The organism is Microbacterium oxydans (assembly GCF_006540085.1).
Lineage (GTDB): Bacteria > Actinomycetota > Actinomycetes > Actinomycetales > Microbacteriaceae > Microbacterium > Microbacterium oxydans.
The window spans coordinates 395098-452226 of record NZ_BJOG01000004.1 but is presented as its reverse complement, the minus strand read 5'-3'; the positions used below and the strand labels follow the sequence as shown (position 1 = coordinate 452226).

Here is a 57129-nt window from a genome sequence, read left to right as displayed (position 1 = left end):
CGGGCGCTCGAGCCAGCTCATGCTCGCCGGCTCCAACGTGCTCGGGAGCCTCATCAGCCTCACGTCGAACCTGATCGCCGGCGGAGCACTGGTCGCGATGCTGTCACCGTTCACGTTCACGCAGGGCATCGTCGCCATCGCGATCGGCGTTCTGGCCTACACGCTGTGGTCGGGGTTCCGGGCCTCCGTGCTGACCGACTTCGCGCAGGTCATCGCCATGCTGGGAGCGGTCGCGATCATCGTCCCGGTGATCTTCTTCGCCGCGGGGGGACCTGAATTGTTCGTCACGGGCGCGTCGAACCTCACTCCGCAGCAGCGAGACTTCTTCTCCTCGGATGCCTTCTTCAACCAGGGAGCGCCGTACATCGCTGCCGTGCTCGCCTACGCCATCGGGAACCAGACCATCGCACAGCGGCTCTTCGCGGTTCGCGAAGACTTGATCAAGAAGACCTTCGTCACGGCGACCTTCGGTTATGGCGCATCGATCATCGGCATCGGCATGCTGGGCGTGCTCGCCCTGTACGCGGGAGTCCAGCCCATGGACGGCGACGTGAACAACCTGATCCCGCAGATGGCGTCGACCTATCTGCCGCCGATCCTGATCTGCGTGTTCTTCGTCATGATCATCGGATCGCTGTCCTCCACCGCGGATGCCGATATGACAGCGCTCTCGTCGATCATGATGGCTGACGTCTACGGCCAGAACATCGCGGGGAAGAAGAACGCGAACCCGAAGACGATGCTGCTCGTCGGCCGACTCACGATGATCGGCGCGACGGCCGCAGCGCTCTGCTTCGCGTCGATGCAGTTCAACATCCTCGACCTGCTGGTCTTCGTCGGCGCGATGTGGGGAGCGCTCGTGTTCCCCGTCATCGCGAGCTTCTACTGGGATCGCGTCACGAACTCCGCGTTCAGCATCGCCGTGATCGCCGCCCTCGCCGCGTTCCTGCCGGTGCGATTCGAGTGGATCTCCCTGTCCGGCGGCTGGGGGCTCGTGAGTGACATCCTGTCGGTCATCGGGATCGGGGTGGTCCTCGCTCTGATGTCGTTCGGCTTCTTCGGCCTGCGGGTGGCACTGATCGTCGGTGGGCTCGCCACCGTCATATCGGCTCCGTTCGCGATCGGCTTCCTCCACGAGTATCCGGTGCTGTCGGGCTCGCTGGTGGCCTACGCGGTGAGCACGCTCGTCTGCGTCGGCCTCACGATGATGAACAGGACGAGGAGATTCGACTTCGATCTGATCAAGGAACGCACCGGCCGCTTCGACACCGTGGCGGTCGCGCCGACAGCCGATGTGAAGGGCGACAACACGCTCGCCGGAAAGGACGCCTGATGGAGACCCTGCTGTTGACCGCCTACGTGCTGGTGTGGCCGATCATCGTCGTCGGCGTGCTCGCCGTCGTGATCCGCGCATTCGTGAAGGATGCCAAGGAAGCGAAACGCGAAGGACGCGACATCATCTGACGATCGAAGACCCCGCGCAGGCATAGACGAACCGTCTGTGCGGGGTCTGCCGGGTACTGACCGTACCTCCCACGCTCTGACGACCGGGCATAACGTCGAGTGATGACCACTCACCTCACCTTGAACAACGGGGTCGCGATGCCCGCACTGGGTTTCGGCGTCTTCCAGACTCCCCCCGCCGAGACGGCGGACGCCGTCGCTTCCGCTCTGGAGGTCGGATACCGACTCATCGACACCGCGGCGGCCTATGGGAACGAACGCGGCGTGGGCGACGCGCTCCGGGCGTCGGGTCTCCGCCGCGACGAGGTCTTCCTCGAGACGAAGGTCTGGATCTCCGACTACGGGTATTCGGAGACGCTCCACGCGTGGGAGAAGAGCGTCCGCAAGCTGCAGGTCGACGTGATCGACCTCTTCATCCTCCACCAGGCCCTCCCCGGAGAGTTCGATCGCACCATCAGCGCCTACAGGGCTCTCGAGGCCCTGCTCGCGGAGGGCAAGGCACGAGCGATCGGCGTGAGCAACTTCATGGTGCCCCATCTCGAACGGCTGCTCGCGGAGACCACCATCGTGCCGGCGGTGAACCAGATCGAGGTGCACCCGTACTTCTCGCAGAAGCCGCTGCAGCGGCTCGGCACGGAGCACGGCATCCTCACCCAGGCATGGTCGCCGATCGGCGGCATCACGTCTTACCGAGGGGACGAGTCCCGAAGCACGTTCAACGACCCCGTGATCCGTGCGATCGCCGAGGCGCACGGCAAGACGACCGCTCAGGTGATGTTGCGCTGGCATCTCCAGAACGGCGTCCAGGCCATTCCGAAGTCCGTCACGCCCGCTCGCATCGCCGAGAACTTCGACGTCTTCGACTTCGTGCTCAGCACCGACGAGATCGGTCGCATCGACGATCTCGACTCCGGTGTGCGCGGTGGACCTGAGCCTGAGGCCATCACGCTCGAGGCGTTCGGGCGCGAGATTCCCGAAGAGTGAGGTCGGCGCCAACCGCCGCGCTACTCGATCTGGACACGGACGACGCGGTCGTCGCCTTCGCGCGGATCACCACGCCCGTCCGTGTTGTTCGTGAGGATCCAGAGCGCCCCGTCGGGAGCGACCGCGACGTCGCGCAGCCTCCCGAGCGCGCCGACCAAGTGCTCCTCGGCGATGCGGAGAGCGGAGAGCGGCGCTTCCCGGAGCCGCTCCCCTCGGAGGTTCGCAATGAAGATCGATCCCGACGCGATCGCGATGCCGCTCGGACTCGCGATGTCCGGCGGCCACTGCTGGATCGGATCGACGAACTCCTCCCGATCGGCGATGCCCTCGACCGTCGGCCACCCGTAGTTGCCACCGGGCTCGATCACGTTCAGTTCGTCCCAGGTGTCCTGACCGAACTCACTCGCATACAGGGTTCCATCCTCATCCCACGCGAGTCCCTGCGGGTTCCGGTGTCCGAAGCTGTAGACGGCTGATCCGGCAACAGGATTGTCCTCCGGGATCTCCCCGTCGGGCGTGATGCGGAGGATCTTCCCTGCCAGCGACTCCAGGCCCTGTGCGCCATCGCGATCTCCTGCGTCTCCGACCGTGACGTAGAGCATGCCGTCGGGGCCGAAGGCGATCCGTCCGCCGTTGTGGTTCCCGGCGGCCGGGAGATCGGAGAGGATCGTCTCCGATCGGCCGAGCTCCATCGCCCCCGGCAGCCCCGACAGGGCGAAACGCTGCACCCTGTTCTCGTCGGCGGCCGTCGAGTACGCGTACAGCCACGCATCCCGTACGGCGATGCCGAGGAGCCCGCCCTCGCCGCGCGGCTCGACGCCGGGAACCACGCCGACCTCACGCAGCGCCCCCTCGTCCGAGACCTCGACGATGCGGGCGGTGTCGCGTTCACTGATCAACGCGACGTCTCCGGAGAAGGCGATGGACCAGGGAGCCGCCAGACCCTCCGCGATCGTCGTGACCTCTCCCGCTAGCATGTCTCCGGACTCCGCAGGGCGCGTCGGACCCGGTGGCGTGGGAGTCGTCGGCGTGACGGCCGGCGGCGCGCACGCAACGAGTGCGATCGCGCCGAGCCACAGCGCGAGCGACGCCTTCATCATCCGCACCGCCGCCATCATCCTCGTTCCCTCCGCCGATGGACTCGACCCTACGCACGTCGCGCCCCAGGGTGAAGAGCGCGGGTGTCCGAGGGGGCGCGTAGCCTGCCACGGTGTCGTCCGAACTCACACTGCCGGGTCCGTGCGCCCTCTGCGGGAACGCGCGAGGTGTCCGCCGAGACGGCGCCCTGTGCTGCAGCTCCTGCGGTTGGCGGTACGGTGATGCCCCCGATACCGACCTGCCTCTCCCCCGGGTCGATGTCGTCTACTACATCCGCTTCCACCGCCGCGTGAAGATCGGCACGAGCCGCCGTCCGCGGCAGCGACTGGCGAACATCCGGCATGAAGAGCTCCTCGCCTTCGAGCGCGGAGGGCGAGCTGTCGAGCAGCAACGCCACAGGGACTTCGCCAGCATCCGTGAAGGAGGCGAATGGTTCACCTTCACGGATGAGCTCCGCACCCACGTCGCCGCGCTCCAGCGGGAGGGCGATCCCTGGCGGCTCTGCGGCCGCTGGTTGAGCGAGACGCTCCGCGGCGTCGAAAGCACACGCGACTAGCCCCGACATGACGATGCCGGGCGACTGCTTCGGGAAGTCCAGTCGCCCGGCACCGCGTCCGGGGGTGGGGTCAGGCCGTTGCGGCGCGTCCCCGGGCGGTCGCGGGCTGCGGCTGGGAGAACAGCACCACGACGATCACGGCGACTCCGACGACGACGTGCGGGAGCCAGACGTTGAGCGCCTCACCGGCGAATCCGAAGATCCACGGCGAGAGCGCCAGGAAGAGGCTGGCGACGATGTCGAACACGAGGTGGACGGGCATCGGGATGAAGCCGAAGGGGCCCCACTCGTACTTCGTGAAGAGGCTGTAGACGATCAGCCCGACGCCGAGCACGATCGGGATGATGACCGCTGCTCCGCCGACACTCGCGAAGCCGAACAGCCAGGGGGCGGCGATGAGCGCGATGCCGACGATGTAGTCGAGGACTCCGTGGACCTTGGTGGGGATGAAACGCATGATTCCTCCTTGGGTGGCGCCGCTTTTCGCGACTCACCGATGGTTCGAAGCACACGTCCGATCGGATTGCCCTCCTTCATGCGTCGATCGGAAATCGAGGTGTTCCGGCCGGTCCGGCACCGGACCGGCCCTGCACTTCCTCGCGGCCCGGTCCCAGACAGCACTGCTACGGTGAAGATGTCGGCATCTTGTCGGCATCAGGGAAGACTTCTCGTCGACCAACGGGCCTCATCGGTCATTTCGTTCTCCGTCGCCTCCTCTGTGTGAGCCCGAGGAGCGTCATGCCCACCCCGTCAATCCCGTCCTTCATCGACCCCGCGCACGCGTGGGCTGCGCCCATCGCCCTCCCCGCGGGGACGACGGCGATCGTCTACTGCGAAGGCCAGTTCGGCGAGCAGGACGGCAAGACCGCCAACGGCCTGGTCCGCCACTCCGAGAAGTACGAGGTCCTCAGCGTCATCGACAGCACTCACGCCGGCGCGGATGCCGGAATGTTCCTGGACGGGCGCGCGAACGACATCCCGATCCTCGAGGGTCTCCCCACGGCTATCGCGCACGCCGGCCATGTCCCGGACTACCTGATCTGCGGCGTCGCCCCCGCCGACGGACTGCTCTCCGCCGACCAGCGGACAGTGCTCCTGGACGGCATCGCCCGCGGGATGCACATCATCAACGGCCTGCACGAGTTCCTCACAGACGATGCCGAGTTCGTCGCGGCCGCGCTGCTCGCCCAGGTCACGATCACCGACATCCGCCGCCCGAAGGACAAGAAGGATCTCCACCTGTTCTCCGGACGCATCTTCGACGTGACCTGCCCGCGTATCGCGATCCTCGGTACGGATGGAGCGATCGGCAAGCGCACGACAGCGACGATCCTCGTCCGTGCGCTCAACGAGCAGGGCATCCATGCCGTATTGGTCGGCACCGGTCAGACCACGATCATCCAGGGCGGGAGATACGGCGTCGCGCTCGACGCCCTCGTGCCGCAGTTCTGCTCGGGGGAGGTCGAGAACCAGGTGGTCGCGGCGTTCGAGGGCGAAGACCCCGACATGATCATCGTGGAGGGTCAGGGTGCGCTCAGCCACCCCGCGTACATCACCTCCGCTCACATCCTCCGCGGAAGCCAACCCGCAGGCGTCATCGTGCAGCATGCCCCGGGTCGTGCGGTCCTGGGCGACTTCCCGATGGTCGCGATGCCGACGGTCACGAGTGAGATCACGCTGATCGAGGCTTTCGCAGACACGAAGGTCATCGGCGTCACCGTGAACCACGAGAACCTCACGGCACAGCAGCTCGCCACAGCCATCGACGAGATCGAACTCGACACCGGACTCCCCGCCACGGATCCGCTGACCCGGCCGCTGAGCGAGCTCGTCGAGATGGTGCTGCAGTCGTTCCCGACGCTCAGCCCGCGACGGACCAGCCGTAACGCCGCGTGAGAGCAGCCACGACCCGGTCGTAACGGCCTCGATCGAGGACGGCGGCCTCCCGCCGCAGTCCTCTCTCGTGCACGCTGTACAGCTGCTCGACGTCGACCCAGGACTCTCGACCCTGAGAGTCCCACGTACCCGTGCCGATCGAGAGGTAGTCCCGCTCGCCGTCGTGGGGTTTGCTGGTCATCCGGACCGCGTACACGCGATCGACGGATTCCCGGCCGATCACCAGAACGGGACGATCCTTCCCGCGTCCGTCGTTCTCCTCGTAGGGCACCCAGGTCCAGACGATCTCTCCGGCGTCCGGGGCGCCGTCCCGCTGCGGCGTGTACGCGACCTGCAGGTTCGTGATCCGCTCCGGGTCAACGCGGAAGGTCTGGGTACCGCGCGTGGCTCCGCGATCTGGTCCGGTGGTCGCGGTCCCAGGACGCTCGTGGGGTGTCCGTAGACGCGCGTCCGGGCGCCTCGGACCTGATGTCCGAGACGCCCGGCCGGAGCCCACTGCCTTGAGCAGGATCTCCGCGAGTGTTGCCAGGATGCCGTTGGTCTTGCTCACACGGTCACCCTAACCGCAGATCACGCGTCGGCGAGTGCGTAGCCCTCCTCGCCGTGCACGACCTGGTCGACACCGGCGATCTCGTCTTCGTTCGTGACGCGGAAGCCGATCGTCTTCTGGATGGCGAAGCCGATGATGAAGGCCACGACGAACGAGTAGATCAGCACGCCGAGGGCGGCGATCAGCTGCACCGCGAGCTGGCGCGCGTCCCCACCGACGAACAGTCCGGTCTCGGTGGCGAAGAACCCGAGGTAGAGCGTTCCGATGAGGCCGCCGACGAGGTGGATACCCACGACGTCGAGCGAGTCGTCGAAGCCCAGACGGAACTTCAGCTCGATGGCGAGTGCGCAGACGACACCGGCGAGTGCGCCGAGCAGCAGAGCCCATCCCGGAGTCAGGTTGGCGCATGCCGGGGTGATGGCGACGAGACCGGCGACGGCGCCCGAGGCGGCACCGACCGAGGTGGGCTTGCCGTCCTTGATCTTCTCGACCAGGATCCAGCCGAGGATGGCTGCGGCGGTCGCACCCAGAGTGTTCAGACCGATGAGTCCCACACCGCCCATGTCCTCCGCGAGCCACTCGGCGCCGGCGTTGAAGCCGAACCATCCGAACCACAGCAGAGCGGCGCCGAGAAGCGTCAGCGGCACGTTGTGGGGCTTCAGGATGCCCTTCTGGAAGCCGATGCGCTTGCCGAGGACCAGAGCCAGGGCCAGGGCCGCAGCACCCGCATTGATGTGCACCGCGGTTCCACCGGCGTAGTCGATCACGCCGATGCCGCTGTCCTCACCGAAGAGCGTGGTGCCGAGGTTCATGATCCAGCCGCCGCCCCAGACCCACGCGGCCACGGGGAAGTACCCGACCGTCGCGAAGATACCGGCGAAGATCAGCCAGCTGCCGAACTTCGCGCGGTCCGCGATCGCCCCGGAGATCAGGGCGACGGTGATGATGGCGAACGTGGCGCCGTAGGCGACGCCGAGGAGAGCGACGTTCGAGCCCTCGCCTGCGGCCAGGCTCGAGAGGCCGAAGTCGGCGAACGGGTTGCCTGCGAAGGCGGTCGGGCTGTCGACGGCGCTCATCGAGAAGCCGAAGAGAATCCACAGCACGGCGACGAGTCCGATGGAGCCGAAGCTCATCATCATCATGCTGACGACGCTCTTCGCCTTGACGAGACCGCCGTAGAAGAAGGCGACGCCGGGCGTCATGAGCAGCACCAGCGCTGTCGCGGTGATCGCCCACGAGATGTTGCCGGGAGCATCCATAGGAAAACCTCACATCCGAAGTAATTGAGAGCTTCAGTGTGACGACCTGCGGTTTCGTCAATGCGTGAGGTTTGTTTCCCCGCTGTTACAGCGCGGCTCCGCCCGTGAACATCGCGTTACGCGCGCCTACGGGCTTACGCAGAATGCGTGAGGGCGTTGAGTCGGGAGATGGCGCGCAGGTACTTCTTGCGGTATCCACCGGCGAGCATCTCGTCGGAGAACACCGCATCGAGGCTGAGGCCAGTGGCGAGGATCGGGATCTGCGCGTCGTACACACGGTCGACGAAGGCGACGAAACGCAGTGCCTCCGACTGATCGGTCAGCTGACGGACGTCGCGCACACCCACGCCGCCGAGCCCGTCGATGAGTCGGATGTAGCGCGACGGATGCACCTGTGCCAGATGGCGGATCAGATCGTCGAACCGGTCATCAGACGCGGTGCCCGTTGCGGCGGCCGCAGCGACGGCCGCAGCGTAGGCGTCGTCGTCGAGCACGACGGCATGACCGTCGAGGGCGCGCTGGCGGAAGTCGACGCCGTCGATGCGCAGTGTCTGGAAGCTGTCGGACATGGCATGGATCTCGCGCAGGAAGTCCTGTGCGGCGAAGCGTCCCTCACCGAGTGCGTTGGGAGGGGTGTTCGAGGTGGCTGCGAGTCTGGTGCCGGTCGGCACGAGCTCGCCCAGCAGGCGCGTCATGACCATCGTGTCGCCCGGGTCATCGAGCTCGAACTCATCGATGCAGAGCAGATCGGCGCCCTTGAGCAGATCGACGGTGTTCTTGTAGCCGAGCGCGCCGACGAGGGCCGTGTACTCGATGAACGAGCCGAAGTACTTCCGGCGGGCCGGCATCGCGTGGTAGATCGAGGCGAGCAGGTGTGTCTTGCCCACTCCGAATCCGCCGTCGAGGTAGACGCCCGGCTTGAGCTCCGGCTCCTTCTTCGCCCGGCTGAACAGACCTCCGCGCTTCACGGGAGCACCTCGTCCGGCGAAGCGCATCAGCGTCTCCTTCGCCTCTTCCTGCGAAGGGTAGGCGGGGTCGGCGCGGTAGCTGTCGAACGTCGCACTGTCGAACTGCGGCGGCGGCACCAGGCTCGCCAGCATCTCGGGTCCGCTGACGGTCGGCTGGCGCTCGGTGAGGTGCACGATTCCCGTGCGGCTGGTCGGGTCGGTCATCACGGTCCTGGATCAGGTGCTCACCTGTGTCGAAGTCTTACGAATCGGGCGCAGGGTGCTCGGCGGGGATCTATCGTCGAAGGGACGGAACAACACTACGCCGTCTGCAGCAGCACCCTCGTCCGCTCAACGCTTCGGAGACCCCATGGCCATCGAGTTCGATTCCTCCTCCCCCAAGTTCGCCGAGTACGCCGAGCCCGGCCGCCTGGTGACCACGCAGTGGCTCGCGGAACGGCTGGGAACCCCCGGCCTCGTGGTGGTCGAATCCGATGAAGACGTCCTGCTCTACGAGACCGGCCACATCCCTGGAGCGGTGAAGGTCGACTGGCACACCGAGCTCAACGACCCGGTGGTGCGTGACTACGTCGACGGCGAGGGCTTCGCCGAACTGCTCAGCCGCAAGGGCATCGCCCGCGACGACACGGTCGTCATCTACGGCGACAAGAACAACTGGTGGGCCGCCTACGCCCTCTGGGTGTTCTCGCTGTTCGGCCACGAAGACGTACGCCTGCTCGACGGCGGACGTGACCGCTGGATCGCCGAAGGACGGGAACTCACCCGGGAGGCGACCTCCCGGCCGGCTACGGAGTACCCCGTGGTCGAGCGCGACGACTCCGTGATCCGCGCGTACAAGGAAGACGTCCTGGCCCACATCGGCAGCCCTCTGATCGATGTGCGCTCCCCCGAGGAGTACTCCGGTGAGCGCACCACGGCACCCGCATACCCCGAGGAGGGGACGCTGCGGGCGGGACACATCCCCACCGCGCAGAGCGTTCCGTGGGCGAAGGCGGTCGCGGAAGACGGCGGATTCCGCCCCCGGGCCGAGCTCGACGTGATCTACCGTGACGGCGCCGGCCTGAATGACGGCGACGACGTCGTCGCCTACTGCCGTATCGGTGAGCGGTCGAGCCACACCTGGTTCGTGCTCAAGCACCTCCTCGGGTTCGAGAACGTCCGCAACTACGACGGTTCCTGGACGGAGTGGGGAAGCGCAGTGCGCGTGCCGATCGTCACGGGCTCAGAGCCGGGTACCGTCTGAGCGTGTGACAATGACAGGGATGAGCACGAGCGACGTTCCTGACACCCTTGCCGAGATCCGCGAGGGATTCCTGGAGACCCCGGAGTCGGATCGGCTCCTCCTGCTGCTCGAGTTCTCGGACGAGCTCCCGGACGTCTCGGACGCGGTCGCGGCGCATCCCGAGATGTACGAGCGGGTCGCGGAGTGCCAGTCCCCTGTGTACATCCACGTCGAGGTGCAGGACGACATCGTCACCATGCATGCGACGGCACCTCCGGAGGCGCCGACCACCCGCGGGTTCGCCAGCATCCTGGTGCAGGGGCTCACCGGTCTCACCGCCGACGAGGTTCTCGCCATCCCGAACGACTACCCGCAGTCGATCGGCCTCACGAAAGCGGTGTCGCCGCTGCGGATCGGAGGCATGACCGGGATGCTGATGCGGGCGAAGAACCAGGTCATGCAGAAGCGCTGAAACCCGTGGCTTCGAGCCAGTCCGTGATGGCCGTGGTCCATCCGGTCTGGTCGTAGTTCCACAGCTTCGTGTGACGGGCGACCGTGAACTTCGGCATGGTCACGAGGTCGGGGCGCGCATTCTGAAGGGCATGGGACGAATCCGCGGGCACGAAGCCGTCGTCGTCGCTGTGCAGGATCAGGATCGGTGCGGTCAGTTCGTCCGCTCGGGCGACCATGTCCAGGCGATCGAAGTGGATCGGCTCGTCTGCGCCGCTGAGGCGCGCGGTGAGAGGCGTCTGCAGCGCCCCCATGGCCAGCTCGGGCAAGGGCGGCCGCACCCCGGCAAGCTTCGCCTGGAACCGCAGCACCGTGCGCCAGTCGACGACAGGGGACTCGAGGATGATCCCCGCGATGCGGTCTCTGTGACCCGAACTCACCGCGGCCTGCAGCGAGACCGCTCCCCCCATCGACCAGCCCATCAGGATGACCCGCTCTGCTCCGTGTCGGAGTGCGTACGCGATGGCGGCATCGACGTCACGCCACTCCGATGCCCCGAGCGCATACGCACCGGCCCTGGTTCGGGGAGCCTCACCATCGTTGCGGTAGGACACCACCAGGGTCGGAAGGCCCGCCGCGTGCATGACCGGCACGGCGCGCAGGCACTCCGCCCGTGTCGCTCCTCGGCCGTGCACCTGGATCACCCAGGTCGACGACGACCCGGGGAAGTACCAGGCCGGACACGGGCCGGCGGGAGAGCCGATCAGAAGGTTCTCCCACTGCAGGTGCAGCTCGCTCGGAGTGGAGTAGTAGTAGCCGCTGAATGCCGCAGCACGATCCACGCGCGCACCGGGTTCGATCTGCGTGAGCAGCTTGCGTCGAACGGTCGTGGCGTCTGCGCTGAGCACCGCACCGAGCTTGACGTAGCCGTACGTCCCTGTCGTGAACAGGCCGTAGCGCCCGGGGAGCTCGGTGTCGGGAGTGCGCTGCAGTTCGATGGTCTGCGCACCGGTGTCGACCGCGAGGATCTGTGTATCGGTGGGTCGGCGCATCGGGGTGACGACCCGTCGGGCGACCGCGAACACGACGAGAGCGAACGCTGCCCCGAAGGCGAACAGCGCGGGGACAAGGAGCGTAACGGCGTGCCTGAGACTCTTCATCGCTTCCTGACTCTAGCCTGTTGCCGTGACCGCACACCCCGAGGCCGGGACGCCTTTCGAGAGCGCCGTGGCCGAACTGCGCGAGACCGAGTTCCGCGATGACATCACGGTACGCGAGATCGCCACGCCACAGGGTCTCGCACCCTTCGCCATCGCCCTCGCCGCCGACGTGCGCCCGGAGAGCGACGGCGAGTCGGTGTACGGCACGGGCCGCTTCGTCCTGCTGCACGATCCGGACGAGCCGGGCGCTTGGGGCGGCTCGTGGCGCATCGTGATCTTCGCGCAGGCTCCACTGGAGACCGAGATCGGCACCGATCCCCTGCTCGCCGACGTGACCTGGTCGTGGCTGGTCGACGCGCTCGATTCGCGGGATGCGGTCTACCACTCGGAATCGGGGACGTCGACGAAGACGCTGTCGAAGGGATTCGGCGGGCTCGCCATCGAAGGCGACGGAGCGCAGATAGAATTGCGTGCGTCCTGGACTCCGGAGGGCCCGTTCCGACCGCACGTCGAAGCATGGGCCGAGCTGGTCGGAATGCTGGCGGGACTTCCGCCCGGCTCCGAGGGCATCGCCGTGATCGGCGCGCGAAAGGCTGTACGTGACTGAATACTCCGTGATCTCGGATGCTGAGGAGTTCCGCGCGGCTTGCGCCGTACTCGCTGCGGGCACCGGCCCCGTGGCCGTCGACGTGGAACGCGCGTCCGGCTTCCGTTACTCGCAACGCGCCTATCTGGTGCAGGTGTTCCGGCGCGAAGCCGGGGTCTTCCTCTTCGACCCGCCGGCCATCGGCGATTTCGCTCCTCTCCAGGAGGCGATCGGCGACGTCGAGTGGGTTCTGCATGCCGCGAGCCAGGACCTGCCCTCGCTGCGGGAGCTGCGCCTCGAGCCTCCGGTGATCTTCGACACCGAACTCGCGTCCCGTCTGCTCGGGCACGAACGGGTCGGACTCGGCGCCGTCGTCGAGGACACGCTGGGCATCACGCTGAAGAAGGAGCACTCGGCGGCCGACTGGTCGACGCGTCCGCTCCCCGACTCCTGGCTCGAGTACGCCGCGCTCGACGTGCTGCATCTGATCGATGTCCGCGACGTTCTCGTGCTCGAACTGGAGGAGCAGAACAAGACGGAGTACGCCGCCCAGGAGTTCGCCGCCACTCTGGCCCGTGCGCCCAAGCCGCCGAGGGAAGACCCCTGGCGCCGGCTCAGTGGCCTGCACCAGGTGCGCGGGGCTCGTAACCTCGCGGTCGCACGTTCGCTCTGGCAGGCCCGCGAAGCGTATGCACAGGACCAGGATGTCTCCCCCGGCCGGCTCGTTCCCGACCGGTCACTCGTCGCCGCAGTGATGGCCAACCCGCCGTCGAAGCAGGCCCTCGCCGGTATCAAGGAGTTCCAGGGCCGCGCGAGCCGCACGCAGCTCGACAGGTGGTGGCAGGCGATCGTCGATGGGCGGGCATCGGAAGAGCTCCCGCGCGAACGGGTCCCGAGCGATACGCTTCCTCCCCCGCGCGCATGGGCCGATCGCAACCCCGAAGCGGATGCGCGGCTCAAGGCCGCGCGCCCTGTCGTGGAAGCCATCGCCGAGGAGTTGGGGATGCCGACCGAGAACCTCCTCACCCCGGAATACCTCCGCCGCGTGGCGTGGGATCTCCCCGGTGAGACGGCGGAGGAGATCGGGGATGCGCTGGCAGCACTCGGAGCCCGCCCCTGGCAGATTGAACAGACCGCACAGAAGATCGCGGCCGCCTTTGTAGAGGCGGCGCAAACGCCCGACAGCACCTCCGCACCCGCTTCGTAGGTTCGAACCAACCGATTCCTCCCTGTTTCCCGGGCTTCATAGACTGAGGCCACGCACTAACTTGGAGGCAGAGTGGCCGAGATCTCGGACGTCTTCTTCGTCGATGGAGTACGCACCCCTTTCGGGCGCGCCGGCGAAAAGGGCATGTACTGGAACACCCGCGCGGATGACCTCGCCGTCAAGGCGACCATCGGCTTGATGGAGCGCAACGCCTCCGTCCCGGCCGACCGCATCGATGACGTCGCCATCGCGGCGACGAGCCAGACCGGCGACCAGGGGCTGACGCTCGGGCGCTCGGTGGCGATCCTCGCGGGCCTTCCGCAGACGGTGCCCGGCCTCGCGGTCGAGCGCATGTGCGCCGGCGCGATGACCAGCGTCACCACGATGGGCGCATCGATCGGTGTCGGCATGTACGACTTCGCCCTCGCCGGCGGCGTCGAGCACATGGGGCACCACCCGATCGGCGGGAACGCCGACCCGAACCCGCGGTTCGTGGCAGAGAAGATGGTCGACCCCGGCGCGCTCAACATGGGCGTCACGGCTGAGCGCATCTTCGACCGCTTCCCGCACCTCACCAAAGAGCGCTCCGACCGCTTCGGCATGTTGAGCCAGCACAAGGTGCAGGCGGCATACGACGCGGGCAAGATCCAGCCCGACCTCGTGTCCGTCGCGATCAAGGGTGCCGACGGCGCCTGGGGCCTCGCCACCGAGGACGAAGGTCGACGCCCGCAGACCACCATGGAAGACCTCGCCGCGCTGAAGACGCCGTTCCGCCCGCACGGACGCGTCACCGCAGGCACCTCCTCCCCTCTCACCGACGGCGCGACGATGTCGCTGCTCGCCGGTGGTGGTGCGGTCAAGGAGTTCGGACTGGCGCCGAAGATGCGGATGGTCTCGTTCGCGTTCGCCGGGGTCCAGCCCGAGATCATGGGCATCGGCCCGATCCCGTCGACCGAGAAAGCCCTCAAGAAAGCCGGTCTCACGATCGACGACATCGGTCTCTTCGAGCTCAACGAGGCCTTCGCCATCCAGGTGATCTCCCTGCTCGACCACTTCGGGATCGCCGACGACGATCCGCGTGTCAACCAGTGGGGCGGCGCCATCGCCCTCGGGCACCCGCTCGCCGCGTCCGGTGTGCGCCTCATGATCCAGCTCGCGGCGCAGTTCGCCGAGCGTCCCGATGTCCGCTACGGCCTCACCGCCATGTGCGTGGGTCTCGGCCAGGGCGGTTCGGTCATCTGGGAGAACCCGCACTACGACGGCAAGAAGAAGAAGTGAGCGCGAACGTGACCGACTACGACGACATCGACTTCTCCCCCATCCAGACGCTCACCGAGGGCGAGGTCATCACACAGTCACCGGTGCGCGACATCCGTCTCGCCTCCGGCAAGGTGCTGGCACTGATCACGCTCGACAACGGTCGCGATCACACCCGCCCGAACACGCTCGGACCCGCGACGCTCACACAGCTGGGTGAGACCCTCGACGGCCTCAAGGCCAGGGCAGCGGCCGGCGAGATCCAGGCGGTCGGCATCACCGGCAAGCAGTACATCATGGCGGCCGGCGCCGATCTCTCGGACATCAGCAAGGTCGGGTCCCGGGACAACGCACGCCTCATCGCGCAGCTGGGCCACAAGGTGCTCGGCAAGCTCGGCGACCTCGGCGTGCCGTCCTTCGCGTTCGTGAACGGACTCGCGCTCGGCGGCGGACTGGAGATCGCTCTGAACTCCACATACCGCACGGTCGACGCCTCGGCGGCGGCAGTGGCGCTTCCCGAGGTCTTCCTCGGCATCATCCCCGGCTGGGGTGGCGCCTACCTGCTGCCGAACCTCATCGGCATCGAGAACGCGCTCGAGGTGGTCATCTCGAACCCGCTCAAGCAGAACCGCATGCTGAAGCCGCAGCAGGCGTTCGACCTCGGGATCTTCGACGCGATCTTCCCCGCGGCGAACTACCTCGAGAACTCGCTCTCCTGGGCGGATGCGGTACTCGGCGGCACGAAGGTCGAGCGCAAGAACGAGCCCGGCAAGCTCGAGCGCCTCACCAAGTGGCCTATCGCGATCAAGATGGCGCGCGGCATGCTGGAGTCGAAGATCGGCACCGTGCCGAAGTCGCCGTACGCCGCCCTTGAGCTGCTCGACAAGGCGAAGAGCGGCACGAAGGCGGAGGGCTTCGCCCGCGAGGACGAGGCGCTGGCGGAACTCGTGACCGGGGACCAGTTCGCCGCGTCGATGTACGCGTTCGACCTGGTGCAGAAGCGTGCGAAGCGTCCGGTCGGTGCGCCCGACAAGCAGCTCGCGAAGAAGGTCACCAAGGTCGGCATCATCGGTGCCGGTCTCATGGCCAGCCAGTTCGCACTGCTGTTCGTGCGCAAGCTCCAGGTGCCTGTGCTCATCACCGACCTGGATCAGGCACGTGTCGACAAGGGCGTCGCCTACATCCACGAGGAGATCGGCAAGCTCGAGGCCAAGGGACGTCTCGACTCCGACAGCGCGAACAAGCTGCGTGCGCTGGTCACCGGCACGACCGACAAGAGCCTCTACGCGGACTGCGACTTCGTCATCGAGGCGGTGTTCGAGGAGGTCGGCGTCAAGCAGCAGGTGTTCGGCGAGATCGAGAAGATCATCGCCGAGGACGCGATCCTCGCGACCAACACCTCCTCCCTGTCGGTCGAGGAGATCGGGTCGAAGCTCGCGCACCCGGAGCGTCTGGTCGGCTTCCACTTCTTCAACCCGGTCGCGGTCATGCCGCTGATCGAGATCGTGAAGACCCCGGTGACCGCCGACGCCGCGCTGTCGACGGCCTTCGTGGTCGCGAAGAACCTGGGGAAGAACGCGGTGCTCACCGCCGACGCCCCGGGCTTCGTCGTGAACCGGCTGCTCGCGAAGGTCATGGGCGAAGCCGCACGTGCCGTCTACGAGGGCACGCCGATCGCCGAGGTCGAGAAGGCCTTCGGACCCCTCGGCCTCCCGATGGGCCCGTTCCAGCTGATCAACCTGGTCGGCTGGAAGGTCGCCGCCCACGTGCAGGACACGATGGTGCATGCGTTCCCCGACCGGTTCTACGCCAACGAGAACTTCCACGCGCTCGCCGAGCTCGACACGGTCGTGGAGAAGGACAAGGGCGGACGCGTCGTCGGCTGGAGCAAGCAGGCGGAGAAGGTCCTGAAGCCGGCGGTGGGCAAGACACCGGCCACGGCCGCGACCATCCTCCAGCGCGTGCAGGACGGTCTGGCGCAGGAGATCAAGCTCATGCTCGACGAGGGCGTCGTCCCTGAGGTCGAGGACATCGATCTGTGCCTGATCCTCGGCGCCGGTTGGCCTTTCATCGACGGCGGCGCCTCACCGTACCTCGACCGCGAAGGTGCATCCGAGCGGGCCTTCGGCGGCTCCTTCCACACCCCGCAGATCCGCGGCGTCGAAAGCCGCTGATCGCCGGACGCCATAACCGAAGCGCCTCACCGGATTCCCAGCGAATCCGGTGAGGCGCTTCGTCGTCCGGCGCTCGGCAAGCCCTACCCTGGATCGATGAGCTCTCGCCCGTCTCCGCGCACCACCGAGCAGCCGATGGCCTTCAGCCGACGCGAGTTCTGGCGCGGCGCCGTTGCGACCTGGATCACCTTCAACGCTCTGTTCCTCCTGGTGACGACCGTCGTCCTCGCCATCATGTCGCGCTCCCTGCAGACCGTCTTCTCGATCCTCATCCTGGTGGCATGGTTCCAGCTCCTCTTCGTCGTGGCCACCTCCGCTCTGGCGACCGTCATCGGCAGCGGGGCCGCCTTCGTGCTGGGCCGGCTTCTGCGGACCACGGCGGGCATGCGGCAACACCTCATCGCCTTTGCAGGACTCGGTCTCGTGGTCGGAGGCGTCGTCATCGCGGTCGTCGGGACCTGGCCCGCGAACATGACCGGAGAATTCGGGTCCTTGTTGACGAACATCACCGAGCCCTACATCGCACTTCCCCTGCTGGGGATGAGCGCCGTCAGCGTCGCCCACGGCTGGTACTGGACAGCGTCACGGGCGCTGTCCGAAGACCCTGCACCACAGAGCCCTGTCGCCGAGGCTCAGCTCGCCGGCTGAACCGGGCGCGCGTCGTCTTCGCCGCGACGAGGCCAGTACGACAGCGCCCGCTCCGCCAGTGCGGTGATCGTCAGCGAGGGATTCACCCCGGGATTCGCGGGCACGGCGGCGCCGTCGACGACGTGCAGGCCGGGGTGCCCCCAGACCCGGTGATACCCGTCGATGACACCGTCCGTACGTGACGCCGAGATGACGGCACCGCCGAGGAAGTGCGCGGTGAGGGGGATGCCGAACACCTCAGGCCAGGATCCACGTGCAGCGGCTGGGACCCCGCTGTCCACCTCGACCCGCGCGGCGATCGCCGCCGCCGCCGCATGGGCCTGGGGCAGATAGCTCGGGTTCGGCTCCCCGTGTCCCTGTGCGCTCGTCATGATGAGGCGGCCGAAGCGGCGGCGCAGGGAGAGCGTGAGCGAGTTGTCCGCTGTCTGCATGACCAGCGCGATGATACCCCGCTCGCTCCAGCGGCGGAGGCTCCCGAGACGGAACTGCCGCACCGGGGAACGGAGCATCTGGGCGACCAGACTGCGCAGTCGCACCCCTATCGGACGTCCGCCGGGGACGATCACGGTAGCGAGTGCACCCATCAGGTTCGACCCCGGCCCGTAGCGGACGTTCTCGACGTGGGTGCGGTCGTCGACGTGGAACGACGTGGTGATCGCGACGCCGCGGGCGAGCTGCAGCGAGTCCGGGACGCTCACGGCGACCGCGCCGTCGAGGGCCTCCGAGTTGGTGCGGGTGAGCCGACCTACGGCGTCCGAGACCCGCGGCAGAGCCCCGGACTCCTTCATCCGGTGCAGCAGCTGCTGCGTGCCCCAGGTGCCGGCGGCGAGCACGACCTCCCGGGCGGTCACGGTCTTCCGCGCGCGGCGGACCCAGGCCCCGCTGCGCTGCGTTGTCACCGCGAATCCTCCTTCGGGGAGCTCACGCACCTCGCTCACCGTGCGGAGGGCCTCGATCGCGACTCCGTGGCGCTCCGCCAGAGCCAGGTAGTTCTTCATGAGCGTGTTCTTCGCGCCGACGCGGCAGCCCACCATGCAGTTGCCGCACAGCGTGCACCCGGTTCGATCGGGCCCCTCGCCGCCGAAGAAGGGGTCCGGCGTGCGCTCCCCCGGCTTCCCGAACCAGACCCCGACCGGTGCGTGCCGGAACGTCGAGCCGACGCCGAGATCGTCCGCGGCGCCGGCCATGATCCGCTCCACAGGGCCGGTGTGCGGGTACTGGTCGACGACGCCGAGCATCCTCTTGGCCGTCGCATAGTGCGGCGCGAGTTCGTGCTCCCACTCCGCGATGCCCTGCCACTGCGGGTCCGTGAAGAAGGCCGCGCCCGGCTGATACAGCGTGTTCGCGTAGTTGAGCGATCCGCCGCCTACCCCCGCACCGGCCAGGATCATCACATGCGGCAATCGGTGGATACGCTGCACACCGTAGCAGCCGAGCGCCGGCGCCCAGAGATAGCGACGGACGTCCCAGCTGGTCTTCGCGAAGTCGTCGTCCTCGAAGCGGCGACCCGCCTCGTAGACGCGAACTCGGTAGCCCTTCTCCGCCAGCCGCAGAGCAGCGACCGAACCTCCGAAGCCGGAACCCACGACCACGACATCCTCGTCGAACTCAGTCATCGCTCTCCTTCGGCACCATCATCGTGAGCGCGCCGGGAAGCACCGAGATGGTGCACTCATCCTCGCCGATGCGCTCGCCGTCCGCGTAGACCACGAGGCCGGGGGCCGAGACGGTCACGGACCGTGCACGCCGGTGCGCGACCTCAGCGCGCGCGAGATGCGTCCCACGCAGCAGCAGCGGGAAGAGACCCAGCAGGCGCATGCGGCCCAATGGCGCGACATGGACGATGTCGAGGAGTCCGTCGTCGGGGACGGCTCCGGCGCAGATCGGCATACCCCCTCCGTAGCTGGACGTGCTGCCGGCTGCGATCAGCGTGCCCGGTGAGCTCCTCGCCGCTTCCTCGTCTACGGCGATGCGGAATTCCATCGGCCGCAGTCGCACGAGCTCGATGAGCAGCGCGAGGTAGTAGCGAGGTGCGCCGTGCGGCCAGCGGAGCCTGTTGGTGCGGTCGCTGACCTTCGCGTCGAAGCCCAGCGCCGCGATGGTCAGGAATCTCCGACTGCCCTTCGCGGTGCGGACGACGCCGACGTCGATCGCTCGTGGCATGCCGATGAGGGCGAGCTCGGCGGCGGCCCGTGCGTCACCACGTGGGAGTCCCAGGGCTCGGGCGAGATCGTTCCCCGTGCCCGCCGGCACCAGGACGACCGGGACGGAGGCGGCGCACACCGTGTCGAGCACGCCGGCCAGCGTGCCATCACCGCCCACGACCACGAGGAGACGAGGGCCGTCGGCCAGCGCGGCGACGGCGAGCCGGGCGGTGTCGGCGGCGGAGGCACCCGCGTACGTTCGCACCTCGGCACCACGCTCCCGGAAAAGTCGAACGGCTGCCTCCGCCGCTCGCCCGCCCCGCCCCTTGCCGGCGAACGGATTCGCGAGCACGGCGATGTGCTCGGACACGTCAGTGCGTCCGTTCCGCGGGGATCACGGCGCCGGGGTTGAGTATGCCCGACGGATCGAGCTCCCTCTTGATGGCGGCGAGGATGCGGACCCCGGTCTCCCCGATCTCCTGACCGAGCCACGGCGCATGGTCCCGCCCGACCGCGTGGTGATGGCTGATCGTTCCCCCTGCGGTGATGATCGCATCGTTCACACGCGCTTTCACGGGCTCCCACGAACGGAGCATGTCGGTGCGCACTCCTGCGAGGACCGTGAAGTACAGCGACGCCCCGGTCGGGTAGATGTGCGAGACGTGGCACATGACGTACGACTTGGCGCCGATGTCCGCGAAGCCCTCCTTGAGCGCCGCCTCGACCGTCGAGCGCAGCGCCTGCAGGTTCGACCACGTCGTCGCGGTCTCCAATGTCTCGCAGAAGACGCCGGCGTCGAGAAGTGAATCGCGCAGATAAGGTCCGTCGAACCGGGTCCTGAGCCAGTCCTCTGCCGGGCCTTCCCCCGAGGAGGTCCCGCCCGCCGCGGCGAGGTGAGCACCGGCATGAGCCCGTCGTTCCGCGATGTCCTCGCCTTCGTACACCGTGACCACGCTGGCGCCCTTGGCCAGTGCTTTGCCGATCCGCCCGACCTGGGCGAGGCTGACAGCCGTCTCCGCTTCGTCGGACAGCCGGATGACGGTCGGACCGCCGCTCAGCTGAGCGACACGACGAAGCCCCTCGGCTCCACTGGCGAAGTCCGGAAACGACCAGGCCTCGAACACCCTCGCGCGCGGGATCGGGTGGACGCGCACCCGCACCTCGGTGATCACGCCGAAGATGCCCTCGGAGCCGAGGAACACTCGAATCAGGTCGGGCCCTGCGGCAGAGCCCGGCGACCGCCCGAGCTCGATGTCGCCGGTCGGGGTGGCCACTCTGATCCCGGTCACCATCGTGTCGAAGCGCCCGTTCCCCGCAGAGTTCTGCCCCGAAGACCGAGCCGCCGCGAATCCGCCGATCGTGGCATAGCGGAAGCTCTGCGGAAAATGACCGAGCTCGAACCCGCGCGCGGAAAGCAGCGCCTCCGCCTCCGGCCCCGTCGTGCCGGCCGCGAGCACGGCCTCACCACTGGTCTCATCGAGCCGCACCATGCCGCTCAACCGCCGCAGATCGAGACTGACCACGGCGTGATGCGCGCCCCGTTCAGGATCGAGTGCGCCGACGACGCTCGTCCCGCCACCGAAGGGGATGACGGCGACACCTCGCGCCGCCGCAGCATCGAGACACGCACGGACCTCGTCGTGGTCGGCGGGGCGGACGACGGCGTCCGGTGCGTCCTGTCGTGCCTCGCGTCGGCGAAGCAGGTCGGGCGTCGAGCGCCCGCCCGCGTGACGGACGCGGGCCTCCGGTGTGTCGTCGACGTTCTCGAGGCCGACGGCGAGGACGAACGCCGCGCGGTCTTCCGCTGTCAGACGCGACGGGCGCAGCTGCACCTCCGAGAGTTCGACGGCGGGAGCGGGCGTGCGGACGCGCCCCAACAGCATCGGCAGCAGAGCACGCACCGGCAGAGGCAGCCCCTTCGCCTTGGCCGGGTCGCCCCAGCCGTTCCATCTCATCAGCGAGTCCGCATCGACCCTGCCGTTCTCTTGGCCCATGCGTTACAGTGTGACACATCATGGAAGAACGTCAACCTCTCTGGGATGCCACGCAGACGAAGATCCTCGATGCGGCCGATGCGCTGATCGAGAGGCGCGGCGTGCACGGCGTGACCGTCGCGGAGCTCGCCCGGCGCGCAGAGCTGAGTCGGCCGACGATCTACCGCAACTGGAACGACGCCGATGACGTCGTCCGTGCAGCACTGCTGCGCCGTGTGACCACCATCCTGAGCGCCTTCCCCGCGACTGCGGCCACCAGGCCCGCCCTCGTCGACGATGTGCTGCGCTTCATCGGCCTGTTCCGGAGCGACGCCCTGTATGCGAGACTGCTGGCTGACGAGCCGGAAGCGTTCACGCGATACACGCTGCAGCGCGTGGGTTCGAGCCAGCGCATGATCCTCGGGTGGCTGTCCGCAGCGATCGGAACCGCACAGCTCGACGGATCGGTGCGCGACGGTGCACCGCAGGAGATGGCCGTCATGCTGCTGCTCATCGCGCAGTCCGCGGTGCTCTCCCACGGGACCGTCTCCGATCTGATCTCGGAGGCGGCATGGGAGCGCGAACTGCGGGCCGCGCTGGACGGACTGCTGCGCCCATGATCAGGGAGCCATCCGCGCTCAATGTCGCGCGACGGAGGACGGAGCTCACGCTCGCAGCCGAGGAGCGGGTCGACGTGCTCGTGATCGGCGGCGGCATCACGGGCGTGGGAGTCGCACTCGATGCTGCCTCTCGCGGACTCACCGTGACGCTGATCGAAGCCGAGGATCTGGCTTTCGGCACCAGCAGATTCAGCTCGAAGCTCGTGCACGGCGGCCTGCGCTACCTCGCCACCGGAGACTTCGCGACCGCGCGGGAGAGCGCGCACGAACGCCATCTCCTGATGACCTCGATCGCCCCTCACCTCATCCACCCCCTCGGACAGCTCCTGCCGTTCTCGCAGACTGTCACACTCCGGCAGCGTGTCGCAGGCACCGTGGGCATGGGGCTGGGCGATGTGCTGCGGATGCGCGCACACACACCCCGCCGGGTCCTCCCCGCCCCTGCCGTGGTCTCCGCGCGCACGGCCATGCGGTTGATGCCAGCCCTCGACCAGCGGGGCCTCCGCGGAGGGATGCTGGCCTATGACGGTCAGCTCGTCGATGATGCGCGCCTCGTCACGACGGTGGCCCGCACCGCAGCGGCCCTCGGCGCCCGCATCCTCACCAGGGTCCGTGCGCTCTCCCTGCGCGCAGATGGGGCCTCGGTCGAGGAGGCGACGACGGGCGAGCGTTTCGAGATCCGTGCACGTGCGGTCGTCAACGCGACGGGAGTGTGGGCGGGAGCACTCGATCCGTCGATCACGGTGCGACCGAGTCGAGGGACCCACATCGTGCTCGACGCCGCCGACCTCGGCGCTCCGTCGACGGCACTGACGGTCCCTCACGAAGGGTCGATCAGCCGATACGTCTTCGCTCTGCCACAGGCACACGGACGACTGATCGTCGGACTCACCGACGAAGACTCACCCGGCGCGGTCCCGCGGGTCGCTCAGCCGACGGAGACCGAGATCGAGTTCCTCCTCCACAGCCTCAACCGCGTTCTCGCCACCGCGGTCCGACGCGATCAGGTTCGTGGCGCCTTCGCTGGCCTGCGGCCGCTTGTCGACAGCGGAACCGACTCGACAGCCGACATCTCCCGTCGGCACCTGGTGGCGGCATCGGAGTCGGGCTTCATCTCGGTGCTCGGCGGGAAGCTGACGACCTATCGACGCATGGCCGAGGATGCCGTCGATCTCGCCGTCACGACGCGGAGTCTGCCGTCGTCGCGACAGAGTCGCACCGCGTCATTGCGGCTCGCGGATCGTGACGTCCCCTCATCGGACGAGCTGCTGGACGAGGCGACGGCCCTGACCGCGGCAGAGGTCGAGTACGCCGTCCGCGTGGAGGGGGCGATGACGGTCGACGATGTCCTCGACCGGCGCACGCGCATCGGGCTCGTCGACGCGGATAGAGCCCGCTGTCGTCCAGTGGTCGAGTCCGTCGTGGCCCGCGCGGTCTCCGCGCTTCTCTGACACCGGATCACGGCGCGGCCGGAGCCATCGCGTATCCGCCGCACAGCCGGGCAGGGAACGTGCGGGGAACACCGCATGAAATCACGGCGAGCAGGCCGCCCGACGACACATCGGCACTCGGCGAACCTGCACAGTGGTGACATGGACATGCTCTTCACGATGCTGGGCGGCAAGGGGATGTCGGGCCTGCTGAAGACCGGAACGGCCATCCTCACCACTCTCCTGGTGCTCCCCGCTCTCCTCAAGCTCTTCATCGTCACCGTCGACGAGGGCTGGGCGGCCATCCGAACCCGCAACGGCAAACCCATCATCCGCAACCGCCCTCAACGGCGTCCGTCCCAGCACGGTGGCGCGGTGGGCGAAGTCGTCGTGCTGGACCCGGGCTCACACGGGGCGTTCCCCCTGTTCTACTGGTACAAACTCGTCGACGTGCGGTGCCGCGCGACGGATCTGCCTGCGCGGGAGCTGAGCGGTGCGAGCGGTCATCAGCATCGCGTGCATGCCTCGTTCGAGTGGCGTCCCCTACCGACGGGGCACGATCTGCGCGTCTTCGAGTTGGATGTGGTGAACGTGAAGGAACGCGCCTCGAACATCGTCGGCGCGGCGCTGCGAGATGTGGTCCGCAGCCTCGAAGGAGCCGAGCTGCCGCACAACGACGAGATCAACACCCGGGTCATCGCGGCCAGTGCCGACGAGGTTCGCCGCGCCTGCGGCGTCGAGCTGGTGCGCGTGATGGTCACCGGCGACGCGCTCACCGACGGCTACCTGCTGTCGACCGCACTCCGAGAGGTGGATCGCGGAGCCCAGGCCGTCGCGGCACTGCACGCCCTGAACTGATCTCCCCCGGCACCACCGCCGGTGCGGGGCACTCTGCTGGAGCGGGAAACCCCCGGGACGGGTCTCAGTGCCTCTCGTGCAGCGGAAGGTCGATCGTCCCGGTCTCGCCCGCGTGACGCGCCTTGGGGATGCGGGTCCCGAGCACCTGCGAAACGATGTCCTGCGCGATCTTGGGCGCGGTGAGCCCCGCATCGGCGAGGATCTGATCGCGGGAGGCGTGATCGATGAACTCGTCGGGAAGACCCAGCTCGTCCACCGCCGTGTCGATCCCCGCCTCTCGAAGAACCTGCCGGACACGGGTGCCGATTCCTCCCACGCGGATCCCGTCTTCGATGGTGATCACGAGGCGATGGTGAGCCGAGAGCTCCACGATCGACGGCTGCACAGGGATGGCCCATCGCGGATCGATGACGGTGGCGCCGATGCCCTGCGCGCGAAGCCGGTCGGCGACATCGAGCGCCAGTTCCGCGAAGGGGCCGATGGCGACGATGAGCACGTCCTCAGTCTCGCCGCGGGCGAGTACGTCGACACCGTCGCTGAGCCGCTCGATGGCCGGGAGGTCGGCGGCGACCTCGCCCTTGGGGAAGCGGATGACCGTCGGTGCGTCCTCGACGTCGACCGCCTCTCGGAGGGCTTCGGTCAGTCGGGCGCCGTCGCGGGGCGCGGCGATGCGGATGTGCGGGACGATCTGCAGCATGGCGAGGTCCCACATGCCGTGATGGCTCGGCCCGTCGGGGCCGGTCACACCGGCGCGATCGAGGACGAAAGTGACTCCGGCGCGGTGCAGCGCCACGTCCATCAGCACCTGGTCGAAGGCACGCCCCATGAAGGTGGCGTACAGGGCGACGACGGGGTGCAGTCCCCCGTAGGCCAGTCCCGCGGCGGAAGCCACGGCATGCTGCTCAGCGATTCCCACGTCGTAGACGCGGTCGGGGAAGCGCTCGGCGAACGGCGCGAGGCCCGTCGGTCGCAGCATCGCAGCAGTCATGGCGATCACATCGTTGCGCTGCTCACCCACGGAGACCAGAGCGTCGGAGAAGACGTCGGTCCACCCACGACCGCCCGACGACAGGGTCTCCCCGGTCGTCGGATCGATCTTGCCGACGGCGTGGAACTGGTCGGCCTCGTCATCGCGGGCCGGCTGATAGCCGCGGCCCTTCTCGGTGATCGTGTGCACGATGACGGGGGCACCGTACGACTTCGCCAGCTCCAGCGTCTCGAGCAGCGCGGGGAGGTCATGCCCGTCGACGGGGCCGAGGTACTTGATGTCGAGGTTCGAGTACAGCGCCTCGTTGTTCGTGAACCGCGAGAGGAACCCGTGGGTACCGCCGCGGACACCGCGGAACACGGCACGGCCGACGGGACCGAAAGCACGGAAGAGGCGGTCGGAGCGCTGATGCAGGTCTTTGTAGGCCGCTGCCGTACGCACCCGGTTGAGGTAGCGCGACATGCCGCCGATCGTCGGCGCGTAGGAACGTCCGTTGTCGTTGACGACGATGACCAGGTTGCGGTCATTGTCATCGGAGATGTTGTTCAACGCCTCCCAGGTCATTCCACCGGTCAGCGCGCCGTCGCCGACCACCGCGACCACATGCCGGTCGGCGCGGCCGGTCGCCGTGAGCGCCCGGGAGATACCGTCGGCCCAGCTGAGCGAGCTGGAGGCGTGCGACGACTCCACCACGTCATGGGCGCTCTCCCCGCGCTGCGGGTACCCCGCGAGTCCGCCGCGCACGCGCAGGCCGGAGAAGTCCTGGCGGCCCGTGAGCAGCTTGTGCACGTAGGACTGATGCCCGGTGTCGAAGATGAAGGGGTCGTCCGGAGACGAGAACACGCGATGAAGGGCGATCGTCAGCTCGACGACGCCGAGGTTGGGGCCCAGATGGCCGCCGGTACGGGACACGTTCTCGACCAGGAACTCGCGGATCTCCGCGGCGAGTTCCGCCAGCTGCTCGGTCGAGAGGGCATCCAGATCGCGGGGTCCAGAGATGCTCGGAAGAATGGGCATCTGCGCCTCCTCACAGGCTTCGTCAAAGACGCCCGACACGGGTGCGGGCGTCGTCCTGATCCTACCGCCCCGGGCCGGGAGAGCTCCGAGGATGGAAGCCCCCTTGACACGACGGAGGGGCCCGTGTCCGAAGACACGAGCCCCTCCGCTACGCGATCAACCAGCGTGCGATCAGACGAGCGAACGCAGCACGTACTGCAGGATGCCGCCGTTGCGGTAGTAGTCAGCCTCACCGGGGGTGTCGATGCGCACGACCGCGTCGAACTCGACCGGCTGCTTGCCCTCGGGCGAGTGCTCGCTCGGGGTGGCCGTGACCTTCACCGTCTTCGGCGTGACGCCGTTGTTGAGCTCTTCCAGGCCGGAGATCGAGACGATCTCGGTCCCGTCGAGGCCCAGCGACTCCCAGCTCTCGCCGGCGGGGAACTGCAGCGGCACGACTCCCATGCCGATCAGGTTCGACCGGTGGATGCGCTCGAAGCTCTCCGTGATGACGGCCTTGACGCCGAGCAGGCTCGTGCCCTTGGCCGCCCAGTCACGCGACGAACCGGAACCGTACTCCTTGCCGCCGAAGATGACGAGCGGCGTGCCCTGCGCCTGGTAGTTCATGCTCGCGTCGTAGATGTACGACTGCGGGCCGCCCGGCTGCGTGAAGTCGCGGGTGTAGCCACCCTCGACGACCTGCCCGTCGTTCACGGCGGAGACCATGAGGTTCTTGAGACGGATGTTCGCGAACGTTCCGCGGATCATCACCTCGTGGTTTCCGCGGCGCGAGCCGAAGGAGTTGAAATCCTTGCGGTCGACGCCGTGCTCCGTCAGGTACTGGGCCGCGGGCGTCCCCGGCTTGATGTTTCCGGCCGGCGAGATGTGGTCGGTGGTCACCGAGTCGCCGAGCGTCGCCATCACGCGAGCACCTTCGATGTCCTTCACCGGGGTGAGCTCCATCGTCATGCCGTCGAAGTACGGTGCCTTGCGGACGTAGGTCGAGTTCTCGTCCCACTGGAACGTGTCGTCATCCGGCGTCGGCAGGTTGCGCCAGCGCTCGTCGCCGTCGAACACCGTGGCGTACTGCTTGATGAACTGGTCGCGCGAGATCGACGAGTCGACGATCTCCTGCACCTCGTCTGGCGTCGGCCAGATGTCCTTCAGGAAGACGTCTTCGCCGTCGCTGCCCTTGCCGAGGGCGTCGTTGTCGAAGTCGAAGTGCATCGACCCCGCCAGCGCGTAGGCGATGACCAGCGGCGGGCTGGCGAGGTAGTTCATCTTCACGTCGGGGCTGATGCGACCCTCGAAGTTGCGGTTGCCCGAGAGGACGGCCGTGACGGCGAGGTCGTGCGAGTTGATGGCCTCGGAGACCTCTTCGATCAGCGGTCCGGAGTTTCCGATGCAAATGGTGCAGCCGTAGCCGACCGTGTAGAAGCCGAGACCCTCGAGGTCCTTGTCGAGACCGGACTTCTCGTAGTAGTCGGTGACGACCTTGGAGCCGGGGCCGAGCGTGGTCTTGACCCACGGCTTCTGCTTGAGCCCCTTCTCGAGCGCCTTGCGTGCGACGAGACCGGCGGCGATCATGACCGACGGGTTCGACGTGTTGGTGCACGACGTGATGGCAGCCAGCGTGACGGCGCCGTTGTCGAGGATGTACTTCTCCCCGTCGGGTGTGGTCACGGGGACGGGCTTCGAGGCGTTGGCCGGCGCGCCGCTGTTGATGTGCACCGGACGCGTGGTGGGCTCCTCCTCGCCGGGAACCGAACCGGGGTCAGATGCCGGGAAGGAGTGCTTCGACTCGAGGTCGACGACCGAGTCCGAGGTCGATGCGGTCGCGTACGCCAGGATGTCCTGCTCGAACTTCGACTTCGCCTCCGAGAGGAGGATGCGGTCCTGCGGGCGCTTCGGGCCGGCGATCGACGGCACGACGGTGCCGAGGTCGAGCTCGAGGTACTCGCTGAAGGTGGGCTCGTGCGATGCGTCGTGCCAGAGCTTCTGCTCCTTGGCGTAGGCCTCGACGAGTGCGACGGCCTCGTCGCTGCGGCCGGTCAGGCGCAGGTAGTCGAGGGTGACGTCGTCGATCGGGAAGATCGCCGCCGTGGAACCGAACTCCGGTGACATGTTGCCGATGGTGGCGCGGTTGGCCAGCGGCACGGATGCCACGCCCTCGCCGTAGAACTCGACGAACTTGCCGACGACGCCGTGCTTGCGCAGCAGGTCGGTGATCGTGAGCACGACATCGGTCGCCGTGACACCGGCGGGGATCTCACCGGAGAGCTTGAAGCCGACCACGCGAGGGATGAGCATCGACACGGGCTGACCGAGCATGGCAGCCTCGGCCTCGATGCCACCGACGCCCCAGCCGAGCACGCCCAGACCGTTGACCATCGTGGTGTGCGAGTCGGTGCCGACGCAGGTGTCGGGGTAGGCGCGGAGCACGCCGTCGACGTCGCGGTCGTAGATGACCTTCGCGAGGTGCTCGATGTTCACCTGGTGCACGATGCCGGTCCCGGGCGGGACGACCTTGAAGTCGCTGAAGGCGGTCTGGCCCCAGCGCAGGAACTGGTAGCGCTCACCGTTGCGCTCGTACTCGATCTCGACGTTGCGCTCGAGTGCGTTCTCGGAGCCGAACAGGTCGGCGATGACCGAGTGGTCGATGACCATCTCGGCCGGCGAGAGCGGATTGATCTTGTTGGCGTCGCCGCCCAGAGCCGTCACGGCCTCGCGCATGGTGGCGAGGTCGACGATGCACGGGACACCGGTGAAGTCCTGCATGACCACGCGCGCCGGCGTGAACTGGATCTCGGTGTTGGGCTCAGCCGCTGCGTCCCAGGACCCCAGCGCCTCGATCTGCGCCTTCGTCACATTCGCGCCGTCCTCGGTGCGGAGCAGGTTCTCCAGGAGGACCTTGAGACTGAAGGGGAGTTTCTCGAAACCGGGCACCGTGTCGATGCGGAAGATCTCATAGTCGGTGCTGCCGACTGTCAGGGTGCTCTTGGCACCGAAGCTGTTCACCGTGGACACGAATCCGTCTCCTTCTATTCGGATGGGAGCGACAGGCGCCTCCATCTTGCTCGCCAGTGAGCCCCTGCGGCTAGCAAGGGGGACCTAACCAGTCTGCTCCGGGAAGCGCACCGGCGAAAGCCTGCGATTTATCTTGATGTCAAGATAAATCTATCACGCCTCGGGGGCATCCTCGCGCGCAGGCTCGCGGGGGTGGAGCGCCCGTACGACCAACCAGGTCACGGCGATGAGCGGTGCGAACAACGGCAACCCCATGATGAGCTTGAGCGTCCCGAGTGCCGTGACGTCGCCGGCGAGATACAGGGGCAGCTGGACGGCGAGGCGCGCGAAGAACAGCGAGGCCCAGGCGATCCCGAGCCAGAAGTACGCACGTCGCTTGCGGCGGTCGGTGCGCCAGGTGGTGCCCTCCCCCATCAGGAATCCGACCGCGAGGCCGATCAGCGACCATCCGATCAGTGCGGAGATCAGGATGACCGATCCGTAGACCGCGTTCGTGATGAGTCCTGGCACGAAGTTGTCCGCGCCGCGTCCGGTCCACAGCGCGAGCGCCGCGGCGGCCACAGCCGCGACGAGACCGCCCAGCGCGGCGGAGGGCGGCGACTTCTGCACCAGTCGGACGAGGGTGAACACCGCTGCCAGGCCGACGGACACCCCCAACGACAGGATCAGCGGCTCCGGGCGGATGGTGAAGAGGATGACGAAAGCGAGGCTCGGCAGCACGGACTCGAGGATGCCGCGCCATCCCCCCATCGCCGTCCAGACCACCTTGTGGGTGCTGGAGCCCTCAGCGGGATCGAGACCGGCACGACGCGCGGCACCGCCGAGCGCCGCCCCGAGGATCTCGGAGGTGCTCTTCTCGCGTTCGGCGTCGGGCTCGGGAGCGCTCACGCGGAACCCGGAGTCGCCGGCATCTTGAGCGGGATCAGGTCGCGCGGGGGCATCGGCGAGCCGCCGCGGACGACGACGATCGAGCGGAAGAGGTCCTCGACCTTCTCGGCGGCTTCGGGGTCAGACGCTCCTGCGCCACCGATCACACCGCGCAGGAACCAGCGCGGGCCGTCGATGCCGATGAAGCGCGCGAGACGCAGCCCTGATCCCTCCGCCGCCGTGGCAGGAACCTCGGCGAGGAGCTCCTTGCCCAGTGGGCCTTCGCGCTCCTCGACGCGACCGCCCTGAGCTTTGACCTGGTCGCGGAGCTGCACTCGGGTCTCGTCCCACAGTCCGCCGGAGCGCGGCGCCGCGAACGGCTGCACCTGCAGCGAGGAGTCGGCGTAGTCCAGGCCGACCGCGACGATGCGCTTCGACTGCTCCTCGACTTCGAGGCGCAGATTCAGACCTTCGCGCGGCAGGATCTTGATGCCGCCGAGATCGATGTACGGACGGACCGGGTTGGCCTCGGAGTCATCGAAGGGCCCGTCGGTGGCACGGTTCAACGGTGCCGACTTCGAAGGGGTCTCGTTGTTGTCAGTCATTGGCTCGTCCTGCTTCGCTCTGGTGGGTCGCTGCCTGGTATCCGGTGGAGCCGAATCCACCGGCACCACGGACGCTGTCCGGCAGCACGTCGACCGGGATGAACGTGGCGCGCGTGACCGGCATGATGATCAGCTGCGCGATACGATCGCCGACCGCCACATCGTACGCGCTCTTGGTATCCGTGTTGATCAGACTCACCTTGATCTCGCCGCGATAGCCGGCGTCCACCGTTCCGGGAGAGTTCACGATCGAGATGCCGTGCTTCGCCGCCAGGCCGCTGCGCGGTACGACGAATGCCGCATACCCGTCGGGTAGGGCGATGCTCACCCCCGTCGGCACGAGAGCGCGCTCCCCCGGCTCCAGGTGCACCGCCTCGGCGGCGACGAGATCGGCTCCGGCGTCTCCCGGATGCGCATACCCGGGCAGCACTGCAGCGATAATGGGGACATCAACGGAATCGGTCACCCCATGAGGCTAATGCAGAACCCCGTCACAGACTCACGTCCCCGCTACCGCGAGAGGCTCTCGCCGAGCCTCTGGCTGCTCGTGACCGTCGCGGTCGCCGGCCCCATGGTCTCGCTCGTCTTCGTGCCGATCGGCTCGACCGTCGCGCTCGTCGTCGGTGCGGCAGTATCGGCCCTGCTCGTGTTCGGTGTCATCGCCGCCACACCGGTCGTCTCGGTCGTCGGCTCCACCCTGCATGCAGGTCGCGCGCACATCGACACGAAGCACCTCGGAGCACCCACTGCACTGACGGGCGAGGAAGCCCGTCATGCCCGCGGCCCCGGTCTCCCGGCGCGCGGGTGGCACCTGATCCGCGGCGGCATCGACGGCATCGTCGTCGTGCCGAACCTCGACCAGGACGACCCCGTGGACGCATGGACGATCTCGACGCGGACGCCCGACCGGCTCGTCGCCGCGATCCGCGCTTCCCAGACCTGACGCGCTCACCCAACGACAGCGCGCCCCTGACCGAGACGGTCGGGGGCGCGTGATACGTCGCTCGAAGGACTGCTTACGCAGCGCACTCCTTGCAGATGGGCCCGGATGCGCCCTCGTGGTCGAGCTGCGAGCGGTGCTTCACGAGGAAGCAGCTCATGCATGTGAACTCGTCCTGCTGCGCGGGCAGCACGACGACATCGAGCTCGAGATCGGAGAGGTCGGCACCCGGGAGGTCGAAGCTCGACGGGTTGTCGGAGTCTTCGTCCCCGCTTGAGCCGGAGTTCTTGTCCGGCACACGCTCCTTGAGGGCTTCGATCGACTCGGAGTCGTCTTCGCTCTTTCGGGGGGCGTCGTAATCGGTTGCCATGCGGTAGATCTCCACTTTCATGGTGCGAGTGGGTGGTGCGCCGTCGGGTATTCGGCGGCCATAGTTTGCACGACCGGACGACATAACGCAAATGCTCGTCCGTGCGACAGAGGAAACTCACGGCACGCCCACGCTATTCCCGTCCGCGACCCCTCACGCGTGACACCATGAACGGACACCCATCAGAGGGGCATTCGCATGGAAAACGTCACCATCGTCGGCACAGAAGCAGGAGTCCTCGTACTCGCGACCGAGTCGGGCGAGCGGTTCGCGCTGCCCATCGACGACATGCTGCAGCGCGAGATCCGCCGCGCCACCCGTCAGAGCGAGCCGACGGCCCAGAAGCTCGCTGCGAGCCCGCGCGACATCCAGGCCCAGATCCGCGCGGGGCTCACCGCACCCGAGGTCGCGGAGCTGCTCGGCATCAGCGTCGACGACGTGGCCCGATTCGAAGGACCCGTCCTCGCCGAGCGCGAGCACGTGATCGGACAGGCCCTCGCCGTGCCCGTCCTGATCGGCAGCGAGGTCGAGCCCGACGCGCAGCCGACCTTCGGTGTGGCCGTCCGCGCCAAGCTCGCCGAGATCGAAGCCACCTCCGAGCGCTGGGCGAGCTGGAAGGAGGACTCCGGTTGGACCATCAAGCTCGAGTTCACCGCCAACGACGTCGATCACGACGCCCGCTGGAGCTTCGATCCTCGCCGCAGCGCGCTCTCACCGCTGAACGCCGACGCGACACAGCTCTCTCGGCAGGGCTCGCTCCCCGAAGGTCTCATCCCCCGCCTCCGAGCGGTCGATGCCGAGCGGACCTCGCCGTACAAGGACGAGAGTCGCTTCGACTCCGGCGCGTTCGGACCGCGGCTGGTACCCGCACCCGAAGCGGACGTGGAAGACCCCTCGCTCCCGGCCCGCTCCGACGCGGCAGCGCAGGACGCGGCGATCAAGCGCGCTCCCGCCGCGCAGACCACGAGTCCGGAGACGGCGGACCTCCTCGAGGCTCTACGCCGACGCCGCGGACAGCGGGAGACCGCGCCGCTGCTCGACGATGTGGAGGACACGGATCGATCGGACCAGAGTCCGATCGCACTGTTCGAGGCCCTGGAGCAGCCGGATGAAGAACCGGAGCCCCCGCAGCCCGCGCCGCAGAACAGCAGCTCGGACGCCGGCGACTCCACGGGACGCCGCCGTCGCCGGAACGCGATGCCGTCGTGGGACGAGATCGTCTTCGGCGCACGCACCGATGAGTGAGACGCGACTCGTCTGAGCCCCACCCGCGGCGGGGATGAGGGTCTGCGTCAGCGTTCGAACGCGCCGAGCCGGATCACCGGCACCTGTCTCTCCTCCGGTGTGAGCGCGCCGTGCTGGCCCACCATCCCGCGACTGCGCTGGTCGGCCGCCGTACCGTCGTAGAGAGCCCAGGCACCGCGAGCGATCGCGAGCAGGTCGCCGACGCGCGATGCGGCGGCATCTGTGACCTTCGGTCCGAAGAGGCCGTGACGTATCGCCTCCTCGCGGGTGAGCACGTCGGCCACCCCCTCCAGGTCGGCGCGCCATCTCGACGTCACCGCCGCGCGGTCCGCGTCGGGCTCCAGGTACGCGTGCAGCATGCGCGGTTCGCCGCCGATGTGGCGAATCCCCGCGACGTGCTCCTCCGCCAGGACGACCTGACGGTTCGGCGCCACATCGACCATCCCGTGATCCGAGGTGACCACGACGCCCACGCCCGCCGGGACACGTGCAGACAGCGCCGCGTCGACGTCCTCCAGCGCGGCGACCCACTCCGGGGAGGCGATGCCGTGCTTGTGACCTGCCTTGTCGACCTCCGGCAGGTAACAGTAGACGAGCGACCCCGGGTGCTCGCGAGCGAGCTCATATGCGGCTTCGACCCGCGAGGCCGCGGTCGTCGCGGGAACGAACTCGGCACCGCGCAGAGTGGCTCTGGTGAAGCCGCTGTGCGCGTACCCGGCGAACCCGACGGCGAAACTCTCGTGTCCGTCGCGGGCCGCTCGCTCGAAGATCGTCGGGGCCGACTGCCAGGTGAGCGGATCGATCCCGTCGGTCTCCCAGCCGCTGAGCTGGTTGACGAGCACATCGCGGTCGGGATCGAGCACGCGGTAACCGACGAGCCCGTGCTCCCCCGGCCATACACCCGTGACGATGCTCGTGAGCGCCGCCGCCGTGGTGGAGGGGAACACCGAGTGGGCGACGTCCTTCTTCGCCATCCCCGCGGTCAGGGAGCGCGCGTGTCCGGCATGGCCACGCAGGCTGATCGCCCCGAGCCCATCGATCACCACGAGCACGACCGAGTCCGCGCGCGGCAGAACCTCGGATTCGCCTCGGAGGGCGGCGAACAGGTCGCCCGCCACCCCGACGACACTCCGGGCGCTGGGCGCCGCGGACGGTAGCATGAAGGACATCCGAGCCAGTCTGACACAGGCTCCCGTATGCCCCCAGGAAGTCCATGCCGAAAACTCCGCCGCCCGAGCCCGTCGAGGAGCGCATCCAGGACATCGACCTCTCCAGCGAGATGCAGGGTTCGTTCCTCGAATACGCGTACTCGGTGATCTACTCGCGTGCCCTGCCCGATGCGCGCGACGGGCTGAAGCCCGTGCAGCGCCGCATCCTGTACCAGATGGCCGAGATGGGCCTGCGTCCGGACCGCGGCCACGTCAAGAGTGCGCGCGTCGTCGGCGAGGTCATGGGAAAGCTGCACCCCCACGGCGACTCGGCGATCTATGACGCGCTCGTGCGGCTCGCGCAGGAGTGGGCGCTGCGTGTGCCCCTGGTCGACGGGCACGGCAACTTCGGCTCCCTCGACGATGGGCCCGCTGCAGCCCGATACACCGAGGCACGACTCGCCGCCGCCGCGCTGGCCCTCACCGAGAACCTCGACGAGGACGTCGTCGACTTCATCCCGAACTACGACGGTCAGTTCCAGCAGCCTGCCGTGCTGCCGGCCGCCTTCCCCAACCTGCTGGTCAACGGCGCGAGTGGGATCGCCGTCGGCATGGCGACCAACATGGCGCCGCACAACCTCATCGAAGTGGTCGCGGCGGCCACTCACCTCCTCGAGAATCCGGATGCGACCACCGAGGAGCTGATGGAGTTCGTCCCCGGACCTGACTTCCCCTCCGGCGGGATCCTGATGGGACTCGACGGTGTCAAGGACGCGTACACGAACGGACGCGGCGCCCTCAAGGTGCGGGGCAAGACCTCCATCGAGCCGCTCGGCCCGCGGCGTACCGGCATCATCGTGTCCGAGCTGCCGTACATGGTGGGACCCGAGCGCCTGCTGGAGAAGATCCGGGATGCGGTGCAGTCGAAGAAGCTGCAGGGCATCAGCGACGTCACCGACCTCACCGACCGCAACCACGGACTGCGCGTCGCGATCGGCATCAAGACCGGCTTCGACCCGAACGCCGTGCTCGAGCAGCTCTACCGGTTGACTCCGCTGGAGGACTCGTTCAGCATCAACAACGTCGCCCTGGTCGATGGCCAGCCGCGCACGCTGGGCCTCAAGGAGATGCTGAGCGTCTACGTCGGTCACCGTCTCGAGGTCATCACCCGCCGCAGCCGATACCGTCTGAAGCGGCGCGAGGAGCGTCTGCACCTGGTGGAGGGTCTGCTCATCGCGATCCTCGACATCGACGAGGTCATCCAGGTCATCCGCTCCTCCGATGACTCGGAGCAGGCCCGCACGCGGCTGCGCTCCGTCTTCGATCTGAGCGAGCTCCAGGCGGAGTACATCCTCGAGTTGCGCCTGCGCCGTCTGACCAAGTTCTCGCGTATCGAGCTGGAGTCCGAACGCGATGCGTTGCTGGCGGAGATCGCCGCACTGCGGGAACTGCTCGACAGCCCGACCCTGCTCCGCGCCGCGGTCGCCAAGGAGCTCGACGCCGCAGCCGATGCATACGGAACACCGCGGCGCACACTCCTGATGAACGCGGCTCCGCCCAAGCCCCGAGCGACCAAGGGTGCGGTCGATCTGCAGATCGCCGATGCGCCCACCGTGCTCGTGCTCTCGACCACGGGACGTACCGTCCGCGTCGACCTCGGCGAGGGCCAGGAACTCACCGTCCCTGCACGTCGCAGCAAGCACGATGCGATCCTGACCACCGTCGAGACCACCGTCCGCGCCGAGATCGGGGCTCTGACCAACCTCGGTCGCGTCGTCCGCTTCTCCCCCGTCGACCTCCCGTCCGTGCCGGCGACGTCGGTGCAGCTCGCCGCCGGTACTCCCCTGCGCGACTACCTCGGTATCACGACCAAGGGCGAGCGCGTTCTGGGTTTCGTGCGTTTCGACAGCGAGACTCCGATCGCGCTCGGCACCGCTCAGGGCACGGTCAAGCGCATCGTCCCTTCCAGCCTCCCCGTGCGTCCTGACCTCGAGGTCATCGGCCTGAAACCGGGCGATTCGGTGGTCGGGGCGGCAGAGGCACCGGACGACGCGGAGCTGGTCTTCGTCACAACCGACGCGCAGCTGCTGCACTTCCCGGCTTCCGCTGTGCGCCCGCAAGGCGCCCCGGCGGGCGGAATGGCCGGGGTCAAGCTCGGCTCCGGCGCATCAGTGCTCTTCTTCGGCGTCGTCGATCCGGCCGCGGAATCCGTCGTCGTCACGGTATCCGGAGGTGACAGCGCTCTTCCCGGCACAGAGCCCGGGCGCGCCAAGGTGTCGTCCTTCGCGGAGTATCCAGCCAAGGGGCGTGCCACCGGAGGCGTCCGCGCCCATGCGTTCCTGAAGGGTGAGGACCGACTGACGGTCGCATGGGTCGGACCCAACCCGCCGCTCGCCGTCGATCCGACAGGCGCGGTCCGCAAGCTTCCGGAGAACGGAGCACGCCGCGACGCGTCCGGCCAGCCCGTCGAAGGTGTCATCGGCAGTATCGGCCGCACACTGGTCTGAGCACAGGCGAGCGGTCCGACCGCGTGAGAGCGAAAGGAAGCCGGCCCGGTCTGCACCGGGCCGGCTTTCTTTCGTCTGACGTCTCAGGCGTCGATCGACTCGCGCGACAATCGGTCGGAGGAGTCGATGATGAACTCGCGGCGCGGAGCCACCTCGTTCCCCATGAGGAGCTCGAACACGCGCCCGGCTGCTTCCGCGTCCTCCATCCGCACGCGACGCAGCAGACGACCCGACCTGTCCATGGTGGTGTTCGCCAGCTGCTCGGCGTCCATCTCTCCGAGGCCCTTGTAGCGCTGGATCGGCTCGTGCCAGCGCTTGCCCGCCTTGCGGAGCTTCGCCAACAACGCGTGCATCTCCTGCTCGCTGTACGTGTAGATCGTCTCGTTCGGTTTCGACCCCGGATTGATCACGATGATCCGGTGCAGAGGCGGCACGGCGGCGAACACGCGACCATGCTCGATCAACGGCCGCATGTAGCGGAAGAACAGGGTCAGCAGCAGGGTGCGGATGTGCGCGCCGTCGACATCGGCGTCGCTCATGAGGATGATCTTGCCGTAGCGGGCTGCGTCGATGTCGAACGTCCGACCTGAGCCTGCACCGATCACCTGGATGATCGACGCGCATTCGGTGTTCGAGAGCATGTCGCCCACGGATGCCTTCTGCACGTTGAGGATCTTGCCCCGGATGGGCAGCAGCGCCTGGAACTCGCTGTTGCGCGCGTTCTTCGCGGTGCCGAGGGCCGAGTCGCCCTCCACGATGAAGAGCTCGCTGCGTTCGACGTCGTTCGTGCGGCAGTCGACGAGCTTCGTCGGAAGAGTCGAGGACTCGAGCGCGTTCTTGCGGCGCTGGGTCTCCTTGTGCGCGCGCGCCGAGACGCGGGCCTTCATCTCCGAGACGACCTTGTCGAGCAGCTGCGACGCCTGGATCTTGTCGTCGCGCTTGGTCGAGCCGAAGCGCTCAGCCAGGTCCTTGCGGAGCACCTGAGCCACGATCTGCCGCACGGCGGGGGTTCCGAGGATCTCCTTCGTCTGACCCTCGAACTGCGGTTCGGGCACGTTCACCGTGAGGACGGCCGTCAGCCCGGCGAGTACATCGTCCTTCTCGAGCTTGTCGTTGCCGACCTTCAGACGTCGGGCGTTCTGCTCCACCTGCGCGCGGAGCACCTTGAGCAGCTCCTGCTCGAAGCCCTGCTGGTGCGTGCCGCCCTTCGGCGTGGAGATGATGTTGACGAACGAGCGGATCTTGGTGTCGTAACCGGTCCCCCACCGCAGCGCGATGTCGACGGCGCACACCCGCTCCACCTCGGTCGCGACCATGTGCCCGTCCGGCTGCAGGACGGGCACGGTCTCCTTGAACGTGCCCTCTCCCTGAATGCGCCAGTTGTCCGTGATCGGCGGGTCGATCGCGAGGTAGTCGACGAATTCGGAGATTCCGCCCTCGTACAGGTAGGAGGTCTCGGTGGGTCCGAGAGTGGTCGTCTCGCCATCGGAGTCGGGCACGGGGACGACCTGACCCGCCGCACGCTCGTCCTTGACGAGGATCTCCAGGCCAGGCACCAGGAAGGCTGTCTGTCGGGCCCGGGTCTCGAGCTCGGAGAGCTGGAACGCCGCGTCCTTGGTGAAGATCTGACGGTCGGCCCAGTAGCGGACACGGGTACCGGTCACGCCCCGGGGAGCTTTGCCGATCACGCGCAACTCGCTGTTCTCCTGGAAAGGAGTGAACGGCGCATCCGGCCGCTTCTCACCGGAATCGGCGAAGATGCCGGGCTCCCCGCGGTGGAAGGACATCGCATAAGTCTTGCCGCCACGGTCGACCTCGACGTCGAGGCGCTCGGAGAGTGCGTTCACCACGGAGGCGCCGACGCCGTGCAGGCCGCCGGAGGCGGCGTACGACCCACCTCCGAACTTCCCGCCTGCGTGCAGCTTGGTATAAACGACCTCGACGCCGGTCAGGCCGGTGCGCGGTTCCACGTCGACCGGGATACCACGTCCGCGGTCGTGGACCTCGACGCTGCCATCGGCGTGCAGGATGATATCGATCTTGGTCCCGTTGCCCGCGACCGCCTCGTCAACCGAGTTGTCGATGATCTCCCACATGCAGTGCATGAGGCCGGGCGACCCGTTCGACCCGATGTACATCCCGGGCCGCTTGCGGACGGCTTCGAGGCCTTCAAGCACCTGGAGATGATGGGCGGAGTACTCGGCATTCACAATCTCCGAGTCTAATCTCGCGAGCTGCCTCTCCTCCGCAGACACTCCCCGCGCGAAGCCAGTCGGGAAACCACGCGTACGCGCTGAGCGAAACACGCCGCAAACCGGGCATGCGTACAGGTGGCGCGTGGTTGTATTGACCAAATCGCTCAGCGAAGCCGACACCCGAGGAGGCACCGAGATGAATGCAACGACCGAACGTGACACCTCCATTGTCGAGTTCCGTCTGACCGCCATGGATCGCTGTGATTCGTGCGGCGCTCAGGCGTACATCGCCGCTGAGGTCAACGGATCCGAGCTCCTGTTCTGCGCCCACCACGGCCGCAAGTACGAAGAGAAGCTCCGCAGCATCGCCACCAGCTGGCATGACGAGACCGCGCGTCTCATCGAGACGGTCTGAGCGCTCCGCTGATCCCGGTCTGTTTACCGCGGTCCGCTGAACCGGTCGGCGGGCACGAGATCAGCCGATGACGGTCAGTCGGCGACGACTCTTCGCACACGCGGTGTGAGCCGGGTGAGGATCTCTTCTCCCACGGTGTCTATCCGCTCGGCGAGGGTCGTCGCCGACGCTTCTCCCTGCGCGCCTGCGCCGAAGACGACGACCTCCGCACCCACCTCAGCGCCGCGCCATCCGTCGACTGTCGATGAGGTGTGGCCGATGGAGACGAGAGTCCTGGCTCCTTCCGGTGTCCCGACCAGGCTCCCCGAGAGCGTGGAGGGAAGCCCGTCGAAGCTGCCGAGGCTGATCGTCACACGATCTCCGTCGACCGCGGACACCTTTGCGACGAGGCTCGCCGCTGGGCGGACTCCCTCGAGCTCCGGCCCCTCTGCCGACCGGATGCCGTAGCAGAACGCCCCGATGCGCGAGACCGTTCCGCGCAGTTCGGGACGCCACCACGATGCCGCGGATGCGGTCAAGTGCAGTGCCGCGGGGACCGATCCGGTCTCGCCCACGATACGCACCGCATCGAGGAAAGCGGCTTGCGCGATGTCATCTTCCTCGTCGCTCGCTTCCGCGATGTGGCTCCACACGCCTTCGAGTTCGAGCGCACCGGCCCGCTCGGCCCGTCTCGCTTCGTCGACGGCCGATGCCCAGTCCTCCGGCAGGATGCCGTTGCGGTGCAGACCCGTGTCGATCTTCAGGTGCACGCGCGCCGTCGTTCCGAGCGCCTCGGCCCGCGCGATGATCCGTCTGAGGTAGTCGGTGGTCCCGACACCGAGATCGAGGCGCTGCATCAGCGCATCGTCTATCTCCGAGTCCGTCGACGTCGCCCAGGCGAAGATCCTGGCGTCGCCGCCTGCGAGTCTGCGGACGGAGAGTCCGGTGCGGATGTCATAGCTGCCGAACCAGTCGATCCCGGCCTCCACCGCAGACCTGACCGCCCAGGAGAGGCCGTGCGCGTATGCGTCGTCCTTGACCACGAGCATCAGCGCGGACGGGGCCACACGGTCACGCACTGCCTCGATGTTCGCGCGAAAGATACTGCTGCTCAGGCGCACCTCGGGGCGGCTCACGCTTCCCACCCCCTCACGGCGTGGGCGCCGGCGACGGCGACCAGCTCAGCTGCAGTCATCCCGGTGATGTCCGCCCAACGTGTGACTCCGGATGCGGCCGGACCGGTGCCTCCGAAGTAGGTGACCTCGCTGTCGACATCGATGTCTGCGCCCTGGAGGTCTACGACGCACACGTCCATGGCGACGCGCCCCACGATGGGCATCGACGTCTCCCGGATCTCCACGGTCGCGTGATTGCCGAGTGCGCGCACGATGCCCTGAGCGTAGCCGCCCGTCACGAGTGCGACAGTGGTCTCCTTCTCCGCTCGATACGTGTAGCCGTAAGAGACGGCATCCCCTGGCCGGAGCCGCTTGATGGACAGCACCCGCCCTGCCAGCCGCATCACCGGCCGAGCCGCGAGCTGACCCTTCTCATCGGGGAGACCGTAGAGGAGGTTGGGGTCGATGTCGGGGTCACCGGTGGTGACGCCACGGATGCCCTCTAGCTGCAGTGCCTCGACCTCGCCCTGCGCGTCGACGAGGACGCGTTCCGCACCGGCGGCGGTCACGACCTGGGCGACGGCGAGGACGCCGTGTCCCCAGGCATCGCGCCTGAGGTCGGCGACCGTTCCACCGGCAGACACCGCTGCCGAGGCTCCCGCGGCCAGTGCCGCGCGGGAGATCATGGCTCGTGGCAGGGAGCTGGAAGTCGTCTCACACACGCCCTCCAGCCTAGCTTCCGGCTCCCAGGTCGACCTCGCCCGCCCCCGTAGACTGGAGGGGACCCCGACCCTGGAGCCTCATGTCTCGACTTTCCCTCGCGCCCCGCATCCGCTATCTGATGGGACGTGCCCGCCGCATCGACGTCGGATCGGTGGTGGAACGCGCCAAGGAGGCCTCCGCTCAGCACCACAGAGCCGTGCCGGCGATCGTCGTCGACATGCTCTGGTCGGCTGCCCGTCACAACGTCGGTTTCCAGGACTACATCGACTACGACTTCGCCATGCTCACGAAGGCCGAGCGCGACACGTACATGACCCATCCGGTCTCGAACCAGCTCTCGCAGCGCTACGATCACCCCGACTACCGCTGGATCTTCCAGGACAAGGTCGAGTTCGACAAGCAGTTCTCTCCGTTCCTGAAGCGCGAGTGGATGGTGGTCGAGGAGGGGAACGCCGAGGCCGTGCGCGAACTCACCCAGCGTCTCGGCACGATCGTCACGAAGGAGCCGGTGGGACAGGCCGGCACCGGAGTGCATCGCTATCACGCCGCCGAGATCGAGGACTGGGACGAGTTCCACCGCGGGTTGCTGGCTCGAGGCGAGCTCCTCATCGAGGAGGTCATCCGTCAGCACGATGCACTGGCGGCCGTCTGCCCCGGCACGGTGAACACCACCCGCATCACCGCGTTCTTCGACGGCGAGAAGGCTCACATCCTCGCCATGGCTCAGAAGTTCGGCCGCGGCGCCGTGAGCGACCAGATGACGTTCGGCGGGTTCTACACCATGCTCGACGAGAACGGCCACGCGGTCGGCGCCGGTTACGACTCCCACGGCCACGTCCATGAGACGCACCCGGACTCGGGCTTCCGCATCGCCGACTTCCAGCTGCCCTACATGGACGAGGTACGCGCCTTCATCGACCAGGTCGCCCGGGTCGTGCCTCAGGTGCAGTACGTCGGCTGGGACATCGTCGTCTCCCCCGACGGGCCGGTCCTCGTCGAGGGCAACTGGGGCGCGGGAGTCTACGAGAACAAGCCCAGCGTGACCGGTATCCGCACCGGCCACAAGCCCCGCTACCGCGAGGTCATCGGCTTCTGAGACGCGCAGAGACGAGAATGCCCCCGGAGAGATCCGGGGGCATTCTTCGTGGAGGGCTCAGACTTCGCGAACGATGCCGAGCGGCGTCGACTCCAGCCCCTGACCGAGCGGGTTGTCGCCGAGGATCCTGACGAGACGCTGCTCGCCCGCCTTGTCGAGAGTCGAGCCGAGGATGTTCCCGCCGAGGTCGTTGATGTCCACGACGGCGACCTCTGCCTGACCTCCGATGAGCGCCTTCAGACGAGCAGCCACGCCATCGGGATCCTTGGGGCCGAGAACCACAGCCTCGTTGTACGGAGGAATGGTGTGCTTGGTCGGACCGTCGATCGCCCGTGCCTTGTCGCCGGCGATGCGGTAGAAGTCGCCGCGACGGCCGAAGGCCTTGGTCACGGCCGCGACCGCGGAGGCGAACAGGATGCGCGGAGTACCGCACTCCCGCAAGGCCATCTCCATCGTCTCCGGCATGCCGAGACCGATGCCGTAGGGCGTGCGAGTGACGTACTTCGAGAGGAAGAGCGCGAGCTTCCGGGGCTTGATCTCGTCGAGGCGGTAGGACCGCCCCTGCGTGATGGCCACGATCTTCTCGGTCACGAAGAGGAGGTCGCCCGGCTGGACGGCATCCTTCGCGTACTCGCTGATGATCGCGTCCAGGTCGTCCTGGGGCATGACCACGCGGGTGCGCAGCGGGATGCGCGCATAGCTCTTGCCGTCGACACTCGCCTCGAGGGCCTTGCCGTCGTTCGCCTGGCTCATTCGAGGTAGTCCCGCAGGGACTGCGAGCGGCTCGGGTGACGCAGCTTGGCCATCGTCTTCGACTCGATCTGGCGGATGCGCTCACGCGTCACGCCGAACGTGTCACCGATCTGGTCGAGCGTCTTCGGCTGACCGTCGCCCAGTCCGAAGCGCATCCGGATCACTCCGGCTTCGCGCTCTGAGAGCGAGTCGAGGAGCTGCTCGAGCTGACGCTGCAGCATCGTGAAGCCCACGGCGTCGGCGGGGACCACGGCCTCGGTGTCCTCGATGAGGTCACCGAACTCGCTGTCGCCGTCTTCGCCGAGGGGGGTGTGCAGTGAGATCGGCTCGCGGCCGTACTTCTGCACCTCCACGACCTTCTCCGGGGTCATGTCGAGCTCGCGGCTCAGCTCTTCCGGAGTGGGCTCGCGACCGAGGTCCTGCAGCATCTGCCGCTGCACGCGGGCGAGCTTGTTGATGACCTCGACCATGTGCACCGGGATGCGGATCGTGCGGGCCTGGTCGGCCATGGCACGGGTGATCGCCTGACGGATCCACCAGGTGGCGTAGGTCGAGAACTTGAAGCCCTTGGTGTAGTCGAACTTCTCGACGGCGCGGATGAGACCGAGGTTGCCCTCCTGGATCAGATCCAGGAACTGCATGCCGCGACCGGTGTAGCGCTTGGCGAGGGAGACGACGAGACGGAGGTTCGCGCCGAGCAGGTGGCTCTTCGCGCGCTGGCCGTCGCGGGCGACCCACTGCAGGTCAAGACCGAGCTGGCTCGTCTTCTCGGCCGGGGTCATCGCCGACAGCTTCTCCTCGGCGAAGAGACCTGCCTCGATGCGCATCGCGAGCTCGACCTCTTCGGCCGCGTTCAGCAGTGCGACCTTTCCGATCTGCTTCAGGTAGTCCTTGACCGGGTCGGCCGTCGCTCCCGTGATCTGCGTCGAGTAGACCGGGACCTCTTCGTCGTCCTTGGACGAGATGACGATCGCGCCGGTCGGCAGCGGCTCGGTGAAGGCCGGCTTCGCATCCTCGTCTTCGTCCTCCTCGACAGCAACAGCTGCGGGAGACTCGTCTTCTTCGACGACGTCCTCGGACTTCTTCTTCTTGACGGGGGCGCGCTTCGCGGCAGCACGCTTCGCCGCGCTCAGGGGCGCGGGCTTCTCGGGCGCATCGGTCGCGACCGGAGCGTCGGCGGTCGTCTCTTCGGCAGCCTTCTTCGTCCGGGTGTTCTTCGTCGTGGCAGGAGTCACGTTTCGCCTTTCACGGAGCTGCTGTGTAGCCCCGGGACATTTCGGACACTAGTAAGACCCTTGTCAAGTCCAGTGCTCGAAAACACTGATTGACAACGGGTCAGAGTCCTAGTATCGCACACGTGTGGCGATGCGGACGCATTCCGGCGAACTTCGCGCGAATCCCGCTGCGCGCCACCTCAGCCGCGGCCCGGCTTGTCTTCGTCGCCGGACGGCCGAGAGGCCAGGTAACGCTCCAACTCGGCCGCGAGCTCATCGGCGCTCGGGAGGTCCCGTTCGCTGAAACCTCCCTCGTCGTAGGAGTCGTCGTCGGGGTTGCGCCCCGCCATGTAGGCGTCGTACCGGCGCTCGAGGTTGTGGACCATCTGCTGCAGCTCGTCGTTCCCGGCGACCTGCTCATCGACGCGTGCCAGATAGTCCTCGCGGCGCTCCAGGACGGAATCCAGGATGAGGACGAGACCCGTCGACGCCATCAGACGCTCCGCTGCCGCGATGACGGCATCGGGGTTCTCCGTCTCCGCGAGGTAATGCGGCACGAGCAGGACGAAGCCCACCGAGGCATCCCCACGCTCGACGAATCGGAACTCGAGGAGGTGACCGGCAGTCGCAGGCACCTGCGTGCGCGGACGCCATACGGAGTGCGCCACGGTCAGGTCACGCCGATTCCCGCTGACCGTCGTGCCGATCGGACGCGTGTGCGGAACGGGCATCGCGATCGAGTGCACCCAGTGCAGTCCCGAGACCTCGAACTCCGCCGCGAGGGCGAGCACCGTGCTCGCGAAACGATTCCATGCGAAATCCGGCTCGTATCCGGCGAGCAGCAGGAACGGACGACCGAGTGCGTCCGTCGCGAGCGACAGTTCGAGCCTCGGCGGCTTGAACTCGGTCAGGTGGTCCTGGTCGAAGGAGATCACAGGGCGGCGCGCCCGATAGTCGAGCAGTGCGTCGTTGTCGAACACGACGACGGGCTCAGGGGATGCGGTCTCCCGAAGGTGATCGATCAAGCCGGAGACGGCGCTTCCCGCGTCCGTGAAACCGGTCAGAAGCAGCACCAACGGCAGGCCGTGCGGCACTGTCGGCGCATTCGCGACGCGTTCATGGATCTCACCGGAGAAGGGCATGTGTCCATGCTACGAGCAGCCGCCTACCCGGGGGCGCGGCGCATCATGCTGAGAGCGAACACGCGCAGAGTGGGCGGACGACCATGGTGTGGCGGAGATCCTAGGATGGAGGCATGACGCTTCCCGTGCTCTCGCACACCACCGATCAGTTCCCCGGAAGCGCTGCAGATGCCGCAGTGCTCATCGTCGCCGCTCTCCCCGATTCGGCGGAGTCACTGGCCGGCTACCCCGGACTCGCCGATGCGCTGGCCGGCGTCGGATTCACCGGTTCGGTCGGATCGTTCACCCGCGTGTTCGTCCCCGAGGTGACGTCTTCGCCGTTCGCGGTGGTCGGCGTCGGCAGCTCGCCGGACGCTGCTGCCGTGCGCAACGCGGCAGGTACGGCGCTGCGTACGCTCACCGGCTTCGAGCACGTCGCGGTGGCTCTCGCCGACGGCCTCGAATCGTTCGCCGCTGCGGCGGCCGAGGGTGCGGTGCTCGGCGGGCACAAGTTCGACGGCTACCGCACGGAGAAGGGCAAGGGGCGCGCCACGTCGATCACGCTCCATGCCGCGGTCGACGACGACGACGTCGAATACGCACAGGTCCTGGGAGACGCGGTAGCGCTCATCAAGGATCTCGTGAACGTGCCCGCAGAGTGGCAGAGTCCGGCACAGCTCGCGCAGAGCGCCGCCGACAGCGTGGCCGACCTCGACGTCACGGTCGAGATCCTCGACGAGAAGGCTCTTGCCGAGCAGGGCTTCGGCGGCATCCTCGGCGTCGGTCAGGGGTCGGATCGCCCTCCGCGTCTCGTCCGTCTCGACTACTCCCCCGCCGACGCCTCACGGCACATCGCCCTGGTCGGCAAGGGCATCACGTTCGACACCGGTGGCCTTTCCCTGAAGCCGGCTGCCTCGATGGTCGGCATGAAGTTCGACATGGCCGGCGCGGCGACCTCTCTCGCCGCGATCCGCGCCATCGCCACACTGGGCCTCCCGGTCCGCGTGACCGCGTGGCTGTGCATCACCGACAACATGCCGTCGGGGCGCGCGCTGCGCCCTGGCGATGTCATCCGCATCCTCGACGGGACCACCGTCGAGGTCCAGAACACCGACGCCGAGGGGCGACTCGTGCTCGCCGACGGTCTCGTCGCCGCGAGCCGTGAGAACCCGGACGTCATCATCGATGTGGCGACTCTCACCGGCGCCATCGTCGCCGCACTGGGCCACCGGCACACCGGCGTCTTCGGCGACGTCGACACTGTTTCCTCGTTCATGTCGGCGACCGCTCAGGTCGACGAGCCGGCGTGGCACATGCCGCTGCCGGACTACATGGAGGAGTCGCTCGAGTCCCCCATCGCCGACCTGCAGAACGCGAACATGGGCGACAGGATGGGCGGTGCGTCCTACGCAGGCCTGTTCCTGCGCCGCTTCGTCGGTCGCACCTCTGACGCCGAGGACGCCCCGCGCATCCCGTGGGTGCACCTCGACATCGCGGGATCCGGCGAACACGCCGGCGCCCCGTACGGCTTCACCGAGAAGGGCCCAACGGGGGCGATGGTCCGATCGATCGTCGCCTTCGCCGCAGCATCCCACACGGAGGCATGACCTATGACAACCCACACCTTCGACATCGTCGTCCTGGGCGGCGGCAGCGGCGGTTATGCCGCGGCGTTGCGCGCGAGTGAGCTCGGCAAGTCCGTCGCGCTGATCGAGAAGGACAAGGTCGGCGGAACCTGCCTGCACCGGGGATGCATACCGACCAAAGCGCTGCTGCATGCCGCAGAGGTGGCCGAGCACGTGCGCGATGCCGCATCCGTCGGCGTCACCGCGAGCCTGGAGGGCATCGATCCGGCGGGGGTGCGCACGTACCGCGAAGGCATAGTCGCCAAGAAGTTCAAGGGACTGGAGGGGCTGGTCAAGGCGCGTGGGATCACCACCGTCAGCGGACTCGGCCGCCTGAACCCCGACCACAGCGTCAGCGTCGGAGACGACGTGTACGTGGGCACGGACGTCGTGCTCGCGACCGGCTCGTACAGCCGCTCGCTTCCCGGCTTGGAGATCGGCGGGCGGATCCTCACGAGCGAGCAGGCACTCGCCCTCGACGTGATCCCCGAGCGCGTACTGATCCTCGGCGGCGGCGTGATCGGGGTCGAGTTCGCGAGCGTGTGGCGGTCGTTCGGCTCCGAGGTCACGATCATCGAGGCTCTGCCGCACCTCGTCCCGAACGAGGACATCGCTCTCAGCAAGGGTCTGGAGCGTGCGTTCCGGCGCCGCGGCATCCAGTACTCCCTCGGAACCCGATTCCAGGGTGCGGTCCAGGATGGGACATCCGTCACCGTGACCCTCGAAGACGGCAAGGAGTTCACGGCCGACTACCTCCTCGTGGCCGTCGGGCGCGGTCCGGTCACCTCCGACCTCGGATTCGAGGAGGCTGGCGTGACGCTCGACCGCGGTTTCGTGACCGTCGATGACAACCTGCGCACCGGAGTCCCTGGCGTGTGGGCGGTCGGAGACATCGTGCCCGGTCTGCAGCTCGCACATCGCGGGTTCCAACAGGGCATCGCCGTCGCCGAGCGCATCGCGGGGCTGTCCCCCGTGAACATCCCCGACTCGCAGATCCCCAAGGTCACGTACTCGAGCCCGGAGGTCGCTTCGGTCGGGGTGACCGAAGAGGCAGCGGTCGCCGCACACGGTGCCGACGCGGTCATCGCCTACGAGTACAACCTCGCCGGCAATGGCAAGAGCGAGATCATCGGGACGGGCGGGCTCGTGAAGGTCGTCCGCCTCAAGGACGGCCCCGTCGTCGGCGTCCACCTGCTCGGCGACCGCGTCGGCGAGCTCATCACGGAAGGACAGCTCGCCGTCGCCTGGGAGGCGCACCCGGAGGACATCGCGCCCCTGATCCACGCCCACCCGACCCAGAGCGAGGCCCTCGGGGAAGCCTTCCTCGCCCTGGCCGGCAAGCCCCTGCACGCCCTCTGAGCACCAACCGGTGCCCGAGTCACTAAGCTAGACAAGCGTCATACAACTTCTTGAAGGAGACTCAGTCATGAGCACATCCGTCGTCCTCCCCGCTCTCGGCGAGAGCGTCACAGAGGGTACGGTCACCCGCTGGCTCAAGCAGGTGGGAGACACCGTGCAGGCGGACGAGGGCCTGCTCGAGATCTCGACCGACAAGGTCGACACCGAGATCCCCTCCCCCGTCAGCGGCGTGATCGAGGAGATCCTCGTGGCCGAAGACGAGACCGTCGAGGTCGGCGCGCTCCTCGCGCGCATCGGCGACGGCAGCGGAGCGGCTCCCGCCGCAGACGCGCCCGCAGCCGCGGCACCTGAAGCCGAGGCCGCACCCGCCGAGGCTGCCCCCGCGCAGGCCGCACCTGCGGAGAACGCCGCTCCGGCTGCTCCCGCACCGTCGGCAGAAGCACCGGCGCCCGCCGCAGAGGCCGCTCCTGCCGCACCCGCGGGCGACACCACCGACATCGTGCTCCCCGAGCTGGGCGAGAGCGTCACCGAGGGCACCGTCACCCGGTGGCTCAAGCAGGTCGGCGACAGCGTCGCCGTAGACGAGGCTCTTCTGGAGATCTCCACCGACAAGGTCGACACCGAGATCCCGTCGCCGGTTGCCGGTGTGGTTCAGGAGATCGTGGCCGGCGAGGACGAGACGGTCGCCGTCGGCGCCGTGCTCGCACGCGTCGGCTCCGGCGCTGCCCCCGCCGCTGAGACCCCGGCTCCCGCGCCCGCAGCCGAGGCACCCGCTGCGCCTGCGGCTCCCGCGCCCGCCCCCGCAGCCGAAGCGCCCGCTGCTCCGGCTCCTGCCGCCGCTCCGGCTCCTGCCGCCGCTCCGGCTCCTGCGGCTGCTCCGGCTCCCGCCGCTGCGACGCCAGCCGAGGCGAAGCTCGCGCTCCCGACCGAGAGCGACAACCTCTACGTCACACCGCTCGTGCGTCGTCTGGCCTCCCAGCAGGGAGTGGACCTGGCTTCCGTCACCGGAACCGGTGTCGGCGGTCGCATCCGCAAGGAAGATGTCCTGAAGGCTGCGGAGACGGCGGCGGCAGCGCCCGCCGCCGCGGCTCCTGCTGCTCCCGCGCCGCTCGAGGTCTCGCCGTTGCGCGGCACGACACAGCCGATGTCGCGGCTTCGCAAGGTCCTCGCGAAGCGTGCCGTCGAGTCGATGCAGCAGACGGCCCAGCTGACCACGGTCGTCGAGGTCGATGTCACCGCACTCGCCGACTACCGCGACAGCGTGAAGGCTTCTTTCCTCGAGAAGACGGGTGACAAGCTCTCCTTCCTGCCGTTCTTCGCGCTCGCAACCGCAGAAGCGCTGCAGGCGTTCCCGATCGTGAACGCGACGGTCGACGGCGAGAACATCGTCTACCCGGCCAGCGAGAACGTCTCGATCGCCGTCGACACCGAGCGTGGACTGCTCACGCCGGTGCTGCGCGACGCCGCCTCGAAGAACATCGCGCAGATCGCGCACGAGATCGCCGATCTGGCTGCTCGCACCCGCGACAACAAGCTGAAGCCCGACGAGCTGGCCGGCGGAACTTTCACGCTGACCAACACGGGCTCCCGCGGCGCGCTGTTCGACACGCCTGTGGTCTTCCTCCCGCAGTCGGCGATCCTGGGCACCGGTACCGTCGTCAAGCGCCCCGGACTCGTCAAGGTGGGCGGCGCGGATGCGATCGCCGTCCGGTCCTACGTGTACCTCGCGCTGTCCTACGACCACCGGATCATCGACGGCGCAGACGCGGCACGCTTCCTCGGCGCCGTGAAGGCCCGCCTCGAGGCTGCGCAGTTCGCCGCTCAGCTCGGAGCCTGACCGACACGAGTCATCCTGGCTGATCCGCGACGTCATAGACGTCGCGGATCAGCCATTTCTCGTCTGTGCGGAAAAGGACGACGATAGTCTCGTCCGAGGACGCGGCGTCGGCCATCCCCGCATCGCTCTCGGGGATCGCACGCAATCGCATGACCGCCACGTCGCCGTAGGCATCGACCAGCTCGGGTGCCGTCGGAACGCGGGGCTTCGCGCTGAGCGCATCGACGATCCCCTCCGCATTCCCGGCCACGGCGCTCTGACACGCGCCGTCTCCATCGGCGCTGCACTGCGCGATGATCCGCAGGAGCGCTGACAGCGCCGCGACGGGATCTTCGGCCGCAGCAGACCTCGGCTGCGTGGCCTCGCTCTCCGCAACATCCGTCGCACGGGGCGTCGGGACGTCGGACGCCTCCCCGGAGGATGCCGGCGCCGGTGTGTCCGTGTTGCCGGGCGCGCCACGGGCGCTTGTCTCCGACTCACCACCGGGAAGGAGCAGTCCTCCCACCAGCACAGCCGCTGCGGCGCCTCCCGCGATGGCAAGGGAACGCAGACGGACCTTCGAACGAGCCGTCGATCGCTCGCGTCCCCTCCTCGGCCGTGTGGATCGTCGGTGAGGATGTTGCGCCCCTCTCTCCGAGCGCGCGCGCAGCTCGATGATCGCCTTCTGCACCACGTCGACGATCGCGCTGATGGCGCGGGTGCGACCCGCGTCCCGATGGCGGACCCGGTCCGCGCGCAGGAGCGGCGCTCTCTCCCGAGCCACGGCGACGCGGGGACCGACCGCCCGAGCGACATCCCGAGCCCGCTCCGGGGTGTGGAACTCGCGCCGGAGAGGCTGCGGCGCAGCGACGTCGAGCACCATGGTCTCCCATGCCTCCGTGAGCTTGCGAGGCAGACGCGGCTGAGCGAGAGTCTTGTGCAGCCCCTCTCCGATGCCCGACAGGGCGCGACGGACCACCTTGTCCGCGGTCTGATCGCCGAGAAGCTCGACGAGCTCCACCACACCGGCCCTGACATCGGCGCCCTCCCCGATGACGAAGACAGGCCGCCCACCGTCGGTGAGCCACCACGTGCCCGTGTGCACCCCATCGATCCCTTCTCCCAACTCGTCGAGTCCACGAAGGAGGCTGACGACGAGAGTGCTGATCTCCCCCGCAGTGATGCCCGATCCCGCTGCCTCTCGACGGCCCAGGTATCCGCGCACCCGATCCGTGCACCACGGGAGCAACGCGTCGTGACCATCCCGGCGCCGGCTGACGTCGATGGGAGCGGCGATGTGTTCCGTCCCCGAGTAGCGCCATCCCGCCCATCCGCCGAGGCGCGCGACATCCACTCTGACGACCACCTCATCGCCGTGGGTCACGAGCGTGCCCGAGAAGGGCCCCTCCGCGGGATCGAGGGTGCGCACCACACGGTGCGCCCGCGGAACGAGCGGCGTTCCTCGACCGTCGTCGATCGCGATGTCTTCCATTCCTCCATCTCACCGCGGAGATCCTCCCGGAAGCCGCCAGGGCGGAGCGTCGGGACGGATCCTCTCTGATGCCTCTGCAGTGCAGGAGGAGTGGAATCCGGCCGCTCCGCTCCACGCGAACGCCGACATCACGAGGTCGTCAGACTCGGTAGGCTGGTGCTCATGGCAAAGCGTGCTCCTGAACCCGAAAAGCGTCCTGGGTTCTTCTCCCAGATCAAGTCCCTCTTCCGGTTCACACGTGAGGCCTACTCCTGGCTGCCGTGGGCACAGGCTGCGATCCTCATCGGCGGCGTCCTGCTCGGGCTCGTCGCGGGTTATCTGATCCCTCCCTTCCAGGTATGGACGCTCGTCCTGTGGGGCATCACGGGTCTGATGCTCGGCATCCTCGGCGCCCTGTTCCTGATGACGCGGCTCTCGACCTCTGCCATGTACAGCAAGATCGACGGCATGCCCGGTGCGACCGGCCACGTGCTGAGCACCAGCCTTGGTCGCAGTTGGCAGGCCTCGGAGACTCCCGTCGGCATCAACCCGAAGACGCAGGAAGCTGTCTACCGCACCATCGGCCGCGGCGGCATCGTCATCGTCGGCGAAGGCGCACGCGGACGACTGACCCGTCTCGTGAACGAGGAGCGCAGCAAGGCCCAGCGCGTCGCGCACGGCGTCCCGATCACCGTTCTGTACGTCGGACACGGTGACGACGAAGTCGCGATCGCCGACCTCTCGAAGACGATCAAGAAGCTCCCCAAGGCGATCGACAAGGCGACGATGGCCGCGGTCATCCGTCGCGTCGACTCGGTGTCGCAGTCGCTTTCCTCGCTGCCGATCCCGAAGGGCATCGACCCGACGAAGGTGCGCTCTCAGCGTCCGCGCTGATCGCACGCACCGCACGACTCAAGAGCGCGGCCGTCCTCCTTCGAGGACGGCCGCGCTCTCTCGTTCACTCGGAGAGCGGCTGCCGAGGCAGACGACGGACTTTCGCCCGACGACGCCGACGTTCCGGGACCATCGATCGCATCTCGTCGAGCTTGCCGAAGCAGAACAGCCGGTCGTCGGCTTCGAGCACGACGTGCTTGCGGGGATTCGGGATCACGCTGACGCCGCGGTGCAGCGTGAGGACCGTGATGTCCCGCTCCCACAGTCCCGCCTCGCCCAGCGTCTTCCCGACCAGGTCGACCGCACCGTGCACCATGAGCTCGGCGACACCGTAGCCCGTCGAGACCGTGAGACGCTGGCGCACGTCGATCTCAGGGAAAGCGACCTGCCCCGCGATGTAGTCGATGATGGCACCAGCGACATCGAGCTTCGTCGCGGTCTCGATGCCCTGGAGTCCGGGCGAGGAGTTGACCTCCATGACCAGCGGACCGTCTTCGCCCTCGAGCATGTCGACACCCGCGACCCGCAGGCCCATGATCTGCGCCGAGCGCACCGCCGCGCGCTCGTAGACGGGATCGAGTTCGACCGCCTCGACGGACCCTCCTCGGTGCACGTTCGATCGGAACTCGTCACCGGCAGCGGAACGTCGCATCGCGGCGACGACGCGGTCGCCGACGACCAGCGCTCTGATGTCGCGTCCGCGGCTCTCCGCGATGAACTTCTGGATCAGCACGTTCTGCTTGGTCGAGTGCAGGGTCTCGATGATCGCCTCGGCGACCTTCACCTGCGGAGCGAGGATCACCCCGATTCCCTGGGTGCCCTCGAGCAGCTTGATGACGACCGGGGCTCCGCCGACCCGTTCGATCGCCGGTCGCACATCCGCGCGGTTGCGCACGAAGGCCGTCGGCGGCATCGCGATGTTGTGGCGCGAGAGGATCTGATTCGCGCGGAGCTTGTCACGGGCGCTCGAGATGCCGTTGGCGGTGTTCGGCGTGTAGACGTCCATCTGCTCGAACTGACGCACGACGGCCGTGCCGAAGTAGGTGATCGAGTTCCCGATGCGAGGGAGGATCGCGTCGTAGTCGCTGAGCTGTCGTCCGCGGTAATGCAGGTCCGGTTCATCGGCCGTGAGGTCGATGGCGAAGCGCAGCGTGTTGAGCACCTTGACGTTGTGCCCTCGTTGGAGCGCGGCTGCACGCAGACGCTGGGTGGAGTACGCCTGCGGCGCGCGGGAGAGCACTGCGATCTTCACGGGGGGTTTTTCCTGCCAGGATGTATCAGGTGAGTAGGACTACCCCCCATTCAAACACCCTTACGGGGTGGCGAGAATGGGTGAGCCTGCCCGATCTCGGGGTGGATTGGCTGAAGGCCAAGATCGACACGGGTGCGCGCACCTCATCGCTGCACGCTTTCGACATCGTGGAGTTCGAGCAGGACGACGAGCCCTGGGTCCGTTTCAAGGTCAAACCCTGGCAGGACAGCCAGGAGGACGCGGTCGTGGTCGAGTGCCCGATCCACGACCGTCGTGCCGTGCGGAGCTCGTCAGGGCATGCCCAGGAGCGGCTCGTGGTCGAGCTTCTGATCCGGCTCGTGGATCGCGAAGTGCTCGCGGAGGTCACGCTGAGCAACCGTGACGAGATGGGCTTCCGGATGCTCATCGGGCGTGAAGCCCTGCGCCGCGGCTACATCGTCGACCCCGCCCGTTCCTTCCTCGGCGGACGAGCACCGCGCGAGGCGCGTCGGCGCAACCGCGGCCGCGACTGACTCCGTCGGGCGGAGCCGTCAGGTGCGGATGAGAACCGTGCCGACCGCCTTGTCGTGCAGACCGCGCTGGTCGGCGTCCCAGATCACGGCGGGTACGACGACCACGAGCAGGAGCGTGCGGACGATCGGGCGCCACAGCCCGACCCAGCTCCCGTCGAGACGGGCGAGACGCATGCCGAGGATGCGGTGCCCCGGGCTGCCGCCTGCGGTCGGGATGAAGACGATCTGCAGCACGGCGAACACCAGCATCGGGGCGAACTGGGTCAGACCCGCTTCCGTCGGCAGGGCGAACTGATTGAACCCGAGGAATCCGGTGGCGATGATCGTCGCCGCCGTGTAATCGATCAGAAGGGCGCCGATCCGGCGGCCGGGACGGGCGATGCTCCCCGAACCGGATTCGGGGAGTCCGAGTCGTTCACCGGGGTACGCGTTCACTGCATCCGTCACTCCCCCAGCCTACCGAGCGTGAAATGACGTGCTGACGCCCTCACGCTCGTAACACGCCCGAAACAAAGCGGATACCGTAGAGAAATCCCCCGTCCGTACTCTGCAGAGTGGCCGTGAAGCCATCGATCCGCATTACAGGAGTCGTACATGTTCAAAGATTCGTCCGAGGTACTGACCTACATCAAGGAGAACGACGTCAAGTTCCTTGACATCCGTTTCACCGACCTCCCGGGTGTACAGCAGCACTTCAACATTCCTGCATCGACGGTCGACGAGGCTTTCTTCACCGACGGTCAGCTGTTCGACGGCTCCTCGATCCGCGGCTTCGCGAGCATCCATGAGTCCGACATGCAGCTCATCCCCGACGTCACGACGGCGTACGTCGACCCGTTCCGCGAGGCGAGCACGCTCGTCATGCTCTTCGACATCTACAACCCGCGCACCGGCGAGATCTACTCCAAGGACCCGCGTCAGGTCGCCAAGAAGGCCGAGAAGTACCTGGCCTCGACCGGCATCGCCGACACCGCGTTCTTCGCCCCCGAGGCCGAGTTCTACATCTTCGACGACGTCCGCTACAACGTCACCTCGAACTCCAGCTTCTACAGCGTCGACTCCGAAGAGGGCGCCTGGAACACCGGTCGCGAGGAGGAGGGCGGCAATCTCGGGAACAAGACCCCCTACAAGGGCGGGTACTTCCCGGTCAGCCCGGTCGACAAGACGGCCGACCTCCGTGACGACATCACCCTCAAGCTGATCGACGCCGGTTTCATCCTCGAGCGCTCGCACCACGAGGTCGGCACGGGCGGCCAGCAGGAGATCAACTACCGCTTCGACACCATGGTGCACGCGGCTGACGACATCCTGAAGTTCAAGTACATCGTCAAGAACACGGCCGAGGAGTGGGGCAAGGTCGCGACCTTCATGCCCAAGCCCCTCTACGGTGACAACGGCTCGGGAATGCACACGCACCAGTCGCTGTGGAACGACGGCAAGCCGCTGTTCTACGACGAGGCCGGCTACGGCCAGCTCAGCGACATCGCGCGCTGGTACATCGGCGGCATCCTGGCGCACGCGCCCGCCCTGCTCGCCTTCACCAACCCGACGCTGAACAGCTACCACCGTCTGGTCAAGGGCTTCGAAGCTCCCGTCAACCTGGTCTACTCGGCCGGCAACCGCTCCGCCGCGATCCGTATCCCGATCACGGGCTCGAACCCGAAGGCGAAGCGCATCGAGTTCCGCGCACCGGATGCTTCGGGCAACCCCTACCTCGCCTTCGCCGCGCAGCTCATGGCAGGCCTCGACGGAATCAAGAACCGCATCGAGCCGCACGAGCCGGTCGACAAGGACCTCTACGAGCTTCCCCCCGAGGAGGCCAAGGACATCCCGCAGGTCCCGAACTCGCTGCTCGACTCGCTGGACGCCCTGGCTGCCGACCACCAGTTCCTCCTCGAAGGCGGCGTGTTCACCAAGGAGCTCATCGAGACCTGGATCTCCTACAAGTACGAGAACGAGATCCTGCCGATGGCGCAGCGTCCGCACCCGTTCGAGTACGAGCTGTACTTCGGGGTCTGATCGCCCTTTCGAAGCGACGACGAACGCCCGCCAGGGTCCTCCTGGCGGGCGTTCGTCGTGATCCCGGACGACATCACGCGGTGCGGACGATCGCCGGGGGCTCGTAGGTCCCGTTCAGCACCGCCTCCCCCGGGATGTACATGCGGATGATCGGCCGGAACTCTCCGGACGGCGTCGGCAGCCAGTTGGCCCGCGCCAGGGAGTCCTCGGGTGCGGAATGGCTCATGGTGATGGTCAGCGAGCCGTCGTCTCCATAGACGATTCCCGGCGTCCGGTCCCCGAGCGAATATCGGTCGATCGGGTTGTCCACCAGGAAGAACTCCGGCAACGAGTACATCGTCACGGACCAGAACGCGCCGACCGGGGGCGGCGG

At 67.6% G+C, this 57129-nt stretch carries 52 protein-coding genes (2 of these 52 cut by a window edge); 26 read left to right on the top strand and 26 right to left on the bottom strand.

Features of this window, described 5'->3' with window-relative positions:
- The 3 genes from MOX01_RS10110 to MOX01_RS10105 all read left to right on the top strand — a co-directional run.
- On the top strand, positions 1–1333 hold the 3' portion of the coding sequence (locus MOX01_RS10110; protein WP_141369686.1) for a sodium:solute symporter family protein. Its footprint begins 314 nt before the window's first position; only the last 1333 of its 1647 coding nucleotides appear in the window; its start codon lies beyond the left edge, outside the window; it ends in the stop codon at positions 1331–1333.
- Positions 1333–1464 carry a putative transporter small subunit gene (locus MOX01_RS19300; RefSeq protein WP_211368750.1) on the top strand — a complete coding sequence of 44 codons (132 nt, stop codon included), beginning with the start codon at positions 1333–1335 and terminating at the stop codon, positions 1462–1464. The genes MOX01_RS10110 and MOX01_RS19300 overlap by 1 nt, the downstream gene beginning before the upstream one ends.
- Before the next feature lie 102 nt (positions 1465–1566).
- Positions 1567–2448 carry an aldo/keto reductase gene (locus MOX01_RS10105; RefSeq protein ID WP_141369489.1) on the top strand — a complete coding sequence of 294 codons (882 nt, stop codon included), beginning with the start codon at positions 1567–1569 and terminating at the stop codon, positions 2446–2448.
- Positions 2449–2468: 20 nt separating this feature from the next.
- On the opposite strand, the gene MOX01_RS10100 is transcribed toward MOX01_RS10105, so the two are convergent.
- A complete protein-coding gene (locus MOX01_RS10100) occupies positions 2469–3566 on the bottom strand; it encodes a PQQ-dependent sugar dehydrogenase (protein WP_174799770.1) in 1098 nt (365 codons plus the stop codon).
- 92 nt (positions 3567–3658) lie between these two features.
- On the opposite strand from MOX01_RS10100, the gene MOX01_RS10095 reads away from it, so the two are divergent.
- On the top strand, positions 3659–4102 hold the full coding sequence (locus MOX01_RS10095; RefSeq protein ID WP_141369487.1) for a GIY-YIG nuclease family protein: 444 nt from the start codon (positions 3659–3661) through the stop codon (positions 4100–4102).
- A gap of 70 nt (positions 4103–4172) precedes the next feature.
- On the opposite strand, the gene MOX01_RS10090 is transcribed toward MOX01_RS10095, so the two are convergent.
- Positions 4173–4559 (bottom strand): SPW repeat domain-containing protein, encoded by a 387-nt coding sequence (locus MOX01_RS10090; RefSeq protein ID WP_058631749.1) that lies wholly within the window; start codon positions 4557–4559, stop codon positions 4173–4175.
- A 281-nt stretch (positions 4560–4840) separates the two neighbouring features.
- On the opposite strand from MOX01_RS10090, the gene MOX01_RS10085 reads away from it, so the two are divergent.
- Positions 4841–5998, top strand: coding sequence for an N-acetyltransferase DgcN family protein (locus tag MOX01_RS10085; RefSeq protein WP_174799769.1), 1158 nt, complete (start codon positions 4841–4843; stop codon positions 5996–5998).
- Here MOX01_RS10085 and MOX01_RS10080 read toward each other — a convergent pair.
- The 3 genes from MOX01_RS10080 to zapE form a co-directional block, all read right to left on the bottom strand.
- Complete coding sequence (locus MOX01_RS10080; protein WP_046747194.1) at positions 5964–6548, bottom strand: type II toxin-antitoxin system PemK/MazF family toxin; 585 nt, start codon at positions 6546–6548, stop codon at positions 5964–5966. The genes MOX01_RS10085 and MOX01_RS10080 overlap by 35 nt on opposite strands.
- A gap of 20 nt (positions 6549–6568) precedes the next feature.
- Entirely contained in the window at positions 6569–7807 is a 1239-nt protein-coding gene (locus MOX01_RS10075) for an ammonium transporter (RefSeq protein ID WP_046747195.1), read from the bottom strand.
- Positions 7808–7941: 134 nt separating this feature from the next.
- Positions 7942–8979: a cell division protein ZapE gene (zapE, locus tag MOX01_RS10070; RefSeq protein ID WP_046747196.1), complete on the bottom strand. Its 1038-nt coding sequence runs from the start codon at positions 8977–8979 to the stop codon at positions 7942–7944.
- Between the two features lie 145 nt (positions 8980–9124).
- Here zapE and MOX01_RS10065 point away from each other — a divergent pair, with 145 nt between their 5' ends.
- Together MOX01_RS10065 and MOX01_RS10060 are read left to right on the top strand one after the other, a co-directional pair.
- A complete protein-coding gene (locus MOX01_RS10065; RefSeq protein WP_046747197.1) occupies positions 9125–10018 on the top strand; it encodes a sulfurtransferase in 894 nt (297 codons plus the stop codon).
- Between the two features lie 19 nt (positions 10019–10037).
- The gene (locus MOX01_RS10060; protein WP_046747198.1) at positions 10038–10469 is read left to right on the top strand and encodes a SufE family protein; all 432 of its coding nucleotides are present in this window, start codon (positions 10038–10040) and stop codon (positions 10467–10469) included.
- On the opposite strand, the gene MOX01_RS10055 is transcribed toward MOX01_RS10060, so the two are convergent.
- Positions 10453–11607 carry an alpha/beta hydrolase family protein gene (locus tag MOX01_RS10055; RefSeq protein WP_141369485.1) on the bottom strand — a complete coding sequence of 385 codons (1155 nt, stop codon included), beginning with the start codon at positions 11605–11607 and terminating at the stop codon, positions 10453–10455. The two genes, MOX01_RS10060 and MOX01_RS10055, sit on opposite strands and share 17 nt — an antisense overlap.
- A 25-nt stretch (positions 11608–11632) precedes the next feature.
- On the opposite strand from MOX01_RS10055, the gene MOX01_RS10050 reads away from it, so the two are divergent.
- From MOX01_RS10050 to MOX01_RS10030, 5 genes are all read left to right on the top strand, one after another.
- Positions 11633–12214 carry a DUF3000 domain-containing protein gene (locus tag MOX01_RS10050; protein WP_058631752.1) on the top strand — a complete coding sequence of 194 codons (582 nt, stop codon included), beginning with the start codon at positions 11633–11635 and terminating at the stop codon, positions 12212–12214.
- Positions 12207–13400, top strand: coding sequence for a ribonuclease D (locus MOX01_RS10045; protein WP_061018750.1), 1194 nt, complete (start codon positions 12207–12209; stop codon positions 13398–13400). Before MOX01_RS10050 ends, MOX01_RS10045 begins: the two co-directional genes overlap by 8 nt.
- A 72-nt stretch (positions 13401–13472) precedes the next feature.
- Entirely contained in the window at positions 13473–14678 is a 1206-nt protein-coding gene (locus tag MOX01_RS10040; protein ID WP_046747202.1) for a thiolase family protein, read from the top strand.
- Positions 14679–14686: 8 nt separating this feature from the next.
- A complete protein-coding gene (locus MOX01_RS10035) occupies positions 14687–16831 on the top strand; it encodes a 3-hydroxyacyl-CoA dehydrogenase NAD-binding domain-containing protein (RefSeq protein WP_141369679.1) in 2145 nt (714 codons plus the stop codon).
- Between the two features lie 96 nt (positions 16832–16927).
- A complete protein-coding gene (locus MOX01_RS10030) occupies positions 16928–17479 on the top strand; it encodes a hypothetical protein (protein WP_141369483.1) in 552 nt (183 codons plus the stop codon).
- On the opposite strand, the gene MOX01_RS10025 is transcribed toward MOX01_RS10030, so the two are convergent.
- From MOX01_RS10025 to MOX01_RS10015, 3 genes are read right to left on the bottom strand one after another with little or no spacing between them, the layout of a single operon-like run.
- Positions 17464–19095 carry a GMC family oxidoreductase gene (locus MOX01_RS10025; RefSeq protein ID WP_058631755.1) on the bottom strand — a complete coding sequence of 544 codons (1632 nt, stop codon included), beginning with the start codon at positions 19093–19095 and terminating at the stop codon, positions 17464–17466. The two genes, MOX01_RS10030 and MOX01_RS10025, sit on opposite strands and share 16 nt — an antisense overlap.
- Entirely contained in the window at positions 19088–19993 is a 906-nt protein-coding gene (locus MOX01_RS10020) for a YegS/Rv2252/BmrU family lipid kinase (protein WP_141369481.1), read from the bottom strand. The genes MOX01_RS10025 and MOX01_RS10020 overlap by 8 nt, the downstream gene beginning before the upstream one ends.
- Before the next feature lies 1 nt (position 19994).
- Positions 19995–21617, bottom strand: a complete 1623-nt coding sequence (locus MOX01_RS10015; RefSeq protein WP_230977895.1) for an FAD-binding oxidoreductase — start codon at positions 21615–21617, stop codon at positions 19995–19997.
- Positions 21618–21637: 20 nt separating this feature from the next.
- On the opposite strand from MOX01_RS10015, the gene MOX01_RS10010 reads away from it, so the two are divergent.
- The 3 genes from MOX01_RS10010 (at position 21638) to MOX01_RS10000 (ending at position 24504) form a co-directional block, all read left to right on the top strand.
- On the top strand, positions 21638–22216 hold the full coding sequence (locus MOX01_RS10010) for a TetR/AcrR family transcriptional regulator (RefSeq protein ID WP_052748652.1): 579 nt from the start codon (positions 21638–21640) through the stop codon (positions 22214–22216).
- Positions 22213–23667 carry a glycerol-3-phosphate dehydrogenase/oxidase gene (locus MOX01_RS10005; RefSeq protein ID WP_141369479.1) on the top strand — a complete coding sequence of 485 codons (1455 nt, stop codon included), beginning with the start codon at positions 22213–22215 and terminating at the stop codon, positions 23665–23667. Before MOX01_RS10010 ends, MOX01_RS10005 begins: the two co-directional genes overlap by 4 nt.
- A gap of 141 nt (positions 23668–23808) precedes the next feature.
- The gene (locus MOX01_RS10000; protein WP_113681267.1) at positions 23809–24504 is read left to right on the top strand and encodes an SPFH domain-containing protein; all 696 of its coding nucleotides are present in this window, start codon (positions 23809–23811) and stop codon (positions 24502–24504) included.
- 64 nt (positions 24505–24568) lie between these two features.
- Here MOX01_RS10000 and dxs read toward each other — a convergent pair whose 3' ends face one another.
- The 5 genes from dxs to dut form a co-directional block, all read right to left on the bottom strand.
- Positions 24569–26509: a 1-deoxy-D-xylulose-5-phosphate synthase gene (gene dxs / locus MOX01_RS09995; RefSeq protein ID WP_046747209.1), complete on the bottom strand. Its 1941-nt coding sequence runs from the start codon at positions 26507–26509 to the stop codon at positions 24569–24571.
- A gap of 171 nt (positions 26510–26680) precedes the next feature.
- Entirely contained in the window at positions 26681–29515 is a 2835-nt protein-coding gene (locus MOX01_RS09990; protein WP_061015149.1) for an aconitate hydratase, read from the bottom strand.
- A gap of 153 nt (positions 29516–29668) precedes the next feature.
- Entirely contained in the window at positions 29669–30403 is a 735-nt protein-coding gene (locus MOX01_RS09985) for a DUF3159 domain-containing protein (RefSeq protein WP_141369477.1), read from the bottom strand.
- A complete protein-coding gene (locus tag MOX01_RS09980; RefSeq protein WP_045264797.1) occupies positions 30400–30987 on the bottom strand; it encodes a DUF3710 domain-containing protein in 588 nt (195 codons plus the stop codon). The genes MOX01_RS09985 and MOX01_RS09980 overlap by 4 nt, the downstream gene beginning before the upstream one ends.
- Positions 30980–31453: a dUTP diphosphatase gene (gene dut / locus MOX01_RS09975; RefSeq protein WP_046747212.1), complete on the bottom strand. Its 474-nt coding sequence runs from the start codon at positions 31451–31453 to the stop codon at positions 30980–30982. The genes MOX01_RS09980 and dut overlap by 8 nt, the downstream gene beginning before the upstream one ends.
- A 12-nt stretch (positions 31454–31465) precedes the next feature.
- On the opposite strand from dut, the gene MOX01_RS09970 reads away from it, so the two are divergent.
- Complete coding sequence (locus MOX01_RS09970) at positions 31466–31930, top strand: DUF3093 domain-containing protein (protein ID WP_046747213.1); 465 nt, start codon at positions 31466–31468, stop codon at positions 31928–31930.
- Positions 31931–32003: 73 nt separating this feature from the next.
- Here the strand turns inward: MOX01_RS09970 and MOX01_RS09965 are convergent, their stop codons facing one another.
- The gene (locus MOX01_RS09965; RefSeq protein ID WP_046747247.1) at positions 32004–32297 is read right to left on the bottom strand and encodes a DUF4193 domain-containing protein; all 294 of its coding nucleotides are present in this window, start codon (positions 32295–32297) and stop codon (positions 32004–32006) included.
- 198 nt (positions 32298–32495) lie between these two features.
- Here MOX01_RS09965 and sepH point away from each other — a divergent pair, with 198 nt between their 5' ends.
- The gene (gene sepH / locus MOX01_RS09960) at positions 32496–33542 is read left to right on the top strand and encodes a septation protein SepH (RefSeq protein WP_141369475.1); all 1047 of its coding nucleotides are present in this window, start codon (positions 32496–32498) and stop codon (positions 33540–33542) included.
- A gap of 47 nt (positions 33543–33589) precedes the next feature.
- On the opposite strand, the gene MOX01_RS09955 is transcribed toward sepH, so the two are convergent.
- Positions 33590–34711 (bottom strand): alkaline phosphatase family protein, encoded by a 1122-nt coding sequence (locus MOX01_RS09955; RefSeq protein WP_046747215.1) that lies wholly within the window; start codon positions 34709–34711, stop codon positions 33590–33592.
- 44 nt (positions 34712–34755) lie between these two features.
- Here MOX01_RS09955 and MOX01_RS09950 point away from each other — a divergent pair, with 44 nt between their 5' ends.
- Positions 34756–37197, top strand: a complete 2442-nt coding sequence (locus tag MOX01_RS09950) for a DNA gyrase/topoisomerase IV subunit A (RefSeq protein ID WP_141369473.1) — start codon at positions 34756–34758, stop codon at positions 37195–37197.
- An 83-nt stretch (positions 37198–37280) separates the two neighbouring features.
- Here MOX01_RS09950 and MOX01_RS09945 read toward each other — a convergent pair whose 3' ends face one another.
- Complete coding sequence (locus MOX01_RS09945) at positions 37281–39407, bottom strand: DNA gyrase/topoisomerase IV subunit B (protein WP_082682603.1); 2127 nt, start codon at positions 39405–39407, stop codon at positions 37281–37283.
- A gap of 181 nt (positions 39408–39588) precedes the next feature.
- On the opposite strand from MOX01_RS09945, the gene MOX01_RS09940 reads away from it, so the two are divergent.
- The gene (locus tag MOX01_RS09940; protein ID WP_045264803.1) at positions 39589–39807 is read left to right on the top strand and encodes a DUF7455 domain-containing protein; all 219 of its coding nucleotides are present in this window, start codon (positions 39589–39591) and stop codon (positions 39805–39807) included.
- Positions 39808–39881: 74 nt separating this feature from the next.
- Here the strand turns inward: MOX01_RS09940 and MOX01_RS09935 are convergent, their stop codons facing one another.
- Positions 39882–40922, bottom strand: coding sequence for an alanine racemase (locus MOX01_RS09935; protein ID WP_141369471.1), 1041 nt, complete (start codon positions 40920–40922; stop codon positions 39882–39884).
- A complete protein-coding gene (locus MOX01_RS09930) occupies positions 40919–41623 on the bottom strand; it encodes an alanine racemase (RefSeq protein WP_230977898.1) in 705 nt (234 codons plus the stop codon). The genes MOX01_RS09935 and MOX01_RS09930 overlap by 4 nt, the downstream gene beginning before the upstream one ends.
- Positions 41624–41703: 80 nt before the next feature.
- Here MOX01_RS09930 and MOX01_RS09925 point away from each other — a divergent pair, with 80 nt between their 5' ends.
- The gene (locus MOX01_RS09925; protein WP_058631767.1) at positions 41704–42720 is read left to right on the top strand and encodes a sugar-transfer associated ATP-grasp domain-containing protein; all 1017 of its coding nucleotides are present in this window, start codon (positions 41704–41706) and stop codon (positions 42718–42720) included.
- Positions 42721–42777: 57 nt separating this feature from the next.
- On the opposite strand, the gene MOX01_RS09920 is transcribed toward MOX01_RS09925, so the two are convergent.
- The 3 genes from MOX01_RS09920 to MOX01_RS09910 all read right to left on the bottom strand — a co-directional run bounded on the left by MOX01_RS09920 (position 42778) and on the right by MOX01_RS09910 (position 45829).
- Entirely contained in the window at positions 42778–43473 is a 696-nt protein-coding gene (locus MOX01_RS09920) for a coenzyme F420-0:L-glutamate ligase (protein ID WP_058631768.1), read from the bottom strand.
- Complete coding sequence (locus tag MOX01_RS09915) at positions 43470–44708, bottom strand: RNA polymerase sigma factor (RefSeq protein WP_141369469.1); 1239 nt, start codon at positions 44706–44708, stop codon at positions 43470–43472. Before MOX01_RS09915 ends, MOX01_RS09920 begins: the two co-directional genes overlap by 4 nt.
- Positions 44709–44887: 179 nt before the next feature.
- Positions 44888–45829 (bottom strand): proteasome assembly chaperone family protein, encoded by a 942-nt coding sequence (locus tag MOX01_RS09910; protein WP_141369467.1) that lies wholly within the window; start codon positions 45827–45829, stop codon positions 44888–44890.
- 113 nt (positions 45830–45942) lie between these two features.
- Here MOX01_RS09910 and MOX01_RS09905 point away from each other — a divergent pair, with 113 nt between their 5' ends.
- The 3 genes from MOX01_RS09905 to sucB all read left to right on the top strand — a co-directional run bounded on the left by MOX01_RS09905 (position 45943) and on the right by sucB (position 50629).
- The gene (locus MOX01_RS09905) at positions 45943–47415 is read left to right on the top strand and encodes a leucyl aminopeptidase (protein ID WP_141369465.1); all 1473 of its coding nucleotides are present in this window, start codon (positions 45943–45945) and stop codon (positions 47413–47415) included.
- A 3-nt stretch (positions 47416–47418) separates the two neighbouring features.
- Entirely contained in the window at positions 47419–48792 is a 1374-nt protein-coding gene (gene lpdA, locus MOX01_RS09900; RefSeq protein ID WP_058631770.1) for a dihydrolipoyl dehydrogenase, read from the top strand.
- Between the two features lie 67 nt (positions 48793–48859).
- A complete protein-coding gene (sucB, locus tag MOX01_RS09895) occupies positions 48860–50629 on the top strand; it encodes a 2-oxoglutarate dehydrogenase, E2 component, dihydrolipoamide succinyltransferase (protein ID WP_141369463.1) in 1770 nt (589 codons plus the stop codon).
- A gap of 10 nt (positions 50630–50639) precedes the next feature.
- On the opposite strand, the gene MOX01_RS09890 is transcribed toward sucB, so the two are convergent.
- A complete protein-coding gene (locus MOX01_RS09890) occupies positions 50640–52100 on the bottom strand; it encodes a hypothetical protein (RefSeq protein WP_141369461.1) in 1461 nt (486 codons plus the stop codon).
- 162 nt (positions 52101–52262) lie between these two features.
- On the opposite strand from MOX01_RS09890, the gene MOX01_RS09885 reads away from it, so the two are divergent.
- Positions 52263–52973, top strand: a complete 711-nt coding sequence (locus tag MOX01_RS09885; protein ID WP_141369459.1) for a DUF4191 domain-containing protein — start codon at positions 52263–52265, stop codon at positions 52971–52973.
- 64 nt (positions 52974–53037) lie between these two features.
- On the opposite strand, the gene MOX01_RS09880 is transcribed toward MOX01_RS09885, so the two are convergent.
- Positions 53038–54225 carry a RimK family alpha-L-glutamate ligase gene (locus tag MOX01_RS09880; protein ID WP_045264814.1) on the bottom strand — a complete coding sequence of 396 codons (1188 nt, stop codon included), beginning with the start codon at positions 54223–54225 and terminating at the stop codon, positions 53038–53040.
- Positions 54226–54245: 20 nt separating this feature from the next.
- On the opposite strand from MOX01_RS09880, the gene MOX01_RS09875 reads away from it, so the two are divergent.
- Positions 54246–54737 carry an ATP-dependent zinc protease family protein gene (locus tag MOX01_RS09875; protein WP_171010949.1) on the top strand — a complete coding sequence of 164 codons (492 nt, stop codon included), beginning with the start codon at positions 54246–54248 and terminating at the stop codon, positions 54735–54737.
- 18 nt (positions 54738–54755) lie between these two features.
- Here MOX01_RS09875 and MOX01_RS09870 read toward each other — a convergent pair whose 3' ends face one another.
- The gene (locus tag MOX01_RS09870; protein WP_046749103.1) at positions 54756–55184 is read right to left on the bottom strand and encodes an RDD family protein; all 429 of its coding nucleotides are present in this window, start codon (positions 55182–55184) and stop codon (positions 54756–54758) included.
- A 147-nt stretch (positions 55185–55331) separates the two neighbouring features.
- Between MOX01_RS09870 and glnA the strand changes: the two genes are divergently transcribed.
- A complete protein-coding gene (glnA, locus tag MOX01_RS09865) occupies positions 55332–56756 on the top strand; it encodes a type I glutamate--ammonia ligase (protein WP_046749104.1) in 1425 nt (474 codons plus the stop codon).
- A 73-nt stretch (positions 56757–56829) separates the two neighbouring features.
- Here the strand turns inward: glnA and MOX01_RS09860 are convergent, their stop codons facing one another.
- Positions 56830–57129 carry the final stretch of a DUF1254 domain-containing protein gene (locus MOX01_RS09860; RefSeq protein WP_141369457.1) on the bottom strand. Its footprint extends 1032 nt past the window's final position, so 300 of the gene's 1332 nt are visible here — the last part of the coding sequence; the start codon falls outside the window, past its right edge; its stop codon occupies positions 56830–56832.

What these genes read in the sequence shown, in the direction of transcription:
- MOX01_RS09970 (WP_046747213.1), top strand. Translation starts at nt 31,466, where the DNA reads ATGCAGAACCCCGTCACAGACTCACGTCCCCGCTACCGCGAGAGGCTC.
- MOX01_RS10015 (WP_230977895.1), bottom strand. Translation starts at nt 21,617, where the DNA reads ATGGGCCAAGAGAACGGCAGGGTCGATGCGGACTCGCTGATGAGATGG.
- dxs (WP_046747209.1), bottom strand. Translation starts at nt 26,509, where the DNA reads ATGCCCATTCTTCCGAGCATCTCTGGACCCCGCGATCTGGATGCCCTC.
- MOX01_RS10000 (WP_113681267.1), top strand. Translation starts at nt 23,809, where the DNA reads ATGGACATGCTCTTCACGATGCTGGGCGGCAAGGGGATGTCGGGCCTG.
- sucB (WP_141369463.1), top strand. Translation starts at nt 48,860, where the DNA reads ATGAGCACATCCGTCGTCCTCCCCGCTCTCGGCGAGAGCGTCACAGAG.
- MOX01_RS09920 (WP_058631768.1), bottom strand. Translation starts at nt 43,473, where the DNA reads ATGAGCCAGGCGAACGACGGCAAGGCCCTCGAGGCGAGTGTCGACGGC.
- MOX01_RS10010 (WP_052748652.1), top strand. Translation starts at nt 21,638, where the DNA reads ATGGAAGAACGTCAACCTCTCTGGGATGCCACGCAGACGAAGATCCTC.
- MOX01_RS10055 (WP_141369485.1), bottom strand. Translation starts at nt 11,607, where the DNA reads ATGAAGAGTCTCAGGCACGCCGTTACGCTCCTTGTCCCCGCGCTGTTC.
- MOX01_RS09925 (WP_058631767.1), top strand. Translation starts at nt 41,704, where the DNA reads ATGTCTCGACTTTCCCTCGCGCCCCGCATCCGCTATCTGATGGGACGT.
- MOX01_RS09955 (WP_046747215.1), bottom strand. Translation starts at nt 34,711, where the DNA reads ATGTCCTTCATGCTACCGTCCGCGGCGCCCAGCGCCCGGAGTGTCGTC.
- MOX01_RS10085 (WP_174799769.1), top strand. Translation starts at nt 4,841, where the DNA reads ATGCCCACCCCGTCAATCCCGTCCTTCATCGACCCCGCGCACGCGTGG.
- MOX01_RS10005 (WP_141369479.1), top strand. Translation starts at nt 22,213, where the DNA reads ATGATCAGGGAGCCATCCGCGCTCAATGTCGCGCGACGGAGGACGGAG.
- MOX01_RS19300 (WP_211368750.1), top strand. Translation starts at nt 1,333, where the DNA reads ATGGAGACCCTGCTGTTGACCGCCTACGTGCTGGTGTGGCCGATCATC.
- MOX01_RS10025 (WP_058631755.1), bottom strand. Translation starts at nt 19,095, where the DNA reads ATGACTGAGTTCGACGAGGATGTCGTGGTCGTGGGTTCCGGCTTCGGA.
- glnA (WP_046749104.1), top strand. Translation starts at nt 55,332, where the DNA reads ATGTTCAAAGATTCGTCCGAGGTACTGACCTACATCAAGGAGAACGAC.
- MOX01_RS10075 (WP_046747195.1), bottom strand. Translation starts at nt 7,807, where the DNA reads ATGGATGCTCCCGGCAACATCTCGTGGGCGATCACCGCGACAGCGCTG.
- sepH (WP_141369475.1), top strand. Translation starts at nt 32,496, where the DNA reads ATGGAAAACGTCACCATCGTCGGCACAGAAGCAGGAGTCCTCGTACTC.
- MOX01_RS09905 (WP_141369465.1), top strand. Translation starts at nt 45,943, where the DNA reads ATGACGCTTCCCGTGCTCTCGCACACCACCGATCAGTTCCCCGGAAGC.
- MOX01_RS09885 (WP_141369459.1), top strand. Translation starts at nt 52,263, where the DNA reads ATGGCAAAGCGTGCTCCTGAACCCGAAAAGCGTCCTGGGTTCTTCTCC.
- MOX01_RS09980 (WP_045264797.1), bottom strand. Translation starts at nt 30,987, where the DNA reads ATGACTGACAACAACGAGACCCCTTCGAAGTCGGCACCGTTGAACCGT.
- MOX01_RS10065 (WP_046747197.1), top strand. Translation starts at nt 9,125, where the DNA reads ATGGCCATCGAGTTCGATTCCTCCTCCCCCAAGTTCGCCGAGTACGCC.
- MOX01_RS09950 (WP_141369473.1), top strand. Translation starts at nt 34,756, where the DNA reads ATGCCGAAAACTCCGCCGCCCGAGCCCGTCGAGGAGCGCATCCAGGAC.
- MOX01_RS10100 (WP_174799770.1), bottom strand. Translation starts at nt 3,566, where the DNA reads ATGATGGCGGCGGTGCGGATGATGAAGGCGTCGCTCGCGCTGTGGCTC.
- MOX01_RS10060 (WP_046747198.1), top strand. Translation starts at nt 10,038, where the DNA reads ATGAGCACGAGCGACGTTCCTGACACCCTTGCCGAGATCCGCGAGGGA.
- MOX01_RS10105 (WP_141369489.1), top strand. Translation starts at nt 1,567, where the DNA reads ATGACCACTCACCTCACCTTGAACAACGGGGTCGCGATGCCCGCACTG.
- zapE (WP_046747196.1), bottom strand. Translation starts at nt 8,979, where the DNA reads ATGACCGACCCGACCAGCCGCACGGGAATCGTGCACCTCACCGAGCGC.
- MOX01_RS09910 (WP_141369467.1), bottom strand. Translation starts at nt 45,829, where the DNA reads ATGCCCTTCTCCGGTGAGATCCATGAACGCGTCGCGAATGCGCCGACA.
- MOX01_RS09875 (WP_171010949.1), top strand. Translation starts at nt 54,246, where the DNA reads ATGTATCAGGTGAGTAGGACTACCCCCCATTCAAACACCCTTACGGGG.
- MOX01_RS09890 (WP_141369461.1), bottom strand. Translation starts at nt 52,100, where the DNA reads ATGGAAGACATCGCGATCGACGACGGTCGAGGAACGCCGCTCGTTCCG.
- MOX01_RS09940 (WP_045264803.1), top strand. Translation starts at nt 39,589, where the DNA reads ATGAATGCAACGACCGAACGTGACACCTCCATTGTCGAGTTCCGTCTG.
- MOX01_RS10030 (WP_141369483.1), top strand. Translation starts at nt 16,928, where the DNA reads ATGAGCTCTCGCCCGTCTCCGCGCACCACCGAGCAGCCGATGGCCTTC.
- MOX01_RS10090 (WP_058631749.1), bottom strand. Translation starts at nt 4,559, where the DNA reads ATGCGTTTCATCCCCACCAAGGTCCACGGAGTCCTCGACTACATCGTC.
- MOX01_RS09965 (WP_046747247.1), bottom strand. Translation starts at nt 32,297, where the DNA reads ATGGCAACCGATTACGACGCCCCCCGAAAGAGCGAAGACGACTCCGAG.
- lpdA (WP_058631770.1), top strand. Translation starts at nt 47,419, where the DNA reads ATGACAACCCACACCTTCGACATCGTCGTCCTGGGCGGCGGCAGCGGC.